Genomic DNA, 56,218 nt, shown 5'->3' with positions numbered 1-56,218 from the left:
GTTCCTCGGCGAGCCGGTGCAGTTCCGTGATGGCCTCGGAGTAGGCGGTGTGGGCCTCCAGGGCGGAGCCCTTGCCGGTGAGGGCGGCGCGCCGGACGGCGGCGACGTCGTCGACGGTGCGCCGCAGTGATCCGGTGGCGTCGCCGCGCAGTTCGTCCACCTGTCGGTCGACGCGGGCGCCGCGCTCCTCGCTCAGCCCCCGCCCCTTGGGGCGTCCGGCGGCGATGTAGGCGCTGACCTCGTCGCGCTCGTCGGCCAGCGCGTGCGAGAGGGCGAGCGCCGACTGGGTCCGCTCGGCGTCGTCGACGAGCCCCTGCGACTCCCCGACCTGTCCGGAGGCGGCCAGGAGGGCGGGGGCCCCGGCTCCGACGACGGCGGCGGCGACGACGGCGACCGCGATGAGCAGCCGGTTCCGCACCCGGGCCCGCTTGCCCTTGCCTGCGGGAGGCGGTTGGGGCGTGCCCGCGCTCTCCGGGGTCAGTGCCGCCGATTCCAAGCCACCCGCACCATCCGGCCCACCCGTCCCACTGGCCTCGTTACCGCCGGAGGTGTTCCGCACCTGGTGCTCGCATTCCTGACTCGTCCTACCCATGGTCGCAGGTGACGGCCTGTCAACCCACGCGCCCCTCTGGCATGGCTCCTGACCATTCCAGCGCCGGTGAGCAGGGGGCGCACATCACCTTGCCCGCCACCCGAAGGAGTGAACATCGAGCGGGAGTTGAGGAGCAAGTTCCCCCGGCACGGGGACGGCGCGCCCACGGTGCGCCGGTTGGACGTCTTTCACAGGCTTTGGCAAGATGCCCCGCCGCGCTTCATCGGAGTCGATCATTCCGCCCCAAAACAGGCGCCCCACCTGCTGGTACGGACCGATCCGCACGGATCGCCCGGCCGTGAGCGCGGCTCATGCAGACTGGCCGAATGCGCATCGAACTGGCCACCGAACCCGGCGTCGCCAACCGTCCGAACGAGGACTACGCCTCGGTCGCGGTTCCGGCCTGCGGACAGGGCGGATCACTGGTCGTCCTCGACGGTGTCACGCCGCCGCCGACCCCGTACGGATGTCTGCATTCCGTCCCCTGGTTCACGGCCCGGCTCGGTGCCGCCCTGGCCGAACTGTCCACTTCGCTCCGGGATATGACCTTGGGTGACATCCTCGCGGCGGCCATCACCCGTACCGCCGAAGCCCATCGCGCAACCTGTGACCTTTCTCACCCGCGCACCCCTCAGGCAACCGTCGCCCTCGCCCGCTGGGACGCGGAGCGGGTCGAGTACCTGGTGCTGTCCGACGCGGCGTTGCTCGTCGAGGCGCCGGACGGCGCGGTGACGGCCCTGCTCGACGACCGTCTCGCCCGGCTCCCGCGTACGTCCCTGGCCTCGGACGCGGTGGCCGACGCGACCGTGCGCAACAAGGAGGGCGGCTTCTTCACGGCTGCCGCCGACCCGACGGTGGCGGCCCGGGCCGTGACCGGCACGCTTCCCCGCGCCCGGGTCCGGGCGCTCACCGCGCTGACCGACGGGGTGACCCGCTGGGTGGAGAAATTCCACCAGGGCGACTGGGGCGACCTGTTCGCCCTCGTACGCAAGGAGGGCGCGCAGGGGGCGGTCGCCCGGGTCCGCGCCCTGGAGGACGCGGACGCCCGGGCCCGCACGTATCTGCGCCGCAGCAAGACCCACGACGACGCGACGCTCGTCTACGCGGAGCTGTGACGGCGGACGCCCCAGCGGTGCGCCGGTCGGCTATTCCGCGCCCGCGTTCAACTGGTGCAGCAGCCGCGCCAGTTCCGCCACTTCGGACCGGTCCCAGCCCGCGAGCTGCCGCACGTACCGCATGCGGCGGGCCTCCCGCACCCGGCCGAAGTCGACCCGGCCCCGCTCGGTGAGCGAGACGAGCCAGGCGCGGCCGTCGGCCGGATCGGGCTCCCGGGAGACGAAGCCGAGCTCCTCCAGGGCGCGCAACTGGCGGCTCATCGTCGCCTTGCCGACGCCGATGTACGCGGCGAGCGCGGTCGCCCGCTGCGCCCCGCACTCCTCCAGGCGCACGAGCAGCCCGTACGCGGCCGGCTCCAGGTCCGGGTGGACCTCGCGGGCCATCTCGCCGGAGGAGGCCCGGGCGCGTCGCAGGAAGACCGTCAATTCGCGTTCCAGCGAGAGGAATTCCTGGTCCACACCACTCGGCGCGGCGGCGGAGTTCGTGCCACGTTCGGCGGTCCGCCGCTCGCCGTTCCCGTCTTCGTGCACGTCAGCACCCATGGCCAGAGTTTCCCCGGGTTTCCCTGTTCTGAAAGTTTTCGCCAATCGCCGCCATCACCGCAGCTCCGTCAGTATTTCGCAGGAGTAGACCAACGGCACCATCCGGACCCCCTTCCCTCCCCCAGGTCTACCTGCGTAGCTTCATGCATGGCATGTCCATACCAGCACGGTCCTCGACGTCGCCCGCGGGACATGCCGACAGGTCGCACACCCAGCACAGGTCCCCGATCAGCGCCGCGCTGGTCCCCCACGGCCTTCATGGAGGCATGCAATGCCCGTGCACAGACCCGGAACCACCCGACGTAAAAGCTTCGCCGCCGGCGCCCTCCTCGCCGCCCTCTCCCTCCTGTTCACCCTTCCGAGCGCCGCGCACGCCGCCGACGTCCCCGCCCGGGGCGAGGCCCACATGGGCATGGGGGTGGCCGAGCACGACGGCGACACCGGCCAGGGCCCGGTCGGCCGCGTCACCCAGACCGAGGGCGTCGACGTCAGCAGCCACCAGGGCAACGTCGCCTGGTCGACCTTGTGGAGCAGCGGCGTGAAGTGGGCCTACGTCAAGGCCACGGAGGGCACGTACTACACCAACCCGTACTTCGCCCAGCAGTACAACGGCTCGTACAACGTGGGCATGATCCGCGGCTCCTACCACTTCGCGACGCCGGACACGACGAGCGGCGCCACGCAGGCCAACTACTTCGTGGACCACGGGGGCGGCTGGTCCAGGGACGGCAGGACGCTGCCGGGCGCGCTCGACATCGAGTGGAACCCGTACGGCGACGCCTGCTACGGCAAGACGGCCGCCGGGATGGTCTCGTGGATCCGGGACTTCGTGAACCAGTACAAGGCGCGCACCGGCCGTGACGCCGTGATCTACACGGCCACGAGCTGGTGGACCCAGTGCACCGGCAACTCCGCCGCGTTCGGCACCACCAATCCGTTGTGGATCGCCCGGTACGCCTCGACGGTGGGCACGCTCCCGGCCGGCTGGGGCGTCCAGACGATGTGGCAGTACACGTCGTCCGGGCCGACGGTCGGCGACCACAACAAGTTCAACGGCGCACTCGACCGCGTCCAGGCCCTCGCCAACGGCTGACCGACTCAAGCCCGTCCGGCGATCGAGGACCGGGGCCCGGGGCGGAGCCCCGTGACAGTACGCGAAGGCCCGGGTTCCGATGAGAACCCGGGTCTTCATCATCCGGCCGCGTCCGTCACGCCGCCACCGGGACCTCCAGGTCCGCGGAGGCGGGCGCGAGGGCCAGTTCGAGCACCTGGCGGACATCCGTCACCGGGTGCACGTCCAGCTTCTCCAGGACCTCCGCCGGGACGTCGTCCAGGTCCGCCTCGTTGCGCTTCGGGATGATCACCGTCGTGATGCCGGCCCGGTGCGCGGCGAGCAGCTTCTGCTTCACGCCGCCGATGGGCAGCACCCGGCCGGTCAGCGACACCTCACCGGTCATCGCCACGTCCGTACGGACCAGGCGTCCGCTCAGCAGGGAGGCGAGGGCGGTCGTCATGGTGACGCCCGCGCTCGGCCCGTCCTTGGGCACGGCACCGGCCGGGAAGTGGATGTGCACGCCGCGCTCCTTCAGATCGGCGACGGGCAGCTCCAGTTCCGCGCCGTGCGAGCGCAGGAAGGAGAGCGCGATCTGCGCCGACTCCTTCATGACGTCGCCGAGCTGGCCGGTGAGGGTCAGTCCTGCCGCGCCCGTCTCCGGGTCGGCGAGCGACGCCTCCACGAAGAGCACGTCACCCCCCGCGCCGGTGACGGCGAGCCCGGTCGCGACACCCGGCACCGCCGTGCGCCGCTCGGCCGGGTCCTGGGCGGACTCGGGCACGTGGTGCGGGCGCCCGATGAGGCCCCGCAGCTCGGCGTCGGTCACCGTGAAGGGCAGCTCGCGCTCGCCCAGTTCGTGCTGCGCGGCGACCTTGCGGAGCAGCCGGGCGACGGAACGCTCCAGGTTACGGACGCCCGCCTCCCTGGTGTACTCGCCCGCCAGCTTGCGCAGCGCGCTCTCGTCGAGGGTGACCTCGTCCTTCTCCAGACCGGCCCGCTCCAACTGGCGCGGGAGCAGGTGGTCGCGGGCGATGACGACCTTCTCGTCCTCGGTGTAGCCGTCGAGCCGCACCAGTTCCATCCGGTCGAGCAGCGCCTCGGGGATGGCCTCCAGGACGTTCGCCGTCGCGAGGAACACGACGTCGGACAGGTCGAGTTCGACCTCCAGGTAGTGGTCGCGGAAGGTGTGGTTCTGCGCCGGGTCGAGGACTTCGAGCAGGGCCGCGGCGGGGTCGCCGCGGAAGTCGGAGCCGACCTTGTCGATCTCGTCGAGCAGGACCACCGGGTTCATCGACCCGGCCTCCTTGATGGCGCGCACGATACGGCCCGGCAGGGCGCCCACGTACGTACGGCGGTGGCCGCGGATCTCGGCCTCGTCGCGCACGCCGCCGAGGGCGACGCGGACGAACTTGCGGCCCATCGCGTGCGCCACCGACTCGCCGAGCGACGTCTTGCCGACACCGGGCGGGCCCACGAGGGCCAGCACGGCGCCGCCGCGACGGCCGCCGACGACGCCGAGCCCGCGCTCGGAACGCCGCTTGCGCACGGCCAGGTACTCGGTGATGCGCTCCTTCACGTCGGCCAGACCGGCGTGCTCGGCGTCAAGGATCTCCTGGGCGCCCTTGATGTCGTACTCGTCCTCGGTCCGCTCGGTCCACGGCAGTTCGAGGACGGTGTCGAGCCAGGTGCGGATCCACGAGCCCTCGGGGGACTGGTCGCTGGACCGCTCCAGCTTCTCGACCTCCTTGAGGGCGGCCTCGCGGACCTTCTCGGGCAGGTCGGCGGCCTCGACGCGGGCGCGGTAGTCGTCGGACTCCTCGCCCTCCGCGTCACCGTTCAGCTCGCGCAGCTCCTTGCGGACCGCTTCGAGCTGGCGCCGCAGCAGGAACTCGCGCTGCTGCTTGTCGACGCCTTCCTGTACGTCCTTGGCGATCGCCTCGGCGACGTCCTGCTCGGCCAGGTGCTCGCGAAGCTGCTCGGTGGCGAGCTTGAGGCGGGCGACCGGCTCGGCGGTCTCCAGGAGTTCGAGCTTCTGCTCGGTGGTCAGGAAGGGCGAGTACCCGGAGTTGTCGGCGAGGACCGACACGTCGTCGATCTGCTGGACGCGGTCCACGACCTGCCAGGCGCCGCGCTTCTTCAGCCAGTTGGTGGCGAGCGCCTTGTACTCCTTGACCAGTTCGGCGACGGCGCCCGGCAGCGGCTGCTCGGGGCCCTCCTCCTCGACGGTCAGGCCCTCCACCCACAGGGCGGCGCCGGGGCCGGTCGTGCCGGCGCCGATCCGCACGCGGCCGCGACCGCGGATGAGAGCGCCCGGGTCGCCGTCGGCGAGGCGGCCGACCTGCTCGACCGTGCCGAGCACACCCGTGTTCGCGTACGTGCCGTCGATGCGCGGAACAAGCAGCACCTTGGGCTTGCTGTCCCCACTGGATCGGGCGGCGGCCTGGGCGGCCTCCACCGCGGCGCGGACGTCCGTGTCGTTCAGGTCCAGGGGCACCACCATGCCGGGCAGCACGACCTCGTCGTCGAGCGGCAGCACAGGCAAGGTGAGCGGTGTGGACGTCGAAGCCATGATCTCCCCTTCGGCAGTCAAGTTGAGCTACATCGACTCAATGCTTCCCAGCCTCCGGATGTTCCCGGCCATGCGTTCGCTCTCAGCGATCACCCCGTCGCGGCCCGGTCGTACCGCGTGGCGCCCCTGCGGAAGCGCAGCAGGGGCCACGTCGTGACGCCGACGGCCAGGGCCAGCAGATGGCCCCAGCTCGCCAGCGGGTCGGTGAAGGTGAGCAGGTCGCCGGTGAGCATCGCGACGACGACGGCGAGCACAAGCCGGCGGGGCCACGGCGTGAGCAGTCCCGCCAGGGCGCCGATGCTCGCGGCGACGCCGAAGCTGACGCCGTAGTCCAGGCGGTGCAGCGAGCTCTCGGGGAGGTGGCCCGTCATCACGGAGAGGCCGACGGGGATCTCGGTGGCCAGGGTCGCGAGGACATGGCCGAGCACGAAGATCCCGGCCGTGCGGAGCCCGCCCGTGCGCCGCTCCAGCGCGCTCAGCACGATGACGAACGCGAGGGCGAACGGGGACGTGACCCCGCCCACGATCCACAGCGCGCTGGCCACGAGCGTCACCACCGGCGACCGGACCAGGTGCGCGACGTCGGTGCTGGACGCCCGGAGCGCCGCGGCGACCGTGTCCGGGTCGGCGAACTCCATGAACAGTGAGGTGGCGACGAGCACGACCGCGTAGGCACAGGTGAAGGGCGTCCGGGCCGGCGTGGGCAGCAGCCGCCAGGGGCGGAAGCGGCCGGGGCGGCCGGGGCGATCGCTTCGGCGGGTCTCCGGAGCCGGGGGCCCTGGTTGCGCCGGGACGCCGGTCAGTGGGCGCGGATACCGCCCTTCGGCGACGGGCGCTGTACCAGAATCGACCGGCACGTTCGTTTTCACGCGCGTGCTCCCCTTTCGTGCACATCAGGTTGGTTTCTTACCCCCGGCAACACCAGATGTGACGGGATTCACAGCAACCTCTCGGGTGATCCTGGCGTCCGGCCCTCACGGTCGCGGGTACCACCCCCGGAGTCTCCTGTCCCGGAACTCCCTCGCCATGCGTCGCCGAACGAGAAGAATGGCCGTATGCCCGACAGCCTTCTCACGGAACCGCCCGTCGTCCTGGACCGCCGCACCGGTCCCTACGGCGAAGTCGTCCTGCGCCGCCACGGCGCCCTGCTCCAGATCATCGCCAACGGCACCTTCCTGATGGACACCTCCGACGGTCGTTCGGAGCGGCTCCTGATCGACGCCGCGCTGGCCGAACTCCCGCCCGACCGCGCCGCACCGAGCCTCCTCATCGGCGGCCTCGGCGTCGGGTTCTCCCTGGCCCACGCCGCGGCGGAGCCCCGCTGGGGCCGCATCACCGTCGTCGAACGCGAGCCCGCGGTCATCGACTGGCACCGCGACGGCCCGCTCGCACCCTTCACCGCCGAGGCCCTCGCGGACCCCCGCACCACGATCGCCGAAGCCGATCTGGTCCGGCACCTGCACGAGGCGGCCGTCACCTACGACGCCCTCTGCCTGGACATCGACAACGGCCCGGACTGGACCGTCACCGAGGACAACGACAGCCTGTACTCCCCCGCCGGACTCGCCGCCTGCCGGGCCCGCCTCACCCCCGGCGGTGTGCTGGCCGTCTGGTCCGCACAGCCGTCCGCAAATTTCGAAGGAACCTTGCGGAATGCCGGATTCCGGGCGGTCCGCACCGAAGAGATCCCGGTTGTCCGAGGCGTACCCGACGTAGTGCACCTCGCAGTACGGGCCGCGTAGCCGACCGGCGGTAACTCCCCGTACGCTGACGTCCGAAACCCAGATCATTCAAGCGTCAAGCGCGTCACGACGGCGCGCATGCAGGGGCGGGGCGATGGAGCAGACACACACCTCCCACAACAGCGGCACGGCGACCCCGGGGGCCCAGCGACGGGTCCTCGTCGTCGAGGACGACCCGACGATCGTGGACGCCATCGCCGCCCGGCTGCGGGCCGAGGGATTCCTCGTGCAAACCGCGCAGGACGGTCCCGCGGCGGTCGACACCGCCGAGGCGTGGCAGCCCGACCTGCTGATCCTCGACATCATGCTGCCCGGCTTCGACGGCCTGGAGGTCTGCCGCCGCGTGCAGGCGCAGCGGCCGGTCCCGGTCATGATGCTGACGGCCCGCGACGACGAGACGGACATGCTCGTCGGACTCGGCGTCGGGGCCGACGACTACATGACCAAGCCGTTCTCCATGCGGGAGCTGGCCGCCCGGGTCCACGTGCTCCTGCGCCGGGTCGAGCGGGCGGCCATCGCCGCGGCCACCCCGCGCAGCGGCATCCTGCGCCTGGGCGAACTGGAGATCGACCACGCGCAGCGCCGCGTCCGGGTCCGCAGCGAGGACGTCCACCTCACGCCCACCGAGTTCGACCTCCTGGTCTGCCTGGCGAACACGCCCCGCGCCGTCCTCTCCCGCGAGCAGTTGCTCGCCGAGGTGTGGGACTGGGCGGACGCCTCGGGCACCCGCACCGTCGACAGCCACATCAAGGCGCTGCGCCGGAAGATCGGCGCGGAGCGGATCCGCACCGTGCACGGTGTGGGGTACGCGCTGGAGACGCCGGCGCCATGAGCACCGGGGACCGGGCACCCTACGACCGGGCCCACCGGCCGCCGCCGCTCAACCCGCACTGGGCGACGGGCGGCCTGCGCCCTTTCTCGATCAAGGCGAAGCTCGGCACGCTCGTCGTCGTCTCCGTCTTCATCACCACGGGTCTGCTCATGGTGGCGATGTACACGGCGACGGAGCTGCGCTTCATCACCGTGTTCTCGATCATCGCGACGCTGCTGATCACCCAGTTCGTGGCGCACAGCCTCACCGCGCCGCTCGACGAGATGAACACGGTCGCCCGCTCCATCTCCAACGGTGACTACACGCGCCGCGTCCGGGGCGCGGACCGCCGCGACGAGCTGGGTGACCTCGCGGTCACGATCAACCGCATGGCCGACGAACTGGCCGCCCAGGACCAGCAGCGCAAGGAGCTGGTCGCCAACGTCTCGCACGAGCTGCGCACGCCGATCGCCGGTCTGCGCGCGGTGCTGGAGAACGTCGTCGACGGCGTCATGGCGGCCGACCCCGAGACGATGCGCACGGCGCTGAAACAGACGGAGCGGCTCGGCCGGCTCGTCGAGACCCTGCTCGACCTGTCCCGCCTGGACAACGGGGTGGTCCCGCTCAAGACCCGCCGCTTCGAGGTCTGGCCGTACCTGTCGGGCGTGCTGAAGGAAGCGAACATGGCGGTGTCCCAGCGCGCGGGCATCGCCTCCGGCTCCGGCACCCACACGCGGACCGACGTCCATCTCCACCTCGACGTCTCACCGCCCGAACTGACGGCGCACGCCGACCCGGAGCGCATCCACCAGGTCGTGGCGAATCTCATCGACAACGCGGTGAAGCACTCCCCGCCGCACGGCCGCGTCACCGTACGGGCGCGGCGCGGGTTCGCCCCCGAGTCGCTGGAGCTCGAAGTGCTCGACGAGGGGCCGGGCATCCCGCAGTCGGAGTGGCACCGGGTGTTCGAGCGTTTCAACCGCGGGGCCGCAGGCAACGCGAAGGGCAAGGGGGACGGTGGCACGGGCCTCGGCCTCGCCATCGCCCGCTGGGCCGTGGACCTGCACGGCGGCCGGATCGGCGTGGCCGAATCGGCGCGCGGGTGCCGGATCAAGGTCACTCTTCCGGGACACGCCTCGACCGCAAAGTTGACGTAGGGTTTCGGTCAGGCGGAGGTCAAGCCGCGCCCAGGCATATCCGAGTGCGCCGGGCGCGTGGCCGAACGTACCGAAACCCCGGTTGTTTCCCGCCATTTCGCGGCCCGAAACACAACGCGCAGTGTGACTTACACGACGGATCACCGGCCCGGCCTGCACGTGCCGCTGATGGAGGCGTAGCCTTTATTCCCGCTGTCCATCACCTTGTGAGAAGCGGAAGAGGGCGGTTCACGCCGTGTCGCCACAGTCCCCCAGTAACTCGAGCATCTCCACCGAGACCGACCAAGCCGGGCAGGGCAAAAACCCTGCTGCCGCCTTCGGTCCCAATGAGTGGCTCGTCGACGAGATCTATCAGCAGTACCTCCAGGACCCGAATTCGGTCGACCGAGCCTGGTGGGACTTCTTCGCCGACTACAAGCCAGGTGCCGCGGCCGCGGGGGCTGCGCCGACCGCGGCTCCGGCCCAGAAGCCCGCGGCCCCCGCCGAGCCGGCGCCCGCCGCGCAGGCTCCGGCGCCCGCGAAGCCCGCCGCCGCGACCCCCGCACCGGCCGCCGCGCCGGCTCCCGCCCCTGCCGCGCAGCCCGCGCAGCAGGCGCCCGCCGCCGCGAAGCCCGCTCCCGCCACCCCCGCTCCGAAGAAGGCTGAACCAGTGACGACCGAGGCCCCCGCCGGCCCCGAGCTCGTGACGCTGCGCGGACCCGCCGCCGCCGTCGCGAAGAACATGAACGCCTCCATCGAGGTCCCCACGGCCACGTCCGTGCGCGCCGTCCCGGTGAAGCTGCTGTTCGACAACCGCATCGTCATCAACAACCACCTCAAGCGCGCCCGCGGCGGGAAGATCTCCTTCACGCACCTCATCGGGTACGCCATGGTGCAGGCCATCAAGGCCATGCCGTCGATGAACTACTCCTTCGCGATGAAGGACGGCAAGCCGACGCTGGTCAAGCCGGAGCACATCAACTTCGGCCTCGCCATCGACCTCGTGAAGCCCAACGGCGACCGCCAGCTCGTCGTCGCGGGCATCAAGAAGGCCGAGACGCTGAACTTCTTCGAGTTCTGGCAGGCCTACGAGGACATCGTCCGCCGCGCCCGCGACGGCAAGCTCGGCATGGACGACTTCACCGGTGTCACGGTCTCCCTGACCAACCCCGGCGGCCTCGGCACCGTCCACTCGGTGCCGCGTCTGATGCCCGGCCAGTCGGTCATCATGGGCGTCGGCTCGATGGACTACCCGGCGGAGTTCCAGGGCACCTCCCAGGACACGCTGAACAAGCTCGGCATCTCGAAGGTCATGACGCTCACGTCGACCTACGACCACCGGGTCATCCAGGGCGCCGCCTCCGGCGAGTTCCTGCGCATCGTCGCGAACCTCCTCCTCGGTGAGAACGAGTTCTACGACGAGATCTTCAAGGCCCTGCGCATCCCCTACGAGCCGGTCCGCTGGCTCAAGGACATCGACGCGTCGCACGACGACGACGTCACCAAGGCCGCGCGGGTCTTCGAGCTGATCCACTCCTACCGGGTCCGCGGCCACGTCATGGCCGACACCGACCCGCTGGAGTACAAGCAGCGCAAGCACCCCGACCTGGACATCACCGAGCACGGCCTCACCCTGTGGGACCTGGAGCGGGAGTTCGCGGTCGGCGGCTTCGCCGGCAAGTCGATGATGAAGCTGCGCGACATCCTCGGCGTGCTGCGCGACTCGTACTGCCGCACCACCGGCGTCGAGTTCATGCACATCCAGGACCCGAAGCAGCGCAAGTGGATCCAGGACCGCATCGAGCGCTCGCACTCCAAGCCGGAGCGCGAGGAGCAGTTGCGCATCCTGCGCCGCCTGAACGCGGCGGAGGCGTTCGAGACCTTCCTCCAGACCAAGTACGTCGGCCAGAAGCGGTTCTCCCTGGAGGGCGGCGAGTCCGTCATCCCGCTGCTCGACGCGGTCATCGACTCCGCCGCCGAGGCCCGCCTCGACGAGGTCGTCATCGGCATGGCCCACCGCGGCCGGCTGAACGTGCTGGCCAACATCGTCGGCAAGTCGTACGCGCAGATCTTCCGCGAGTTCGAGGGCAACCTCGACCCGAAGTCGATGCACGGCTCCGGCGACGTCAAGTACCACCTGGGCGCCGAGGGCACCTTCACCGGCCTGGACGGCGAGCAGATCAAGGTCTCGCTGGCCGCGAACCCGTCCCACCTGGAGACGGTCGACCCGGTCATCGAGGGCATCGTCCGCGCCAAGCAGGACATCATCAACAAGGGCGGCACGGACTTCACGGTCCTGCCCGTCGCCCTGCACGGTGACGCGGCCTTCGCGGGCCAGGGTGTGGTCGCCGAGACGCTCAACATGTCGCAGCTCCGCGGCTACCGCACGGGCGGCACGGTCCACATCGTCATCAACAACCAGGTCGGCTTCACCGCCGCCCCGGAGTCCTCGCGCTCCTCCATGTACGCCACCGACGTGGCCCGCATGATCGAGGCGCCGATCTTCCACGTGAACGGCGACGACCCCGAGGCCGTCGTCCGCGTTGCCCGTCTGGCCTTCGAGTTCCGCCAGGCGTTCAACAAGGACGTCGTCATCGACCTCATCTGCTACCGCCGCCGCGGTCACAACGAGTCGGACAACCCGGCGTTCACGCAGCCGCTCATGTACGACCTGATCGACAAGAAGCGCTCGGTGCGCAAGCTCTACACCGAGTCGCTCATCGGTCGCGGCGACATCACCCTGGAAGAGGCCGAGCAGGCGCTCCAGGACTTCCAGGGCCAGCTCGAGAAGGTCTTCACGGAGGTCCGTGAGGCCGTCGCGCAGCCGGCCGAGGCCCCGATGTCGGACCCGCAGGCCGAGTTCCCGGTGGCCGTGCAGACGGCGATCTCGCAGGAGGTCGTCAAGCGCATCGCCGAGTCCCAGGTCAACATCCCCGACAACGTCACGGTGCACCCGCGTCTGCTGCCGCAGCTCCAGCGCCGTGCCGCGATGATCGAGGACGGGACCATCGACTGGGGCATGGGCGAGACCCTCGCCGTCGGCTCGCTCCTCCTGGAGGGCACCCCGGTGCGCCTCTCGGGCCAGGACTCGCGCCGCGGCACCTTCGGTCAGCGCCACGCCGTCCTCATCGACCGGGAGACCGGCGAGGACTACACGCCGCTGCTGTACCTGTCGCCCGACCAGGCCCGCTACAACGTCTACGACTCGCTGCTCTCCGAGTACGCGGTCATGGGCTTCGAGTACGGCTACTCCCTGGCGCGTCCCGAGTCCCTCGTGATGTGGGAGGCGCAGTTCGGTGACTTCGTCAACGGCGCGCAGACGGTCGTCGACGAGTACATCTCGGCCGCCGAACAGAAGTGGGGCCAGACGAGCGGTGTGACGCTGCTGCTCCCCCACGGCTACGAGGGCCAGGGCCCGGACCACTCCTCGGCCCGCGTCGAGCGCTTCCTCCAGCTCTGCGCGCAGAACAACATGACGGTCGCCATGCCGACGCTGCCGTCGAACTACTTCCACCTCCTGCGGTGGCAGGTGCACAACCCGCACCACAAGCCGCTGGTGGTCTTCACCCCGAAGTCGATGCTGCGCCTCAAGGCCGCCGCGTCGAAGGTGGAGGAGTTCACGTCGGGCGGCTTCCGTCCGGTCATCGGCGACGAGTCGGTGGACGCGAACGCGGTCCGCAAGGTCGTCTTCGTGGCGGGCAAGCTGTACTACGACCTCGACGCCGAGCGGAAGAAGAGCGGTATCACCGACACCGCGATCATCCGCGTCGAGCGCCTGTACCCGCTGCCGGGCAAGGAGCTCCAGGCCGAGATCGCCAAGTACCCGAACGCCGAGAAGTACCTGTGGGCGCAGGAGGAGCCGGCGAACCAGGGTGCCTGGCCGTTCATCGCGCTCAACCTGATCGACCACCTGGACCTGGCCGTCGGCGCCGACATCCCGGGGGCCGAGCGGCTGCGGCGCATCTCGCGCCCGCACGGCTCGTCGCCCGCGGTCGGCTCCGCCAAGCGCCACCAGGCCGAGCAGGAGCAGTTGGTGCGTGAGGTGTTCGAGGCGTAACCGCCTCGCCTCCGCGCGGGAGGGGCCCGGCACCTGTGAGGTGCCGGGCCCTTCCGTGTCCGCAGGGGCGAGCGCGCCGCGCGCCTACACCGGCTGCGGCTCGAAGTCCCAGTAGGGCCGGAACCGGCGGCGGACGGCGACCGTGTGCGGGTGCTGGTCGCCCAGGGTGTCGGCGAGGGCGCGCAGGACCTCCTGCTCCCGCTCGCCCGCCTCCTTGCCGCGGCGCAGCAGGCGCAGGTCGGTGGCGTGGGCGGCCCAGCTCGACAGGGTCAGCGGATGCCGTGCGCCGAGCACTTCCTCGGCGGTCTCGGCGGCGGTGAGGCTGAGCTCGGCCGCGCCGTCCACGTCGCCCGCGAGGGCTCGGGCGCCCGAGGTGTTGAGGGAGCAGCCGAGGGTCCAGGGGTGCCGGTCGCCGACGGCCGCGCGCATGCGGGACAGGGACCGCTCCGACATGTGCAGGGCCTCGTCGCGGTCGTCGAACTCGGCGAGGGCGAGGGCGAGGTTGCCGAGGACGCCGGCGGAGAACGGGTGGCCGTCGCCGAGCAGGGTGACATGCCCGGACACGGCGCGCTCCGCCAGCTCCCGCGCCCGGCCGGGGTCGCCGTGCGAGCGCTGCAAGGTCGCGTAGTCGGCCAGTACGGCGAGGGTGTCGGGGTGATCGGGGCCGTGCACCTGCTCGGAGCGGGCGAGCACGGTCCGCATCAGCGTCTCGGCCTGCTGGTAGTCGCCGGAGCGGCGCAGGCACAGGGCGAGGTTGTGCTCGGCGCGCAGCGTCTGGGGGTGGTGCAGGTCCATGATCTGGCGGTGGACCCGCACGTTCTGCTCCTGGCGCGACAGCGCCTCCGCGTACCGGCCGAGCCAGCGCATGAGGCTGGCGCAGACGGTGCCGCTCTCCAGGGTGGCGGGGTGGCGGAGTTTGAGGATGCGCTCGCGGATCTGCAGCACGCCGAGGTCGATGGCGAGGGATTCCTCGTAACGGCCCAACTGGGCGAGGACGGCGGCGTAGTTGTGCTGCTGGTCGAGCGTGCGCGGGTGCTGTTCGCCGAGCAGTCCCCGGTATGCCTCCCACACCTCCTTGAAGAGGTCACGGGCCTCCTCGTAGGCGGCGAGCGCCCACAGGGAGCCGCCCAGACCCTGCTTGGCGAGCAGGAGTTCGTTGCTGTCGGGCGCGTGTTCCTCCAGCAGGGCGACGGAGTTGCGGCCCGCGGCCTCGGCCTCCCGGTAGCGTCCGACCCGGCGCAGCATGATCGCGTGGTAGTAGTCGAGCAGCAGCAGGTTGCGGTCGGTCGGCCGGAAGCGCTGCTGCCAGCGGGGCAGCGCCTTCTGGATCAGTTCGAGCCCGGCCGAGTACTCGCCGCGTACGCGCAGGTAGTCGATGCAGTCGAGGATGAGTCCCTGCACGTCCGGGTCGCCGCTGTCGAAGGCCCCCGCGTGGTCGAGGTGCGGGATGATCTGCGCGTACCGCTCCCACAGCCGGGTGTCGTTGGGGTTGCGGGGTGAGGCGCTGACCAGGACGCGGCAGGCCGCGGCGGCGGCCTGTTCGCGCTCCGCCTCCGGCATGCCGGTGCGCAGGTAGCTGTGGTACAGGTGGTGCATCTGGACGCTCTCGACACCCTGGTCGACGCTGGTGTCGGCGGCCGGGTAGTCCATGCGCATCACGGCGGTCGCCTCGTTCAGGCGGCGCAGGTTGGTGTGCCAGCCGATCGGGTCGGCGGTCAGGGTCTCCAGGTGCGCGGGCAGGTCGTTGGGCCGGGCCGACTGGATCAGGCCGACGGGGATCGCGTCGGGCGAGAAGAAGCCGAAGATCTTGAGGAGTTCGGAGGCGTCGGGGTGCTTCTCGCGCAGCATGTTCTGCGTGAGCGACCAGCTCGTCCACACGCTCTTCTTGTAGTCGTCGTCGGCGAAGCTGAGCCCGAACTCGTTGGGCCGGCCGCTGCGGATGCTCTCGATGTACGTCTCCACCGGCATGGTCTCGTTGATGGCGAGCCAGGCGGCGGTCTGGTTGACGAGGAGCGGGAGGTCCTGCACGGCCCCGGCGAGGGCGTCGGCCTGTGCGGGGGTGAGGCGGGGCGCGCGGCGGCAGGCGAAGGCGACGCTCTCCCGCCGGGTGAACGGCTGGACCTCGATCTCCCGGGTCCTGCCGTAGGCCGCCCAGTCCCGGGTGAGAGTGGTGATGAGGACGTGTCCTGGGCCGTCGGGCAGCAGGTTCTCGATGCCCTCGACGTTGTCGGCGCCGTCGAAGACCAGCAGCCAGTTGCGGTAGGGGCGCCCGCTGCGCAGGGTGCCCTGGACGGCTCGGATACGGTCACCGGTCTCGCGGCCCGCGGGCAGGTCGAGCCGGGTGGCGAGTTCGGCGAGCTGCTCGCGCGCGGTGCCCGGGTAGCCGGAGTTGACCTGCCAGACGATGTCGTACTCGTTGCGGAAGCGGTAGGCGTACTCGCGGGCGATCTGGGTCTTGCCGACGCCCGAGATACCGCGCAGGACACAGCGCTCGCCCTCACCGCTGTCGGCGAGGACCGTGTGGATGCGCTCCAGGATCTCGTCGCGGCCGGTGAAGCGCTCGTTGCGCGGGGGTACGTTCCACTGCACCTGGTCGTCGTTGGGGAAGCGGGGGCCGCCGTCGTCGTCGCCGGTGACGGTGTGCGGCCGGTCGATGCCCAGCCTGCGCAGCAGTCGGCGGCTCGCCTCGCGGGCGTCGAGACTGAGCAGGGTGACCGGGGCGAGGGCGGCGGAGGCGGCGGGCAGCGCGCCCGTGGCGATGTTGACCGCGGCGAACCGGTCGGCGTGGGCGGAGACCACCTCGCGCAGCGCCTCCGACCACTCCGCCATGGGGCGCGGGCCGAGGCCGAAGTACCAGTCGTCGAGGACGAGCAGGACGCGGCCGGGCGAGTCGAGCAGCCCGGTCAGGGCGTCGACGAGGGATGTCTCCACCGCCGGGTCCCAGCGCAGCATCGCGGTGCTGATCCCCTGCCGCTCCAACTGATGTGCGATCCACGCCGCCCAGGGACGGCTGGAACCCGCGTGGCTGATGGTGATGAACTCGGCCATACGACCGTCTCCCTGTCCTGCGAACTGTCCTGCGAACGTCGGGCGTACACGGTGAATCGGGGGCTGCTGGCACGGTAGTTCATGGTCGGCCGGCAGAACTGACGAAGCGTCGGGGGCCGACCGTATTCGGCCGGAATGGCTACGGCGAGGTGCCGATCTCGGCCGTGAGGCGGCCGGCGACGTGGCGTATCAGCCGGGCCATGTCGGCGCAGTGCACCGTGGGATGGCGGAACCCGCTGGGGGCGAGGTAGCGGTGCGCGTAGTTGCCGCCGCCGCACACCTCCACGAGCGGGCAGCGGCGGCATTGCGCTCCCAGGGCGCCCCGGCCCAGTTGGCGGGCGGCTATGCCCGGGTGGTCGAGCGCCTCGTCGAAGGTGTTGCGGTACACGTCGAGGCCGGTGGCGGGGGCGCCCTCGTAGGCCGTCTTCAACGAGTCGACCTGCTCGATCGACCCGTCGGTGTCGACCACGACGGCGGCGACCGGCGAGAGGCCGACGACCTCGGTGTTGCTGGGCTGGCCGAGGAGCAGCGCGATGATCTCGGCGAAGATCCGGATGCGTACGGCGTCGCCGCGATGGTCCCACCAGCGGTCGAAGGCCCTGGCGAGCCAGTCGCCGTACGGCGTGGGGCGGCGGTGCGGGAAGCGCAGGGTGCGCGGGTCGGCGGCGGCGACGCCCGGCGGCGGAGCGCTCCAGGTGGCGTGGGGCAGCAGCAGGTCGAGGCCGGGCGGGCGCAGCGCGAGGAGGGAACTCACCACGTCCACGGGGTCGTTGGCGAGGTCGATCGTGCACAGGATGCCCGCGTAGCTGTCGGGGTGGCGGGCGAGCAGCCGGGCCGCGCGCAGGGCCGTGGGCCAGGCCGGGCGTCCCCCGTGGTCCGCCCTGAGCCGGTTGTGCGGCGCGCGACCGCCGTCGAGGCTGAGGCCGACCTTGATGCCGGCGGCGGCGAGCTCGGCGAGCGCCCCGGCGGTCAGCAGCGTGCCGTTGGTCTGCACCCCGGCCTCGACGGTGCAGCCGGGGGGCACGGCGTCGCGCACCGCCGTCACATAGCGCACCAGCGGGGCGGCGCCGCCCAGCAGGGGTTCGCCGCCGTGCAGGTCGATCCGTACGGCGGTGAGCCGGTGGGTGCGCGCGTGCTCGCCGATCCGCTGCGCGGTGCGTCGCATGAGGGCGTCGGAGACGCGTGCGGGGCGGTCCCGCCAGGAACTGTCCGCGCCCTCGTAGACGTAGCAGTACGTACAGGCGAGGTTGCAGCGGCTGTGCACCTTGAGCACGAACTGCCGGAACGGGACCGGCCGCACCCCGGACCGGCGCAGCCCGGGGACGTCCAGGTCCCGTAGCGGCCAGGCGGCGAGAACGTCCGTCACGTCCGCCTCCGGGCCGCCTGCGCTCACCCCGGGCCCCCGAAGTTGTCGGTGACGTCGGCACCGTCCGAGTACACGGCCACGGCCCGCCCCGGCGTACGCGGCCGCTCGATCAGCCCGTCGAGGACCGCCCCGAGCACGGGGTGGTCGCTCCGGTCCCGCAGCTCCGCCAGATCCAGCCCCGCGAGGTCGGGCAGGGTCTCACTGGGCGCGCTCACGGCCGGGGTCTGCACATCGCCTCCTCGGGGCAGTCAACTAACCGGGCATGCCCCCTCGCTCCCGCCCGGAAACCCGTGCGAGTCACTGGGTGCCGTCCAGCCGTCGGATCCGGTCATCCGTGCGCCGCACCTCGTCGGGGTCGGCCGCCGGGGTCCGGCTCCAGCGCTCGCGCGCCGCCCGGTACAGCGCCAGCGCGCGGGCCGGTCCCGCCAGCAGCTCCAGGACCTCACCGCGCCCGTGCAGCGCACGCGCGGCGGTCCGCGGATCGCGTGCCGCCTCGGCCTCCTGCACGGCGCGGCCGTACGCCTCGTCGGCGCGCACCCACTCCTCGCGCTCGCGCGTGTGCTGGGCCAGCATCCGGTGCAGCCCGCCCAGTTCGAGCCAGGCCGCGGCGCGCAGGGCCGGCCCCTCGGTGTCCCTCAGTGCCAGCTCCAGCGTCCAGCACGCCTCGTACAGGTCGGCGACCATCTCCTCGGAGCCGTAGCGTCTGCGCAGGGCGCGGGCGAGGAGGAGCCGTCGTTCGGCGGCGGAGGGGTGGCTGGGCGCGGTGTCGGCGACGGCCTCCCGCAGGCTGTGCACCGCTTCGGACACCGTGTTCGTGTCGTCGCCGCGCTCGGGTGCCCCCTGCGCGCCGTCCCGTGCGTCGCCCCGCGAGTCGAGGAGCATCTGGCCGTAGGAGACCAGGAGTTCGGCTCGCTGTGGATCGCCCGGTCGTAACAGACTCAGTGCCCTCTTCATCTCCGCCTCGGCCGTCTCGAGTTCCGCTCGGTCACGTTTCCACAGCCATACGGACAGCCTCCCTCGCGCCGCGGCCTCCAACTCCCTATCACCTTCGGCACGCGCCGCGGCGGAGGCCCGCTTCAAGGCTTCCCCCTCCGCGGGAGAACGGAACGGCTCATCGCTGAGCGCATGTGCCTCGGCAAGATCGAACAGCGCGCGCGCAGGTGGTACGTCCGTGCGGCTCACGCCCCCTGTCCTGCGTACCCCTGATTCCAGGGCCGAAGCGGCCCGGCCGGCCAGTGCCCGCTGCTCAGGGCCGTCGGCAGGGGCGAGTTGGGCGCGCCGCAGGAGCGCCCTGCCCAGGGCGTACCAGAGTTCGGCGGGCGGCCGGGCGACCGGCCAGTGCTCCGTGAGACGGCCGAGCAGTTCGATGCTGAGGTCGAGCGGTTCCAGGTCGGCGTCGGGCGAGCGGCCCAGCCTGCGGTTGACGACGGCCGTATGGAGGAGCGCGCAGGCCAGGAGCGTGGCCGGGGACAGCCCGCGCTGCTCCACCGCCGCTTCGAGCTGCGTCATGGCCTCCTGTACGCGCCTCTCGCCCGCCGCCCGCTCCACATCGGCCTCCGGCCCCCGGCGCCTGGCCGCCTCGGCGACCTGCTCCTCGCCGCCCGCCCGCAGCACCCGGGCCAGGGCGAGGCGGGCCGCCCCGAGCGCCTCGGCGTCGGGCGCGGGGTGCCGGGCCAGCGTCTCGACCTCGCCCCGGGCCACCTCCTCGGCCTCCGCGAGCTGTCGCGGGTCACGCCACTCCTGCCAGGCGTGCAGCAGCGCCCGCGCGTACAGGCCGCTCCAGCCGGGGTGCGCGCGGGCTCCTGGTACGCGCAGCAGCCGGAGCGCCTCCAGCAGATCGTCGGGGCTGCCCTTGGCCTCGTAGCGGTCGAGACGGCCGATGGCGTCGCCGAGCGGGTGCGGGACGCGCGGGGCCGCGCCCGGCAGCGCGCCCAGGCGCTGCTCGAAGTGGCGCAGCACCAGGTCGGACACGGCGACGAAGGGTTCGGGGACGCTGCCGGTGCCGTGCGCGGGGCGGCGTCCTGTGCCTTCGAGATAGGCGACGACGACGGCCGGGTAGTTGCGGGCGTCGCGGCCGAAGGTGCGCTCGATGTAGAGGGCGCAGTGCTTGAGGACGAGGGCTGCCTCACCGGCGCTGAGCCGTCGCAGCAGCAACGCCCGTACCCGCGGTCTGAAGTCGAACCAGGGGCCGGAGCGGGCCGCCTGCTCCCGGCCGGGACCCGTGACCGGGGGCTGTTCCGTGACGAGGCCGCCGAGCAGCACCTCGGCCAGTTCGCCGGGGCCGCTGTCGGGCTGCATCGTCTGCTGGACGAGGCGCATGACGGGCAGGGACAGGGGTGCGGCGGAGAGCTGTACCGCCAGGTCGCGGGCGAGCGGCGAGGCGGCTTCGTCGAACTCCTCGACCAGCCGCCGCGCCTCGTCGTCGTCCGGTTCGGCGGGTGGGGTCCGGTCGGTGTCCGGGACGTCGTTCAGGGGTGCCGCGGCGCCGCGCAGTCGCAGTCCGCCCTCGGCCGACACGAGCCGCGCCCAGGTGCTGAGCGCGGCGGGCGTCGGGGTGAGGACGGGTACATGCGGCACTGACCGGTCGGCCGCGCCCCGGTGCAGGGGGCCGAACTCCAGGGCGCGGTAGGGACCGGCCCTGCGCGTCAGCACGCCCGCGACGGCCGGCAGCGCGGTCCGCTGCCAGAACCTGCGGGGCAGCGGCTGCACCACGGCGAGCGGAGTGCTGCCCGCCCAGTCCCGCAGCAGCCGCTGGAAGGTGCCGTCGCGCCACAGGGGCCCGGTGCAGTCGCTGAGCAGCAGATGGACCCGGCGGCCCGAGGGGTCCGCCAGCTCCTGCGCCGGGCGCAGGACATGGCCGCGTCCGGGTTGCGCGGTGGTGCCGAGGCCGTCGCCGAGCGGGTGCAGGTACTGCACGACGACATCGCGGAACGCGCCGACCTGGACGAAGGCGCGTCGCAACTCGTCCAGCAGGCCCTCCCACACGGCCATGGCCGGGGCGCCGTCCATGAGCAGGTACAGGTCGGCGGTGCGGCGGCGCACCGGACGCCGTACGGGGCTCACCAGGGCGGTGGTCGCGGTGAGCTCGGCCGTCGCCACCTCGTCGAGCTCGCTGAGCACCGCCGAACCGGCGGGCCGGTACGCCCGCAACGCGCGCAGCGAGCGGCGCAGCGCGGGCAGCGACGGCAGGCCGGGGGCGGTGGGCAGCCGCAGCCGCCGGGAGGGGGCGGCGAAGTCGAGGGCACCGCTCTCGGAACGGTCGGTGTCCCGGGCGGCCGAGGGGTCGGGAGCGGCCTCGGATCCGGTGCGCGCGTCACCGGTTCCGCCCGTCTGGCCGCGCGCGCCCGACTCGCTCGCCTCACCGGCCCCCTCCGGCTCATCCGGCTCGTCAGGTGAATCGGTTCCCGGCGAACGGGTTTTGGCCGGATCCGTACGCTCCCCGGGCGTCGACGGAGGAGCCGCTTCCGGTGGGGCACCGTCGCCGGGGCGCTTCGTCCACCGGGCCAGCCAGAGCGCGTCGGCCACCTGGCGGCTGTCGAGCGGGTCGTCGGCCGCGGCGAGGGTGCGGACGAGACGGGTGAGGGGGTCGGGGGCGTCCTTCTTCCGCACCCCCCTCACCGGGTCCGGTCGAGCGGGTGCATCAGCTCGGCGGACAGGCGGGCGCGGGCGGGGCTGTCCTCGCCCCAACCGGTGCGCTGCACCAGGTGGATGGCGTTCAGGAGCTGGTCCACGGCCAGCACGTCCCCGGGGTCCCGGTCGAGGAACTGTTCGATGAGGGAGGCGTACGCCAGGTCGGCGCCCTCCCCGAAGTGGGCGCGGACCATTCCGGCGAGCCGCTCCGCGTCCGGCGCGGCCATCTCCAGTTGGATGCAGCGCCTGCGCAGCGGGGCCGGGAACTCCCGCTCGCCGTTGCTGGTCAGCACGATGAAGGGAAAGGCCCGGCAGCGTACCCGGCCGCCCCGCACCGGGACGCGCGTGCCGTCGTCGGTCAGCACCTCGACCACGGGCGCGACATCGGCGATCCGCTCCAGCTCGGGGATGGCGAACTCGCCCTCCTCCAGGACGTTCAACAGGTCGTTGGGGAGGTCGATGTCGCTCTTGTCCAGCTCGTCGACGAGCAGCACGCGCGGCCGGTCGTACGCGAGGAGGGCCGTGCCGAGCGGGCCGAGCCGGATGTACCGGCCGATGTCGGCGATCCCGGCGGCGGCGTCCTCGCCGAGCGCGCCGCGGATCTGGAGATCCTGGAGGCGGCCGATGGCGTCGTACTGGTAGAGGCCGTCGCGCAGGGTGCTGCGGCTGACCACCGGCCAGCTCAGGACCCGGCCCAGCTTCAGCTCGTACGCGACCGAGTGCGCGATGGTGCTCTTGCCGCTGCCGGGCTGTCCGGTGACGAGCAGGGGCCTGCGCAGGTACAGCGCCGCGTTGACCAGTTCGCGTTCCTCGGTGCCCGGCCGGTGCATCTGGGCCTGTCGGCTGCGCACCCCGAGTCTGCGCACCGAGGCGCTGTCGAGGCGGCCGGGCGAGTCCAGCACGGGGCCACCGTCGAAATCGCGCCAGGGCGGCGGCGGGGGCAGGCGCTGGATCTCGTCGTGCGGGGCTCCGGCGCCCCGGTAGATCAGCCACTCGCTCATGTCGACCCCCTCCTCGACAGGCTGCCAACAACGTACCGGGGGCCCGGCCCACGCACGACGTTTTCCGGACTCACCGGCACCCCGGGGGCGCGAGAGGTTTCTCCGCGGCCTGGGGCAGAGGGTGGTTCGGATCGTCGTAGAACAAGATCACGTCTGACACCCAGGTGGCCTCGGCCGCGCCCGAGTCGGCATGCTCGGTCCGCAACCGCCACAACCGGCCCGGCAAGGTGCGCACCGCCCCGCCCGCCCGGCCGAGAAGCCCGTCCACACCCGCGTGGAACGCCTCGCAGACGTCGCCGCAGTCGTCCCGCGCGCCGTGCCCGCCCGCGCGCCACAGGGCGACCGGATAGCCGAGGCCGACCGTCCGCTGGACCGCTTCCTTGCCGAGCCCGGTACCCACCTCCTGGCACAGCACCGGGACCGACCCGTGCGGGGCGCCCAGGAGCGCCGGGCGGCGCAGCGGGACCGGCGGACCCGCCGGGCGCAACGGCCTCAGCCGGGGCGCCGCGTCGAGTCCCCGCCAGCGCTCGCGCCACCGCTCCGCGAAGACGGCGGCGCTGTCCCGGTCGAGCGACTGACCGCGCCGCTCGATGTCGCGGATCACCACCGGCCGGTCGATGCCGACGGGGCCGCGCGGCGCGCTGGGACGCGGGTCCTCGCGCACCTCCCAGTCGGCGACGGTCGCGGCGAACTCGGTTCCAGGCAGCGCCACTTCGAGCGGTACGGGATCGTCGGCGGGCCGCGCCGCGTCGGCCGCCGCGAGGACCTCGGCGAGCGCGTCGAGCGCGGCCTGCCTGGCCTGCTCGAAGGGGCGGCCCTCGGCGGGCGGCGGCACCGCCAGCTCCCAGCGCCCGTCGTCGTACCCCTTGAAGACGGACCAGGTGAACGTCCTGGTCTCCTCCTCGCCCGCTTCCGGGTAGGCGGGCGGCGGCGCGTGGTCGAACTCCAGGAGCACCGCGCGCGGGCGCGGGCGCAGGCTGCCGAGCAGGGCCCGCTCCTTGGCGTGCAGCGCCTGGCCCCGCTTCATCACGGAGTCGTAGAGTTCCGCGGCGCTGTCCGTGGCGTCCTTGCCGTCGGCGTGCGCGGTGACCCAGCGGACGACGAGCGACAGGTACCTCAGGTGCACGGCGAGGTCGTCGTGGCCGCCGAAGCCGTGCAGCATGCCGTGGCCGTCGCGCCAACTGACGGGCTGGACGGTGTGGCCGAGCGACTGCCCGAGAGCCTCCTCGGCGAGCTGGCGCACGACGGCGGGGCCGCTCGGTCCCGGCACACCGCCGAGCCGGTGCAGCGCGTTGAGCCGGTCCAGGACCTCCCAGGTACTGCGCCGCCGGGGCAGCTCCCGCTGCACGTCGACCCATGTCGGCTCGCCGTCGTCGCTCTCCGGGTGCTGCCGCTGCCAGTGCCAGGCGTCGTGCCGCTTCATCAGCTCCCGGTACGGGTCGTCACCGAGGTCGGGGGCGCCGGGCAGGTGGGCCTGCGGGGACAGGTCACGCAGGGCGCTGACGGCGACGGCCAGACCCGAGCCGCCGTCCCTGAAACGGGCCTTCACGATGCCGACGACCTCGCCGCGCTCCAGGTCGACGAGGGGGCCGCCCGAGGTGCCCGGCCGCATGTCGACGCCGAGCTCGAACTTGATCCGGTTGCCCCGCGTGCTGCCATGGCCGCAGGTGAAACGCTCGGGGACACAGAAACCGCCGTCGTCGGGGCGCGTGGCGAACCGGCCGACGATGCCACCGCCGCCGCCCCCGCCGTCGCCGCCGAACTCCCCCGGCGGCCGGTCCGTGAGCCACACGCAGCGCTCGCGCCCCACCGGCCGGTCCAGCGCGACCAGCGCGACATCGGGGACGATGCCCTCGACGGCGGACACGAACGTCTCGCCCTCACCCGCTCCTCTCGGCACGGAGCCGCGCGGTGTCGGCATGCAGTACGCGAGACGGCCCGGCAGGATCTCGCCGTCGATGTACACGCCCACGTCCGGCTCGTCGGCACCGTCGTGCCCGGTCGGGCGACGTCGGCCCATCCCGTCGATCAGGACGTGGGCGCAGGTGAGCACCCAGCCGGGCGCCACGCAGAAGCCGCTGCCCCACAGGGCGGTGCGCCGCTCTCGGGCCGCGCCCGGGGGCGGCCCGAGCCCCACCGTCGCCTCCTCGACCAACTGCCACAGCGGACCCCGCTCCGTCAGCGGCATCAGACGGTGGCCCGGTCCGCGCCCCCTGGGTCATCTGGGGCCTGTGGGGCGTTCGGGGTGTTTGAGGTTTCCGTGGCATCGGCGTCCGCGGTGGACGCGGCCCCCGCGCGCGTGGCGGCCCGCCGCTCCGCATGGCGCCACGTCAAGGTGATCGACAGATTGGCCTTGGCCTCACCGTCGGCGAGGACCGCGACGGCCCGCCCCGGCTTGGCACTGACCTCGATGCCGAAGGTGACCGCCGTCTCGTCGGGAGCAGCCTCCGCGGTGGCGTCCCGCACCGAGCGCGCGACACCCTCCACGGTCTGCTTCAGCCCCTCGACCTTGGTGGTCACGGTCTCCCAGAGACCGACGTCCTCGTAGAGGTCGGTGTCCTCGGCGGCGCCCGCGACCCCCTCCAGGCGAGAGGCCCGCACCCACACTTCCGTACCGTCCGGCAACCGGATCGGGCGTATCCCGTCCCCCATGACGCGCTCCCCCGTCCCCGCGGCGCACCAACGCGCGTACGCCCCATAGGCATTGATGGATCACCCAGGCTAGCTGGCCGGGACCGAGGGAGCGAGGGCCTTCGGAGCTCTGCCGTCTCTCCTATCCTTGCTGGGAAAGCGCGACCACAAGCCCCACGGAGCAACGCATGTACTTCACCGACCGCGGCATCGAAGAGCTGGAGAAGCGGCGCGGCGAGGAAGAGGTCACCTTCGAGTGGCTCGCCGAACAGCTCCGCACGTTCGTCGACCTGAACCCGGACTTCGAGGTGCCGGTGGAACGCCTCGCCACGTGGCTGGCGCGACTGGACGACGAGGACGACGACACGGAGTAGCACCTCGCCGGCCGCCCCTTCCCGGACCATCGCTTGCCCCCTCGCCGGGATCGCCGACCGTCGTCAGGCCCCCGGGGCGTTCCCGTCGCGCGCCGCGCGCATCCGGTCGTACGCGAATCCGAGCGCCCCGTGCACGAGCAGCAGGGCGCCCGCCGTGAGCCAGCCGCCGCTACGCCGCCGCAGGCCGTGCACGGTGAGCGGTACCCCGGACACGAGTTGGGCGGTGGCCAGGAAGCGCCCCTTGGGGCCGCGCATCCAGGGGCCGAGGCCGGTGTTCTCCACGACGTCGAGCTCGGCGTGGACGGCGTCCCGCCAGCCCGGCCACTCGACCGTCTCGGCGTGGCCGCTGACCCGGGCGGCCTCGCACAGGCGGTCGGCCGGTTCGCCGGGCGCGAGGCCCGGGGGCAGGGTGAGGCCGGTGCGGGCGAGGACCGCGAGCAGGCCGCGCATCCGGGCCCGGGCGTCGGCCGCGCTGTCGGGCCTGGCCAGCATCTCCAGGGCCTGCATGTCGAGCACCGGGTCGAGCCCGAGGCGGGCGGCGAAGGTACGCATGGCCTCGTCCTCGCCGACCGGGGTGCCGTTCGCCAGCCAGACGTAGCCGACGGGGCGGCGGAACCCCGAGGCGAGGGTGAATCCGCTGCGGTCGGAATCCCACCACAGGGCCAGCACCGGCCAGGGCGCGCCGACGGCCAGCGCTCCGGCCCAGCCGCCGAGGACCAGGTCGACGGGGTCCCCACCGCCGTCCGCCGTGGCCGACCACGGCTTGCCCTCCGGTACGAGGACGCTCCACTCGTCCCCGGCCGGGGCGAGCAGCATCCGCTCACGCAGGAGCTGGGCGGCGGGGCCGACGACGGCGGGCTCGGCGCGGCAGAGCAGCAGCGCACCGGCGGATCGAGGGGACGGCATGACCCCACGCTAGGGCAATTCGCCCGAATTGGACCACACATGACCACCGCGGTGTGGGCGGGTGACAGGTGGGTGCCGCGGGTTCCCGCGCCAGTCTTGACTTTCCGTAACCGCGATATATCGTGTTGTGGAGAGGACGCGATATGGCGCGTTCGCTCCGGAGGAGGTCGCACCATGTCCGAGTGGTCCGTCGCGGAGCCGCAGAAGCTCGCCTTCGACGAGCCGGTGACGGCCCTGCACGTACGAATCGTCAACGGAACGGTGAACGTGGTGGGCACCGACGAGGGTTCCGCCCGTCTGGAGATCTCGGAGATCGAGGGGCCGCCCCTGCGGGTCACCCAGAAGGACGGCACGCTCGCCGTCGCCTACGACGACCTGCCCTGGAAGGGCTTCCTGAAGTGGCTCGACCCCAAGGGCCGGCACCGCAATGCGGTCGTCTCGCTCGCGGTACCGAGCCACACCAGGGTGGAGCTCGGCGTGGTGGGCGCGGGCGCCGTCGTCTCCGGCATGGAGGGGCACACGGAGGTGAAGGGCGTCACCGGCGACACGACGCTGGTCGGCGTCACGGGCCCGGTGCGCACCAGCACGGTCTCGGGCAGCGTCGAGGCCCAGGCGGTCACCGGCGACCTCAGGTTCAACTCCGTCTCGGGTGATCTGACGGTCGTCGAGGGTTCGGGCTCGTTCGTGAAGGCGGAGACCGTCAGCGGCTCGATGGTCGTGGACCTCGACCCGGCGGGACCCACGGACGTGAGCCTGACGAGCGTCTCCGGCGAAATCGCCATCCGCATCCCGCACCCGGTGGACGCGCGGGTCGAGGCGAACACGGCGAGCGGCGCGGTCTCCAACGCCTTCGACGGGTTGCGGGTCTCCGGACAGTGGGGCGCACACAAGATCACCGGCCGACTCGGCGCGGGCACCGGCACCCTGAAGGCGACCACGGTCACCGGTTCCATAGCCCTGCTCCGCAGGCCGCCCGGCGAGGACGAGGGCGCCGCCGCCCCCGCCGACGACCCCGCCGACGACCCGGGTGGCCCCGACGGCTCCGACGGCTCCGACGGCTCCGCCCCGACCGCCCCCACCGACAAGAAGGTGCTCTGACATGCCTCCCGTCTTCGCCCACGGCCGTCTGCGCCTCTACCTCCTCAAGCTGCTCGACGAGGCACCGCGCCACGGCTATGAGGTGATCCGCCTCCTGGAGGAGCGTTTCCAGGGGCTGTACGCGCCGTCGGCGGGCACCGTCTACCCGCGCCTGGCCAAGCTGGAGTCCGAGGGCCTCGTCACCCACACGACCGAGGGCGGCCGCAAGGTGTACGCGATCACCGACGCGGGCCGGGCCGAGCTGGCCGACCGCAGCGGCGAACTGGCCGACCTGGAGCTGGAGATCCGTGAGTCGGTGGCCGAGCTGGCCGCCGAGATCCGGGACGACGTGCGCGGGGCCGCCGGCGACCTGCGGCGCGAGGTGCGAGCGGCCACGTCCCAGGCCCGGGGCGCCCGCGCCCGCGGTGGCCCGGGGCCGGACCTGAGCGACCTGAAGGACTTCACCGACGGGGAGTCCTGGCGCACCGCCAAGGAGGAGCTGCGGCGCGCGAAGCAGGAGTGGAAGGAGCAGGCGCGGCGCGCGAAGGACGAGAGCCGCCGGGCCCGCGAGGAGGCCCAGCGGGCGCGCCGCCAGGCCAAGGAGACGCAGGACAGGGTGCGGGCGCAGGCACAGGACGAATTGCAGCGGATGGCCAAGCGCGTGCAGGACCAGGTGCAGGACCACTTCGCGCGGGGCGACTGGCCGACGGGCGTGCGCGAGGGCCTGTCCGAGCTGGCCAAGGAGTTCGGCGAGTTCGGCAGAACGTTCGGCAAGGACTTCGGCAGCGGCCCGGCGAAGGAATCCCCGGCGCCGTCCGACGCCGCACCGTCGGAGCCCGCGGCCTCGGCGGAGCCCGTGTACCGCCCGGCGTCGGACGCGATGGCCGCGGAGTACGTGCCGTCGTGGGCGGCGGAGGACTTCACCGGCGACCCGGCCCGGGACCTGGACCGCCTCCTGGACCGGTTCCGCGACGACATCCGCGACACGGCCCGCGACCACGGCGTCTCCGGCGAGCAGTTCCACACGGCCCGCCACCACCTGTCGGAGGCCGCGGCCCGCATCACGGCCGCGTTGCGAACGCCGAAGGGGTGAGCCGAAGGGGTGACGGGTCAGGACACCGCTCAGCCCGCTGCCGCCGCCCCGCCCCCGTACAGGACCCGCTCCACCGCCGGCACGGTGACCCCGTGTCCGGCAAGGGCCTCGGATGCGATGCCGGGTCGGGCCGCGAGGGCGAGAAGGAGGTGTTCGTCGCCGATCGCGCGGTCGTGGTGGGCCAGCGCCATCCTCAGGGACGACTCCAGCACCCCCTTGGCCTCCTTGGCGAAGGGCCGCCGCCCGCCCAGTCGGCGGCCACCGCTCAACGCGCCGACGCCATGCACCTCTTCGACCCGCGCGACGACCTCGTGCACGTCGATGCCGAGCCCGGCGAGGGCCTCCGCGTCCGCCTGGCTCAGGCCCGCCCGGCGCCGGGCGGTGACCAGTGCCTCGCCGACGGCCCCCCGCTTCTCCTCGGCGTCCATCCCGAGGGCGCCCAGGGCGAAGGAGCCCCGGGTGCCGCGGGCGTCGAGGACGGCGAGGAGCAGGTGCCCCTCGTCGACGTAGGGTGCGCGCTCGCGCTCCGCGTGGGCGACGGCGCCCTTGACCACGTCGCGGGCGCCCTTGGTGAACCGCTCGAACATCATCGCCTCCCGTACTTCTTGTGCACGGCCTGTCGGCTGACTCCCAGTTCGGCCGCGATCTCCTGCCACGACCAGCCCTGATCGCGCGCACTGCGCACCTGTACCGCTTCCAGTTGTTCGAGCAGCCGACGCAGTGCGGCGACCGACCGCAGCCCTACGCGCGGGTCGCGGGCGCCTGCCTGCTCGGCGAGATCCGTAGCCTCGGTCATGATGTCAATGTAGGTTGACATCCGAGATCCGTCAACCACAGTTGACACGAAAAAGGGGCGCCGAAGCGCCCCTTCCTCAACCCGGGACCGACGGTGGCTCACACCGTCAGTACGACCTTCCCGAACAGGTCACCACCGGCCATCTTCTGGAAGCCCTCGCGCGCCCGGTCGAGCGGCAGGACCTCGTCGATGACGGGTCGCACCCCTGTGGCGGCGCAGAAGGACAACAGGTCCTCCAGTTCGTCCTTGGAGCCCATGGTCGAGCCGACGACCTTCAGCTCCAGGAAGAAGATGCGGTTCAGCTCGGCGCTCTTCGGGCTGGGCCCGCTGGTCGCGCCCGAGATGACCAACGTGCCACCCGGCTTCAAGGACTTGACGGAGTGCGACCACGTCGCGGCGCCCACCGTCTCGATCACGGCGTCCACCCGCTGCGGCAGCCGTGCGCCCGCCTCCACGGCCTCGACCGCGCCCAGTTCCAGCGCCCGCTTGCGCTTGGCCTCGTCGCGGCTGGTGGCGAAGACGCGTAGTCCGGCCGCCTTGGCGAGGACGATCGCGGCCGTGGCGACGCCGCCACCCGCCCCTTGCACGAGCACCGAGTCCCCGGGCCGCACACCGGCGTTGGTGAACAGCATCCGGTACGCGGTCAGCCACGCGGTGGGCAGGCAGGCGGCCTCTTCGAAGGAGAGCTCCTTCGGCTTGGGCAGGACGTTCCACGCGGGCACGGTGACCTGTTCGGCGAAGGTGCCCTGGTACTTCTCGGTGAGGATGGAGCGGCCCTCGCGGGGTCCGACGCCGTGGCCGCTCTGTCCGATGACGGAGTGGAGCACGACCTCGTTGCCGTCGCGGTCGATCCCGGCGGCATCGCAGCCCAGGATCATGGGCAGCGCCTCCTCGCCGAGCCCGACCCCGCGCAGGGACCACAGGTCGTGGTGGTTGAGGGAGGCGGCCTTGACGTTCACGGTGGTCCAGCCGGGCCGGTCCTCGGGGGCGGGCCGCTCCCCCAACTCCAGTCCGCTCAAAGGCTGGTCACGGTCGATTCGGGCGGCATAGGCGGCGAACATGACCTTGACGATAGGCGTCCCGCCGGGGCCGGGGAACCGTGCCGCGCTGTGACCCCGATTACGGCCCAGGGACGCGGCGGCACGAACCGTCCGGCCATGGAAAAGGCCCCGCCGAAGACGGAGCCCCCACCATGACCGGCACGACGCGCGCGCAGTTCAGCGCCGCGCGACACCCTCGGCCCGCGCCGCCGCGGCCACCGCCGCCGTCACCGCCGGGGCGACCCGCTCGTCGAACGGCGACGGGATGACGTACTCCGCGGACAGCTCGTCGCCGACCACGGCGGCCAGCGCCTCGGCGGCGGCGATCTTCATCGTCTCGGTGATCCGCGAGGCACGGACCTGGAGGGCGCCCGCGAAGATCCCGGGGAAGGCCAGCACGTTGTTGATCTGGTTCGGGAAGTCCGAGCGCCCGGTCGCGACCACGGCCGCGTACTTGTGGGCGACGTCGGGGTGCACCTCGGGGTTCGGGTTGGCCATCGCGAAGACGAAGGCGCCCGGCGCCATCGAGGCGACTGCGGCCTCGGGGACCGTACCGCCGGAGACACCGATGTAGACGTCGGCGCCGGCCAGGGCGTCCTCCAGGGAACCGGACAGGCCCGCCTTGTTCGTGATCTCGGCCAGCTCGCGCTTGACCGCGGTGAGGTCCTCGCGGTCGCGGCTGACGATGCCCTTGCGGTCGGTCACCGCGACGTCCCCGAGCCCGGCCTCAAGGAGGAACTTGGCGATCGCCACCCCCGCCGCACCGGCGCCGGAGATCACCGCGCGCAGCTCGCCGAGCGTGCGGCCGCTGAGCCGGGCGGCGTTCTTGAGCGCGGCCAGCGTCACCACGGCCGTGCCGTGCTGGTCGTCGTGGAAGACGGGGATGTCGAGCTTCTCCTGGAGCCTGCGCTCGATCTCGAAGCAGCGCGGCGCGGAGATGTCCTCCAGGTTGACACCGCCGAAGGAGGGGGCGAGCCGCACGACGGTGTCGACGATCTCGTCCACGTCGGTCGTCGCGAGCGCGATCGGCACCGCGTCCACCCCGCCGAACTGCTTGAAGAGAATGGCCTTGCCCTCCATCACCGGGAGGGACGCCTCGGGGCCGATGTCCCCGAGGCCGAGCACGGCCGTGCCGTCGGTGACGACGGCCACGACGCTCGACTTCCACGTGTAGTCGTGGACGAGTTCCGGCTGCTCGGCGATGGCGCTGCACACCTTCGCGACGCCGGGCGTGTACGCCAGGGACAGGTCGTCCTTGTCGCGGATCGGCACGGTGGCCTGCACGGCCATCTTGCCGCCGCGGTGCAGCGCGAAGGCCGGATCGAAGGGATCGGCGATCTCGCTGCCGCCCTCGTCGCCGGTACTGCTGTCGCTGCGAGGATTGACGATCTCCGCTGCCACTTGTCTTACCCCTTAGGTCTTGAACATCAGTTGAGGGTGTCCACTCCTGGTTGAGGAGCGGGCGGGCACCGCGTACGCACCGGTCGGTCCCCGTTGGGGGACCGCCGCACAGGCGCGTACACGACGGGCGCGCCGCACGCGCGCCCTGAGCCCCGGATGAGGGGTGTAAAGAACCTTCTTACCCGACGGACAGTGCTGCGGACGAGCCCGTACGTGATCGATCACGGCCCGGTGACATGACTCATAGCCGAATATCTGGACAAGTCGTCGACTCCTGGTCGAAGCGCGCGGGAAGTCGGCTCGAATGGTGAGACAGCGGACAGTTCGCCGGAGATTTTCCCGTGGCCGGACGGCGGCTCCGCAGATGCTGCGGCCCCATGCACCGTGATGGGCGGTCGCGTTGGGGGTCTTGGCACACCTGTTATCCGATTTTGACATCGCCGACCCCCTGGAGGGCCCCGTCCGAATGGCAAGATGCCGTCATCGCACGTGATCGCACGAGGTCGCGACACCCGAAGGTGTGTGCCAAGGCGACCCCACACGGCAACTCCACCCATCCCGCCGGAGGACCCCACCATGACCGCAAGCACCACCCGTCGCACGACCGCGAATTCCGCGAAGTCCCGGATAGCAGCGGTCGGCGCGATCGCGGTCGCCGGCACCCTGCTGCTGACCGGCTGCGGTGACCAGACGAAGTCGAAGGACTCCGACTCCGCCTCGGGCTCGACCTCCGCGAAGTCGGCGCCGCTCGCCTCCAAGCTCCCTGCCTCGATACGCGACAAGGGCGTCATCAACGTCGGTTCCGACATCGCGTACGCGCCCGTCGAGTTCAAGGACGACTCGGGCAAGGCGGTCGGTATCGACCCCGATGTCGCGGCGGCGCTCGGCAAGCAGCTCGGCGTGACGTTCAACTTCCAGAACGGCAAGTTCGCCGACCTCGTGGGTGGCTTGGCCTCCAAGCGCTACGACATCGCCATGTCGGCCATGACGGACACCAAGGACCGTCAGGAAGGCATCGACAGCGACACCGGCAAGAAGGTCGGCAAGGGTGTCGACTTCGTCGACTACTTCACCGCGGGCGTCTCGCTCTACACCAACAAGGGCGACGACCAGGGCATCAAGACCTGGGACGACCTGTGCGGCAAGACGGTCGCCGTGCAGACGGGGACCTTCTCGCAGGACCTCGCCAAGGACCAGGCGAAGAAGTGCAAGGAGGACGGCAAGAAGGCCCTGAAGGTCGAGGACTTCGGGACCAACCCCGAGGCCGAGACCCGGATGCGCTCCAAGGGTGCCGACGTCGTCTCCGCCGACTACCCGATCGCCGCGTACTCCGTGAAGAAGTCCGGTGGCGGCAAGTACTTCGAGATCGTCGGCGACCAGGTCGAGGCGGGCCCCTACGGCATCGCCGTCGCCAAGGACAACACGCAGCTCCGGGACGCCCTCAAGGCCGCCCTGGACGCGATCATCAAGAACGGCGAGTACAAGAAGATCATCGCGAAGTGGGGCGTCGAGGACGGCGCCGTCACCGAAGCGAAGATCAACGGTGGTTCCTGACCCGTCACCCCTGTCCTGCACTCTGACGGGCTCTGAAAGGCACCACCCATGACTCCCCTCAGCAAGGCGAACGAGCCCGCCGACACCGCGCCCGCCGGTGCCGCCCCGGAGGCCGTCAAGGCCATCCCGGTCCGGCACCCCGGCCGCTACGTGTCCGCGGTCGTCGCCGTGGCGCTGCTCGGCGCCATCGTCTACGCGTTCTCGCAAGGCAAGATCGAGTGGGGCACGATCCCCAGCTACTTCTTCGACGACCGGGTCCTCACCGGTGTCGGCAAGACGCTCGAACTGACCGTCCTGTCCATGGTCATCGGTGTCGTCGGCGGCATCGTCCTGGCCGTGATGCGGATGTCGAAGAACCCGGTGACCAGCACGATCGCCTGGTTCTACATCTGGTTCTTCCGTGGGACGCCGGTCCTGGTCCAGTTGTTCATCTGGTTCAACCTGGGCCTGGTCTTCGAGTACATCAACCTCGGGCCGATCTACAAGGACTACTGGTCCTCGTTCATGACCCCGCTGCTGACCGCGCTGCTCGGGCTCGGTCTCAACGAGGCGGCGTACATGGCGGAGATCTGCCGCTCCGGCCTGCTCGCCGTGGACGAGGGACAGACCGAGGCGGCGCACGCGCTCGGCATGAGCCACGCCAAGACCCTGCGCCGCATCGTGATCCCGCAGGCCATGCGGGTGATCGTGCCGCCCACGGGCAACGAGGTCATCAACATGCTGAAGACGACCTCGCTCGTCTCGGCGGTGCAGTTCCTCGACCTGTTCAAGGTCGCCTCGGACATCGGCCAGACCTCCGCCTCCACGGTGGAGATGTACTTCCTGGCCGCCGCCTGGTACCTGATCCTCACGTCGATCTTCAGCGTCGGGCAGTACTACATCGAGCGGTACTACGCGCGCGGCACGTCCCGCGCACTGCCCCCGACCCCGCTCCAGCGCCTGCGCATCGTCGTCGGCCGCCCGAAGGGAGGCATGGCATGAGCGCCAAGACCACCACCGGCCCCGACGCGGACCCCACGCCCGGACCCGCGACCGCCATGGTCAAGTCCGAGGGCGTCCACAAGTCCTTCGGCAGCGTCGAGGTCCTCAAGGGCATCGACCTGGAGGTCAAGCAGGGCGAGGTGTTCTGCCTCATCGGCCCCTCGGGCTCCGGCAAGTCGACGTTCCTGCGCTGCATCAACCACCTGGAGAAGATCAACTCCGGTCGGCTCTACGTCGACGGGGAACTGGTCGGTTACCGGCAGAAGGGTGACAAGCTCTACGAGCTGCGCGACAACGAGGTCGCCCTCAAGCGCCGGGACATCGGCATGGTTTTCCAGCGCTTCAACCTGTTCCCGCACATGACGGCCCTGGAGAACGTCATGGAGGCGCCGGTCCAGGTCAAGGGCGTCTCCCGGGCCCAGGCCCGGGAGCGGGCCGGGCAGCTCCTGGAGCGCGTGGGTCTCGCCGAGCGGGCGAAGAACTACCCCTCGCAGCTCTCCGGCGGCCAGCAGCAGCGCGTGGCGATCGCCCGGGCGCTCGCCATGGACCCGAAGCTGATGCTGTTCGACGAGCCCACGTCGGCGCTCGACCCGGAGCTGGTCGGTGACGTCCTCGACGTCATGCGCGACCTCGCCGAGTCCGGCATGACGATGATCGTGGTCACGCACGAGATGGGCTTCGCCCGCGAGGTCGGCGACAGCCTCGTCTTCATGGACGAGGGCGTGGTGGTCGAGACCGGCCACCCGCGCGAGGTCCTGACCAACCCTCAGCACGAGCGGACGCAGTCGTTCCTCTCGAAGGTGCTCTGACCCGGTCCGCGCCACGGAGAAGGGGGCGTTCGGGTTCCGACCCCGAACGCCCCCTTTTTTCTGCCTGCCCGGTCACCTCACTTCAACGCGAGCACCATCGCGTCGGACGGCGAGCTCCACACCACTCGCGCCTCCCCGAAGCCGGCGCCCCGAAGGGTGTCCGCATGCCACTGGGCGGACGGCGTGTCCCCGTCGGCGTGCTCCCCGTAGATCTCGAAACGCTCCGCCGTGGGCCCGGCGAGAACCGGGTCCTGCGCGGCGAGCGCCCACCACTCGGCCCAGTCCACCGCCCCGCCCGTCTTCTCCTCGTCCATGCGCGCATGGCGCAGGGCACGTTCGGCGGCATTGATCCGCGGCGTCGCGGGGTCGATCATGTGGTCCGCGTTCATGAGGACGCCGCCGTCACGGACGAGGCCGGCGAGCTGACCGTAGAGGGCCGTGAGGGGGTCGGAGTGCAGCCAGTGCAGGGCGGTGGCGGTGAGCACGGCGTCGTACGAGTCGTGCGGCAGTGCCCGCGTCCAGTGCGGGTCCTTGAGGTCGGCGGTGACGAAGCTGACGCGTGCGTCCCCGTCGAAGGTGCCGCGCGCGATGGCGAGCAGGGCCGGATCCAGGTCGACGCCGACGCTGGTGGCCTCCGGAAAGCGGGTGAGCAGCCGGTCGGTGATGCTGCCGGTGCCGCAGGCGAGGTCGAGCACGCGGGGCGCGCGGCCGACGCACGCCTCGACCATGTCGAGCATCACCCGGAACCGCTCCTCGCGGTCGGGCATGTACCACTCCTGCTGCCGGTCCCAGCTCTCCTGCCAGGCACGCCAGTCCGTCGCGGAGCCGGTGGTGGTCCCCGTCATGATTCCCTCCCGTACAAGCACGTCATGCACGCCTTGCCCATGCACGTAATACCCTGAAAGCCCAAGCGAGCATTACTCTCGCCCGCCCTGACGATAGACCGCCCCGGTAAGGACTACAAGTGGAACTGGCCTATTACTCGGACTACGCCGTGCGCCTCGTCAACACCGAGGAACCGGTCCGCGGCAAGGACAGCCTGACCTCCGTGGACGCGGTGCGCGGCCTGTTCGGCGCCAACCAGGAGGCGGCCCGGCGCGCGGCGGACGCCGATCTGACGCGCTTCCGCAGCGTCCGGGGGCGGCTGCGCGCCGTCTTCGAGGCGGCCGACGGCGGCGACGAGACGCTCGCCGTCAACCTGCTCAACTCGCTCCTGCTCGAATTCCCGGTGAGCCCGCAGATCTCCGGGCACAACCACCGTGACGACGACGGCCGCCCGCTGTGGCACATGCACCTGGCGGACCACCCGTCGAACGCGACCGCCGGCTACGCCGCGATCGCCGCCATGGGGCTCGCCTTCCACCTCACCGAGTACGGCGTGGACCGCCTCGGCCTGTGCGAGGCGACCCCGTGCCGCAACGCCTACCTGGACACCTCCACCAACCGCTCCCGGCGCTACTGCTCGGACCGCTGCGCGACCCGCGCCAACGTCGCCGCCTACCGCGCCCGCAAGCGCCTGGAGGCGGAGCGGCCCGACCGGCCCGAGAGCACGGGACGCACGGCGCCGAAGGCCCAGGAGAGCACCGCCGTCACGGACCGCTGACCCTCACCCTCCGCCCACGGCCTGCGCCGCCGCAGCCGCCCGCGGACCTTGGCGAGCACCAGTTCGTCCGGCACCACCCCGTACACCGTGCTGTCGCCACCGGCCCCGGGGTTGTCCCCGAGCACCCACCAGCCGCCCTCGCGCCGCTCGGCGATCCGCTTGACGACCAGCAGGTCCTGCTGGAACGGATGGCGCAGCACCACCACGTCGCCGGGCCGCACCCGGGCGCCGTACTGCACCAGCATCCAGTCACCGTGGTACAGCGTCGGCACCATCGACGGACCGTCGACCTCGATGATCTGGAACGGCACCTTCGCCGCGCGCGCTTCCTCGACCGTCTCGGGCATCAGACAACCTCCCCGGTTTCCAACCGCCGGTCCCATCCTCCACCAGTCCCAGTGTCACCCTGGACTTTTGGCCTAAGCCCCCGGGGGCACCCGCGAAAAGCCGTCGCGCACGGAGTAATGTCCCACCTGAGAAGACGATCACGAGGAAGGACAGCAACATGCTTTCCCGCCTGTTCGCCCCCAAGGTGAAGGCCAGTGCCCACTGCGACCTCCCCTGCGGCGTGTACGACCCCGCCCAGGCCCGCATCGAGGCCGAGTCGGTCAAGGCCGTCCAGGAAAAGATGGCCGGCAACGACGACGCGCACTACCAGGCGCGCGCCACGGTCATCAAGGAGCAGCGCGCCGAGCTGGCCAAGCACCACGTCTCGGTCCTGTGGAGCGACTACTTCAAGCCCCCGCACTTCGAGAAGTACCCGGAGCTGCACCAGCTCGTCAACGACACCCTGAAGGCCCTCTCGGCCGCCAAGGCGTCGACCGACCCGGCCACGGGTCAGAAGGCGCTGGACTACATCGCCCAGATCGACAAGATCTTCTGGGAGACCAAGAAGGCCTGACCCGAGGCCTGTTGAACCCTGGGACCGGCGACCGGCGAGCGGTGCACCCCCGCAGGCCCCGGCCCACCCGAAGGGGCCCGACCGACACACTCGGCCGGGCCCCTTCGGCATGGGACCGACCGCTCCCGTCCGGCCCCCGCCCGACCCGCGCCCCTCCGCACCCCAGGAGCCTCCGTGTCCCGCCGCCCCCGCGTGCTCTACGTGACCGACCTGGCCTACCCGGCCCGCGGCCGACGCTACGGCGACGAGGACGTCTTCCTCACCTCGCGGCTCCGCCGCGCGTTCGACCTGGCGCTGTGCCACCCGCTGGACGCGGTCGCGCTCATGGACGACTTCGAGGTGGTCGTGGTCCGCAACAGCGGGCCCGTGCTCGGTTACAGGGACGCGTACGAAACGTTCCGCGGCCGGGCGCTTGAGCGCGGCACGAACGTCTACAACCCGCTCACCGGCCGCGCCGACATGGCGGGCAAGCAGTATCTCCTGGAAATGACAGCCGCCGGGTACCCGGTGATCCCGACGGTCGACCGCGCCGCCGACCTCGACCGCCTCCCCGCCGCCGACGCGTACGTGGCGAAGCCGAAGCTGGGCGCGGACTCGATAGGGCTGCGCGTCGTACCCCTGACCGAACTCCCCGGGCTCCCCTTCGCCGACGGCCTCCTGGTCCAGCCGCACATCGACTTCGCGTACGAGGTCTCCTTCTACTTCGTGGACACCACCCTCCAGTACGCCCTGTACGCCCCGGACCCGGAGCGCCGCTGGGAGATGCGCCCCTACGACCCCAGCTCGTCGGACCGGGAGTTCGCCGGGCGCTTCATCGAGTGGAACACCCTCCCGCACGGCATCCAGCGCGTCGACGCCTGCCGTACCCGGGACGGCGAGCTCCTGCTGGTGGAGCTGGAGGACCTGAACCCCTACCTCTCGCTCGACCTGCTGGACGAGGTGACGCGGGACGCGTTCGTGGCCGCGATGACCGAGTCGGTACGCCGGGCCGCCGCCACCGGCTGACCTCAGGTCGCCTCCAGCACCTTGCGCGACTGGGCCAGCAGCCGATCGCGGTCCTTGCGGACGGACTCGAACTCCGCGCGGTGCAGCCGCAGTTCACGCCGCTGGAGCCGTTCCATCACCGACCACCAGACGCCGCCCGTGTTGTGGGCGCGCTTGCACTCGATGTCGGCGACAGCCGTCCCCACCTCCCGCTCCGAACGACGGGTGTTGCCGTCCTGCCCGCGCTTCCACGCCTTGCTGTCGTAGGCGTCCACGGGGTCGGCGTACCGCTCGAAGCCCTTGTCCACGACGCAGTCCGCCCACACCTGGTAGGCGCGGCGCAACCGCGGCTCCCGCTCGGCCTGCCGCTGAAGGGCGGCCTCGCGGTCGGTGACGTACGTCCACATGCGCTTGCTGTCCCGGAGCCCGCGCTGAAGCCGCCGCGACGCCTCGCCGTAGCAGCCGCTGTGTTCGCTGCGCCCGTCGCCGTAGTAGACGGCGGACTCCTCGACCGTCATCTCCCGCCCCCGCGGCTCGGGCGGACGCATGTTCTTGCCGGGATCCCAGCCGTACCCCCAGCGCCGCGCCTGTCCGAGGCCGTAGAGACCGACCGGCCCGGTGGACACCGCGACCATCGTGGTCGTGTACGACTGGCTCATCCCCGGATACTTCGGGTCCAGCGGGAAGTCGGCGAAGCCGTGCCGGACCATGCAGCGCTGCGTGAGCAGGCGCGTCGCGGACTCCATCCGGTCGTACGCCTTCTCGTCGCCACCGTCGAACTCATACCTCTCCAGCGGCAGTTCGGGCATCTCGTCCTCGGTCCACACGACCGGCGTCCCGTCCGCCCATGCCTTCGCGTGCCCACCCGTCCCCAGGTCGCCCCCGGCGAACCCGAGCACCACCGCCCCGACGGCGACACACACCACCCCCCGGCGTCTCACTCCCGGCTCTCCCCACTCTCCGCGCTGTTCTCCCCAGCGGACTCGATCTTCCGCACGACGCGCGCCGGGTTGCCCACGGCCACGACGTCGGCGGGCAGATCACGCGTGACGACGGCGCCCGCGCCCACGACCGTGTTCGCGCCGATCGTCACACCGGGGCAGACGATGACGCCACCGCCGAGCCACACGTTGTCGCCGATCGTGATGGGCTTCGCCGCCTCCCACTTGGCTCGCCGCGGTTCGGGGTCGATCGGGTGGGTGGGGGTGAGCAGTTGGACATGGGGGCCGATCTGCACGTCCTCGCCGATCCGGATGGGTGCCACGTCCAGCAGCACCGCCCCGGTGTTGACGAACGTCCGCGCGCCGATGCTGATGTACTGCCCGTAGTCGACCGAGAGCGGCGGTCGCACGACGACGTCCTCACCGACCTCGCCGAGGAGTTCACGGAGCAGGGCGCGGCGCGCGGGCAGGTCGGTGACGCTGCCGGTGTTGTAGCGCTCGGCCAGCTCGGCGCCGCGCAGCGCGTCCGCCTCCAGTTCGGGATCGTCGGCGAGATAGAGGTCACCGGCGAGCATCCGCTCCTTCTGACTACGCGGCTCAGGGCGCGGCCAGTCCCGCACCTCGGTCACCGCGTCGACCGCCAAGGGCCCGTACAGGTGCGGGAACCGCTCCCCGTCGGGCGCCCCGGGCACACCGGGCTCCACCCGCACCGGCACATCCAGCCGCTCACGGTCGACGACCAGGACCACCAGCCTCCCCGGCTCGGGGTCGGTCCCGTACAGCAGCTCGGCGACACGGCGCACCTGGTGGGGGAACGAGCAGTGGATGAACCCGACCTCTTGGAGGGTCTTGCCACGGGTCGACATCGTGTACGACCCGGTGGCCCGGGCGCTCTCCCACAGGGCGCGCTCGGTGATGTGCAGCAGTTCGATCGCCATACGCCCAATCTATGCGCGGCGATCCATGCGCATCGGCCTATACACAGTGGTCTGTGCGCAGTGGCCTGTGCGCAGTGGTACGCGCGCAGTGGTACGCGCGCAGTGGTCTAAGCGTGGTCGCGCCCACCGGCTCTGCTGTAGCGGCGGACGACCACACCGTTCCCGAAGGTGCGATTCTCTTCGAGTTCGAAACGCGCGAGGTCGTACCCTCGCCCGGCGAACATCGGCATGCCCGCACCGAGCACCACCGGGTACGTCTTGATCACGAGTTCGTCGATCTCGTCCGCGAGCAATCCGGCCACCTGCGCACCGCCGCACAGCCAGATCCCCGACCCATTGCCGCTCTCCGCCTTCAGTTCCCGCACCTTGCCGACGACGTCGTCGCGGATCAGCTCCACATTCGGGTGCGGAGACGTGTCGAGGCTCCGCGACACGACGTACTCGCGCAGATGCCCGTACGGGCTGAGAACACCGGCGTCGATACCGACCTGATAGCTCCCGCGCCCCTGGATGACGGTGTCGAACTTCTTGTTGGCGACACCGTCCAGACCGACCATCTTGCGGCCCTCCGCCGGCACGGTCTCCGGATACTCCGCCTTGAGGAACGCGAGAAACTCCTCGTCCACGAAGGACATGAACATCGTTCCGTCACCGGACTCGTCACCGATGAAACCATCGACGGACACCGCGACGAAGTACGTGAGCTTACGCAAACCGGTCTCTTCTCCTGGAGGAAGGTCAGCTCCGAACGGCTGAACCACTACAGTTATAGTGCTAGAAGTGCTCCATGTGTAGTGGTTGCAAGAGATTTTTTCAGAAGTGCTGAGAAGCAAGGAGAGCCGAGACATGGTGAGGAACCCCGAGCGCCGGGCCGCCCTCGTGGACGCGGCCGTGGAAGTCCTCGCGGCCGAGGGCGCGCGCGGCCTGACCTTCCGCGCGGTGGACACAGCGGCGAACGTCCCCACGGGCACCTCGTCCAACTACTTCACCAACCGCGACGACCTGTTCCACCACATCGACACCTGGCTGCACCAGCGTCTCGCCCCCGACCCGAAGGCCGTCGAACGGCTCCTGGAACTGCCCAGGAACCGCGAGCTCGTCACCGCCTTCATGCACGACCTTTTGCGCCGCGTCATGAACGACCGCACCGGCTTCCTCGCCCTGATGGAACTGCGTCTGGAGGCAACCCGCCGACCCGAGCTGCGCGCGTCCCTGATGAAGTCGCTCCGCGCCGACCTCGACTTCGGCATCACCTTCCACACCGAATCCGGACTGCCCGGCGGCGCCGAGGACGTCACCCTGCTCTACCTCGGCATGCTCGGCCTCATCCTGGAACACCTCACGATGCCCGGCCTGCTCGACGACGCGATCCCCGGCGTGAACACACCGGACGACCTGGTACGCCGCCTGGTGGCACGCATCGTGCCGGACGCGTAAGACGCCTACGTCTGCCCAGCTTCCCCGCACGCGCCGGGTGTGGCGTCCGTCGGACAGTCAGTTACTGGGCTTGCGGCTCACGCCACATCGGCCACAGGGACGGTCCGTCCGGCAGGTCGACCGCGGTCCCGGTGAAGACGAAGCCGAGCCGCTCGTACAGGGCACGACTACGAGCGTTGCTCGCCTCCAGATAGGCGGGCAGCCCCTCGCGGTCACAACGCTCCAGGACCGGCGCCATCAACGCGGTCCCCAACCCCTCACCCTGCCGGTCCGGCCTGACTCCTATCATCCACAGGTAGACATGCTCCCGGCCCACCGGATGCGCGGCAGCGGTCAACCGGGCTATCTGCTCCACCCGTTCGTTGTCGGGATCCACAGCGGCCCGCACCTGCGCGGGCCCGTCGTCGCTGCTGCCCTCGCTCGGACCAAGCGGCTCATCCGGCGTGTCTGGCGCCCCCGGTATATCCATCCACAGCGCGACGGCCGCGCCGTCCTCCGCAAGGTCTATATACCCGTCGGCGAAGGTCGCATCGGTGAACGCCGCCATCAGCCCCGCATGCCGAGCCCGCCTGTGTTCCACGTCCGGGAACACCCAGCCACTGACCGGATCGTCCATGAACGCCTCATCGAGCAGCCTCACGACATAGTCCCGGTCACTCGCCTGCGCCCGCCGAATCCCCACGCCCACCGTGAAACCCCTCGCCTCGCCAACCCAGCCAGCCGAACTGGCCCAACCAGCCGTCCGAGGCTGGGCGTTGGCAGCCTAAGCGATCAACTCCTCTCGCTAACCGGGGGCCTGGACACCGCGTGGCCCGGGGTCGGGGCCCTGGGTCGGGGCCCTGGGGTCGGCCCTGGGTCGGGGCCCTGGGAGGCGCCGACAGGTCGGGCGGAGGGAACGGGCTGGGCCGCCGCCGACTGCTTCCCCTGCCCGCTACTCCCCTAGGGGCTGTCTTCGAACTCCCGTCTGCCCGCTTCTCCTTCCGCCGTGACTCCGATGATCCGGGGTCACGGAGACACGCCGGTCCCTGCGCAGAGTGCCTCCGCAACGGTGACGCACCCTCGGATCACGTGCCGCGCTTCCCCGCACCGCACACCCCACGTCCCGGGCCACCCCGCACCGCACACCCCACGCCCCACGTCCCGGGCCACCCCACACCCCACGCCTCACGTCCCCGGGCCACCCCGCACCTCACGTCCCGCGCCCCCCGGGGCGCCCCTGCACCACACCTCCCCCTCGGGCCCCCGCCCCTCGTCACCGCACTTCAGCTCTGCCCGCCCCGCCCCGCACCGCAGCGCACCGCACCGCACCGCACCGCACCGCACCGCACCGGCCCAGTGCTGCCCTCTCACATGCCCCGCCCCCGCAATCCACCCCTCCTCGGACCCATTCGTCCCCCCAACCCGCAACCCCGCCGCCCCTCCTCTCTGTCGGCCTCTGCCCCCAGTTCCCTTCGCTCGCGGCCACCTCCCCAGCCAAGCCCCCCTCGGCCCCCTCCCGCCACGCGGTGTACCCCTCAGTACCCCCGCCGCGTCACGAACTCCGCGAGGGACAGCAAGCCACCCGCCTTCTCCGGGGTCGGCACCGCCCTGGCAAGTTCGTGCAGCGCCCGTGCCATCTCGTCCGCGGCCTTCGCCTGCGCCCAGTCACGTCCGCCGGCCCGCTCCACCGCCGACGCGATCGCCTCCAGTTCCGCCTCGCCCTCCTTTCCCGGGCCCGGTGGCCCGTACAGCGCGGCCAACTCTTCCGCCGCCGGGCCGCCGGAGGCGAGCGCCGCGACGACCGGCAGGGACTTCTTGCGGACGGCCAGGTCGGCCCCGGCGGGCTTGCCGGTGCGCGCCGGATCGCCCCAGATGCCGATGACGTCGTCGATGAGCTGGAACGCCAGTCCCGCCGCCCGCCCGAACGCGTCGAGCGCCGCCACCTCCTTTTCCCCGGCCCCCGCATACAGCCCCCCGATCGCACACGCGCACCCGATCAGCGCCCCTGTCTTGGCCTCCGCCATGGTCAGGGTCTCCTCCAACGTCACGTCGCCCGGAGCACGCCGCTCCAAAGCCACGTCCGTGGACTGTCCTTCGCACAACTCCACGACGCAGGCGGCGAGTCGCGCCACCGCGGCCCGGGCCGCCGGATGCGGGTCCTCGGCGAGGAGCAACTGCGCCTGAGCCTGCATCGCGTCCCCCACCAAGATCGCGTCGGCGCTCCCGAACACGGTCCACGCGGTCGGCCGGTGCCTGCGCGTCGTGTCCCGGTCCATCACGTCGTCGTGCATCAAGGTGAAGTTGTGCGTCAACTCCACGGCCGCCGCGGCCCGTACCGCCGCCTCGGGCCGTCCCCCCAGGGCCCGTGTCGCCGCCAGGACGAGGGCGGGCCGGACGGCCTTGCCCGCGTTGCCCACCGCAGGCGTACCGTCCGCGTGCTGCCAGCCGAAGTGGTAGAGGGCGACCTTGCGCATGGACTCCGGCAAGGCCTCGACGGCCCGGCGCAACTCCGGGTCGACCGACACCCTGGCCTGCACCAGGATCGCCTCCGCCTCCTGCTCCTCCTGCCCGCCTTGCGCCGACTGCCCGGCCCGGCCCGCTCCCTCGGGCCCCGCGGGCTGCGGGACGACCTGCGCTCGCACCGTGTCCGGTTCGACGGGCGCCTCTGCCGCTCGCGTCTGCGTCGTCTGCGTCATGGACTCACCCCCAGGGGGGCGCGGACGGTGGCAGGTCCGCTGCTGCTGGGCGCGTACCCCCTCGGTGTACCCGCCCTTGCGGGCGGGAACACGGCGCGCCGGTGGCGGGACGTCACCGCCACCGACCGATCTCGACGTTCTCCAGGACACCCAGCGCGTCCGGCACCAGGACGGCCGCCGAGTAGTAGGTGGTCACGAGGTACGAGATGATCGCCTGTTCGTTGATGCCCATGAACCGCACCGACAGGCTGGGCTCGATCTCGTCCGGGATCCCTGTCTGTCGGAGCCCGATGACGCCTTGCTCCTCCTCCCCGGTACGCATGCAGATGATGGAGGTGGTCCGCGCCTCCGAGATCGGGATCTTGCCGCACGGGTAGATCGGTACACCGCGCCATGTCGGGATGCGGTGCCCGCCGACATCGATGCTCTCGGGGACCAGACCCCGCTTGTTGCACTCCCGGCCGAACGCGGCGATTGCCTTCGGGTGCGCGAGGAACAGCTTGGACCCACGGCGCCTGCTGAGCAGTTCGTCCATGTCGTCGGGGGTGGGCGCACCGTCGTGCGGTTGCAGCCTCTGGTCGTACTCGCAGTTGTTGAGCAGACCGAACTCCGGGTTGTTGACCAGCTCGTGCTCCTGGCGCTCCTTCAACGCCTCGACGGTGAGGCGGAGCTGATGTTCCGTCTGGTTCATCGGCTGGTTGTAGAGGTCGGCCACGCGGGTGTGGATGCGCAGTACGGTCTGCGCCACGCTCAGTTCGTACTCGCGTGGCGCCGACTCGTAGTCGACGAACGTGCCGGGCAGTACGGCTTCGCCCACGTGGCCCGCGGAGAGGTCGATGGCCTTCTCGCCGTACTTGTTGGCGCGTTGCGTCGGGATCGAGCGCAGTTGCCGCAGGTGTGCGCTCAGCGTCTCGGAGCGCTCCGCGATCTGCTCGAGGTCGCGGCGCGGCAGGGTGAGCACCGTACATGCGGTGACCGCGCGGGCCGTGTACTCCCAGATGCTTTCCGGGTCGAGCAGCGCCTGGTCGCCGAAGTACGCGCCGTCGGCCAGGACGCCGAGCACCGCGTCGTCACCGTAGGGTCCCGTCCCGATCTTCTCCACGCGGCCGTGCGCGAGCAGGAACACCTCGTCCGCCTGACTACCGAAGGAGGTGAGCACCTCGCCGGCCGCGAACTCCCGCTGCGTGCACCGCTGGGCCAGTTCGCCCAGGACGTCCGTGTCCTCGAAGCCCCGCAGCGGCGGCAGCTCCCCGAGTTCGGCCGGGATGACCCGGACCTGGTCACCGGTCTTCACGAACGTGATCCGTCCGTCCCCGACCGTGTAGCTCAGCCGCCGGTTCACCCGGTACGTGCCACCCTGCACATTTACCCAGGGCAGCGCTCGCAGCAGCCAGCGGGAGCTGATCTCCTGCATCTGCGGTGCGGACTTCGTGGTGGTGGCCAGATTCCGCGCAGCGGATGTACCGAGGCTCTTTTGTGACTCGGCCTGCTCTGTGCGGACCTCTTCGCCTACCGACATGGAATTGCCCTCCTGATCAGGAACTGACCTGCGGGGACAAGCCTCCAACACCGTCCGTGCCCGCGCCATTACACAAATGAGCGGGAATGGATCTCGTCCGGACGGGGCATTGGTCGCGTTTTTCGGAACTCGGTGATCTCGTCACGCGTTGATCGGAAAACGACCGGACACCGAAAGAGGAGACGACCATGGCGGGCTTCCTGGACCGTGCGAAGGAGCAGGCGCAGCGCGGCCTGACGCAGGGCAAGCAGAAGCTGGACGACGTGCAGGCGCAGCGTGCCGGCGGCGATCTGCTGAAGAAGTTGGGCACGGCGTACTACGAGGAGCGCAAGGGCACCGGCAGCCCGGACGCCACGCAGCGGGCCCTGCAGGCTCTTGAGGCGCACATCGCGGCGAACGGGGACGCGTTCCTGCACGGCTGAGCCGCCCGGCCCGCCGGTCGCCGATGTCCGGAACGGCTCGCACGAAATCCGAACGAGTAGTCGCTGCAACGCAGTTCGGGTACAAGCACCTGTACGAGACGGTGCGCGACGGGCGGCCGTCGCGCCCCTGAGGAGTCGGCCATGGCCCCACCCATGTCCGCGAGCAGTTTTCTCGCCGCCCTCAAGAGCGAGGGGCTGACCGTCGTCGAGGTCGGCGACTGGAAGCATCACAATCGCAACCACAAGGGAGCCTGGGGCCCGTTGAACGGGGTGATGATCCATCACACCGTCACATCGGGGAGCGAGCGCACGGTCCGTATCTGCCGCGACGGCCACCCGGACCTGCCTGGCCCGCTGTGCCACGGCGTCATCACCAAGGACGGCCGGGTCCATCTGGTCGGCTACGGCCGCGCGAACCACGCGGGGTTCGGCGACGACGACGTGCTGCGCGCCGTGATCGCCGAGAAAGCCCTCCCCCACGACAACGAGGCGAACACGGACGGCAACAGCCGCTTCTACGGCTTCGAGTGCGAGAACCTCGGTGACGGGCAGGACCCGTGGCCGGCCGTGCAGTTGGAGGCGATCGAGAAGGCCGCCGCGGCGGTCTGCCGCCATCACGGCTGGACGGAGCGCTCGGTCATCGGCCACCTGGAGTGGCAGCCCGGGAAGATCGACCCGAAGGGCTTCACGATGGCATCCATGCGGGGGCGTATCCGCGAACGGCTCAAGTGACGCACTGCGACGCGTCGGCGGCGGGTGCCCGGACAGATGTCCGACAATGGCCGGGTGCCCCACCCGATCACCGCCGCCCTGCGTCCCCGGCTGCCGTCGCCTCTCATGGAGGTCGACGACGACCGTTTCGCGCGCCATGGTGTCCGGCTGCTGCTCAAACGGGATGACCTGATCCACCCGGATCTGATCGGCAACAAGTGGCGCAAGCTCGCCCCGAACCTGGCGGTGGCGCAGGGCCGCCCCCTCCTCACATTCGGTGGCGCCTATTCGAACCACCTGCGGGCCACGGCCGCCGCCGGCCGCCTGCTGGGTGTGCCCACGCTCGGCGTGGTCCGTGGTCAGGAACTGGCGGATCGCCCGCTCAATCCGTCCCTCGCCCGGTGCGTGGCCGACGGGATGCGGCTGCACTTCGTCGACAGATCGACGTACCGGGCGAAGAGCGACCCGGAGGTCCTGGCCACGCTCCTGGACGCCGTCGGAGTCGTTGACGCGTACGTCGTCCCGGAAGGCGGCAGCAACGCCCTCGCGGTCGAGGGGTGCACCGACCTGGGGCGTGAGCTGCGCGGCCGTGCCGATGTCGCTGCGGTCGCCTGCGGCACGGGCGGCACCCTCGCCGGACTGGCGGCCGGGCTCGCCCCCGGCCAGCGCGCCATCGGTGTCTCCGTCCTGAAGGGCGACTTCCTGGCAGCCGATGTCCGCACCCTGCAAGAAGCGGCGTTCGGCAGCCCCCGTGGAAGCTGGTCCGTCGAGGACCGCTTCCATTTCGGCGGCTACGCGCGCGTGCCCACAGAACTCGTCTCGTTCGCCGACGACTTCGAGCAGCGCCACGGCCTCCCGGTCGAGCGTCTCTACGTCGCGAAGATGCTGTACGCGCTCGTCGCGCTTACGGAAGCGGGCACCTTCACTCCCGGCACGACGGTGGCGGCCGTCGTCACGGGAGCGCCTTTCTAGGACGTCAGTCGTCGACCTCCCGGTAGGCGGCGGCCTCCTCCAGGTCGAGTTTGCGCAGCAGGGTGCGCATCATCTCGTCGTCGATCCGCCGTTCGTCCCGCATCCGTACGAAGACCTCGCGCTCGGCCGCGATCGCCTCCCGCGCGAGCCTGCGGTACGTCTCGTCGGCGGACTCACCTGTCACCGGGTTGGGCTGGCCGAGGCGCTCCCACACGGAGTTGCGGCGCCGCTCCAGAACGGTGTGCAGGCGGTCCTGGAGGGGCTGGGGCAGGTCGTTGCGCTCCTCCCGCATCAGCGCGTCCACCCGCTCCTCCGCGGCCGTGGAGGCGACGTTCTGGGCCTGCGCCTCGGCCAGCGTCTCGGCCTGTACGTCACGGCCCGGCAGCTTCAGGGCCTTGATCAGGGGCGGCAGGCTGAGCCCCTGCACGACGAGTGTGCCGATGACCGTGGTGAAGGTCAGGAAGAGCACCAGGTTGCGCGCGGGGAACGGATCGCCGTCCTCCGTGACGAGCGGGATGGAGAACGCGATGGCCAGGGACACCACCCCGCGCATTCCCGCCCAACCCACGATCAGTGGCCGCTTCCAGTCGGTGTCGCCCTCCCGTTCCTTGATGCGCGACGAGAGGAACATCGGCAGGTAGGTGGCGGGATACGACCACACGAAGCGGATCACGACCACAAGGACGAACACGGCGATCGCGTACCAAGCGGCCTGCGCCACGCTGTACTCGCCGAGGTCCTTGAGGACGACGCGCAGTTGCAGGCCGATCAGCGCGAACACCGACGACTCCAGGATGAACGAGACGACCTTCCACACCGCGGCCTCCTGGAGCCGCGTCTCGAAGTCGACCTGCCAGGAACGGTGCCCCAGGTACAGCGCCACGGTCACGACGGCGAGGACACCGGAGGCGCCCACCTGCTCCGCGGCCGCGTACGCGACGAAGGGGATCAGCAAGGAGAGCGTGTTCTGCAGGATGGCCTCGGTGAGGTGCTTGCGCAGCCAGTGCAGCGGCACCATGAGCAGCAACCCGACGCCGACACCGCCGACAGCGGCGACCAGGAACTCCCGGATGCCGCCCGCCCAGCTCGCCCCCTCCCCCACGGCGGCGGCGAGCGCCACCTTGTAGGCGGTGATGGCGGTCGCGTCGTTCACCAGGGACTCGCCCTGAAGGATGGTGGTGAGCCGCGACGGCAGGCCCACCCGACGCGCGATCGCGGTCGCGGCCACCGCGTCCGGCGGCGCGATCACGGCGCCCAGGACGAGCGCGGCGGCCAGCGGCAGGTCGGGGATCAGTTCGTACGCGAGCCAGCCCACCGCCACCGTCGCGAACAGGACGTAGCCCACCGAGAGCAGGGCGACGGGCCGGATGTTGGCCCGCAGGTCCAGATAGGAGCTCTCCAGTGCGGCGGTGTGCAGCAGCGGCGGCAGGATCAGTGGCAGTACTACATGCGGGTCGAGCCCGTACTCGGGAATCCAGGGCACATAGGAGGCCGCCAGCCCGACCGCGACCAGGAGGAGCGGTGCCGGTACCGGCGTCCTGCGCGCCGCCCCCGCCACCGCCGCACTCGCCGCGATCAACCCCACCAGTGGCAATACGTCCATGCCCCGCCTTCCGCCGTCCTTCTCGCGCCACCCGTCGTAACCTGGCCATCATGAACGAGTGCCCGCACGTCGATGCGCTGCCGCACCCCGAACCGGCTCCGCTCAGCGAGACCTGCCTGGAGTGTCTGGCCGTCGGCAGTCACCCTGTGCAACTGAGGCTGTGCCTGATCTGCGGCCACGTCGGCTGCTGCGACTCCTCGCCCTACCGGCACGCGACCGAGCACTACAAGACGACCGGGCACCCGGTGATGCGCACCTTCGAGCCTGGTGAGAGCTGGCGTTGGTGCTTCGTGGACGCGACTCTGGTCTGATGCGGACGATCCGCGGCGGTGCCGGGGTTCGACCGGTGAGCGCCTGGGTACGTCAATCCGGCGCCCGCTGTTTCCAATTGGGTCCGCACACCCTCTAGCCACTGTCCGTACCCGTATGCTTACTATGAGTGACAGCACTGGGCCGGGGGTCCCCGGGACAGGAAAGTCGGGCGCGCGGTAGCGTCACCGCAGATATATGTGGCGCATCACCCGGAGGAGGACCTCCGGAGCCCGAAAGTGCTTGTACCACCTTGGAGGTGAGGGTGTCCCAGATCGCAGGAGAGCCCGGGAATCAGGACTTCGTGGAAGTCCGGCTGCCGGCTGCGGGTGCCTACCTGTCGGTGCTGCGGACGGCCACGGCCGGTCTCGCGGCGCGTTTGGACTTCACCCTCGACGAGATCGAGGACCTGCGCATCGCGGTCGACGAGGCCTGCGCGATCCTGCTCCAGCAGGCCGTCGCGGGCTCCGTGCTCAGCTGCGTGTTCCGGCTGGTCGACGACTCCCTGGAGGTGACTGTCTCCGCGCCGACCACCGACGGCCGGGCCCCGGAGCGCGACACCTTCGCCTGGACGGTGCTGTCGGCCCTCGCGGGCCAGGTCGACTCCTCGGTGGCCGATGACAACACCGTCTCGATCAGCCTCTACAAGAAGCGCGGCGCGGGCCCCGGCCCGGCGTGATGGACGGGGGCGGTCCGGTGCGGGACGACAAGCGCGGCACACGGGATCTCCCGGCCGACGGCACTGCGGGGATGCGGCGGGTGGCCGCGGGCATCCCCGAGCAGCAGGCCCGGCCGCACCCGGAGGACCCGGCGGCCGACGTGCCACAGCAGGCAGCGCCGATTTCCGGGACCGAGCTTCGTGGGCGGGCCGGGGGATCGGACGCGCGACGGGCGGGATTGATGAGCGACCACGAGCGACACGGTGAGCAGCAGGGCCGGCACGACCCGCGGGATCGCAGCGGTGCACGGGCGATGTTCATCGAGCTGCGCACCTTGCCGAGCGGCAGCCCGGAGTACGCGGAGATGCGCAATCAGCTCGTGCGCATGCATCTGCCTCTGGTCGAGCACCTCGCGCGCCGTTTCCGCAACCGCGGAGAGCCGCTGGACGACCTCACCCAGGTCGCGACGATCGGCCTGATCAAGTCGGTGGACCGCTTCGACCCGGAGCGCGGCGTGGAGTTCTCCACGTACGCGACCCCGACGGTCGTCGGCGAGATCAAGCGGCATTTCCGTGACAAGGGCTGGGCCGTGCGCGTCCCGCGCCGCCTCCAGGAGCTGCGCCTGTCGCTGACGACGGCGACGGCCGAGCTGTCCCAGCTCCACGGCCGCTCCCCCACGGTCCACGAGCTGGCCGAGAAGCTGGCGATCTCGGAGGAGGAGGTCCTCGAGGGCCTGGAGTCGGCCAACGCGTACTCCACGCTGTCCCTGGACGTCCCGGACACGGACGACGAGTCCCCGGCGGTCGCCGACACGCTGGGCGCCGAGGACGAGGCGCTGGAGGGCGTCGAGTACCGGGAGTCCCTGAAGCCGCTCCTGGAGGACCTGCCGCCGCGCGAGAAGCGCATCCTGCTGCTGCGTTTCTTCGGGAACATGACGCAGTCGCAGATCGCCCAGGAGGTGGGCATCTCGCAGATGCACGTCTCGCGCCTGCTCGCACGCACGCTGGCACAGCTCCGGGAGAAGCTCCTGGTCGAGGAGTGAGCGCAGAGAACGTAAGTACAAAAAGGCGCCCGGTGCGGTCATCGCACCGGGCGCCTTCCTGTCGCTTCTTCCTTCGTCTACTCGGACTGGCGTGCGCTCCCCGGGGTGCGGATGCCCAGCGCGCGCGTGGTCTCCGCATTGACGAGCAGCACCAGCGCGGCGATCGCGACCGCGGCGAGGGCGATCCCGCCGGGGATGGCCATGCTGTCGGCCTGGAGCAGCGTGTAGGCGACCGGCAGCGCCATGATCTGGGTGATGATCGCGGGGCCCCGGCTCCAGGCCTTGCGGGCCAGCAGTCCGCGCGCGGCCAGCAGCGGCAGCAGCGCGAGCACGATCAGGGTCACACCGCCGGTGACGGCCTGTTGCGGGTTGTCGGGGTGGCCCGTGACCCCGGCGACCAGCATGAAGACGCCGCCCACGAGGAGCGCGACACCTTCGAGTCCGGCCAGGGCCGCCGCGGCGGTCAGCCGGCCGGGGCGCGGGCCGTCTTCTTCGGAGTTCTCGGGGGCGGGGTTCTGCTCTGAGGTCACCCTTGCAGGGTAGCTCTCGGTCGCCTCGGTCCCGCGGCGCGCCGGTCGGGCTCCGGGGCCGTCCGGGCTTACCCGAGCCCTACCTCGGGCTGGGCCCGATCAAGGGCGCTAGGTACCCTGCTTCGCATGCGTGCACTTCTTGTGGTCAATCCGGCGGCAACCACCACCAGTGCGCGCACGCGCGATGTCCTGATCCATGCCCTGGCGAGCGAGATGAAGCTCGAGGCGGTCACGACCGAGTACCGCGGCCACGCGCGCGACCTGGGCCGGCAGGCCGCCGAGAGCAAGGACATCGAGCTGGTCGTCGCCCTCGGCGGCGACGGGACGGTCAACGAGGTCGTGAACGGGTTGCTGCACCACGGCCCCGATCTCGACCGGCTGCCGGGCCTGGCTGTCGTCCCCGGCGGCTCCACCAACGTCTTCGCCCGCGCCCTCGGTCTGCCGAACGAGCCCGTGGAGGCCACAGGGCAGCTCCTGGACGCCCTGCGCGAGGGCCGCGAGCGCACGGTGGGCCTGGGCCTCGCGGAGGGCACACCCGGCACGGAGGACGAGGCGGTCCCGTCCCGCTGGTTCACGTTCAGCGCGGGGGTCGGCTTCGACGCAGGGGTGGTCGGCCGCGTCGAGCAGCAACGGGAACGGGGCAAGCGTTCGACACATGCCCTGTACGTGCGACAGGTCGTGCGTCAGTTTCTCGGTGAACCCGACCGCCGACACGGCACCATCACGCTCGAACGGCCGGGCGAGGATCCCGTCACGGATCTGGTCGTCTCCATAGTCAGCAACACGTCCCCGTGGTCGTTCCTGGGCAACCGTCCGCTCTATCCGACGCCCCAGGCGTCCTTCGACACCGGCCTTGACGTGCTCGGACTCAAGAAACTGTCGACTCCCGCGGTGGCGCGTTACGGCACGCAGTTGCTCACCTCCTCGCCCGAGCGCGGACCGCACGGTAAGAACGCGGTTACGCTCCATGACCTCACCGACTTCACCTTGCATTCGAAGGTGCCCCTGCCCCTTCAGATGGACGGTGACCACCTGGGGCTAAGGACGAGCGTGACGTTCACAGGCGTACGCCGTGCACTGCGTGTGATTGTGTGAGTGGAAGGGCCCAAAGTCCTTTATCTCGAACGTTTGGGCCAGGATCCACCCCATGGAAGTACGGCTGTGACCTAGCCGACACCGAGGAATCAAAAAAAACTTTCCGGAAGGGGTTGTATCCGCCGCCGAGGTTTGCGAATCTCTACATGGCGCTCGGGACGGCCCGCAACATCGGCCCCACAGAGAGCCCGAATCCCCTCCTCAAAGCAACGGACACCCGTCGCAGATGTGACGTTCGTCCCTTCACTTGTTGAGGGATTCGTGAAAGCGTTCACATTCACAAGCAATCCGCACGTAATACCAAGGAGAGGTAGCAGCCATGGACTGGCGTCACAACGCCGTTTGTCGCGAGGAAGACCCCGAGCTGTTCTTCCCCATCGGCAACACCGGTCCCGCGCTGCTGCAGATCGAGGAAGCCAAGGCCGTCTGCCGCCGCTGCCCCGTCATGGAGCAGTGCCTGCAGTGGGCGCTCGAGTCCGGCCAGGACTCCGGCGTCTGGGGTGGCCTCAGCGAGGACGAGCGCCGTGCGATGAAGCGCCGCGCCGCTCGCAACCGGGCCCGTCAGGCCTCCGCCTGATCCCCGCACCCCTTACGAGCCTGAGCCCGGCGGCGCGTACAGCGAGTACGCATCCCCCCGCCCCCGAGCCGCAGCGCGCAGTACCCCCGATGCTCCCCCAGGCTCAGCCCGGGACATGACCCGAGCAACGCGAGCAGTGAGCCCCGGACCGTTCAACGGTCCGGGGCTCACTGCTGTGCCGGCCCCCCCGCGTCCACGTGCGCGGAGTGTGGACTACTTGTGTGTGCGCACCGGGATGTCGAGGATCACCTGGGTGCCTCGTTCGGGTGCGGCCACCATGTCGAACGTTCCGCCCAATTCACCCTCCACCAGGGTGCGTACGATCTGTAGCCCCAGGTTGCCGGTCCGCTTGGGGTCGAAGTTCTCGGGCAGGCCGACACCATCGTCCTGAACGGTGATCAGCAGTCGGACGTCCTTGCTGGTGCCGCCGCGCACGGCGGACACCTCGACGGTGCCCGTGTCGCCCTGTCGGTAGCCGTGCTCCAGCGCGTTCTGAAGGACTTCGGTCAGGACCATCGCCAGCGGGGTCGCCACCTCCGCGTCGAGGATCCCGAAGCGGCCGGTACGCCGGCCCGTCACCTGGCCCGGCGAGATCTCGGCGACCATGGCGAGCACCCGGTCGGCGATCTCGTCGAACTCCACCCGCTCGTCCAGGTTCTGCGAGAGCGTCTCGTGCACGATCGCGATGGAACCGACGCGCCGCACCGCCTCTTCGAGCGCCTCACGCCCCCTGTCCGACCCAATGCGCCGGGCCTGGAGGCGAAGCAGTGCGGCCACCGTCTGCAAATTGTTCTTCACCCGGTGATGGATCTCCCGGATGGTCGCGTCCTTGGTGATCAACTCGCGTTCACGGCGGCGCAGTTCGGTGACGTCACGCAGGAGCACCAGTGAACCGATGCGCGGTCCCTTGGGCTTGAGCGGGATCGCGCGGAGCTGGATCGACCCCTCCTCGCCCTCGATCTCGAACTCCCGCGGCGCCCAACCACTGGCCACCTTGGCCAGAGCCTCGTCCACCGGCCCGCGGGAGGGCGCGAGTTCGGCCGTGGTCCTGCCCAGGTGGTGGCCGACCAGATCCGCCGAGAAGCCCAACCGGTGGTAGGCGGACAGGGCGTTGGGCGACGCGTACTGGACGACCCCGTCGGCGTCGAGCCGGATCAGGCCGTCGCCCACGCGCGGGGAGGCGTCCATGTCGACCTGCTGCCCGGGGAACGGGAACGAACCGGCCGCGATCATCTGCGCCAGGTCGGAGGCCGACTGGAGATAGGTCAGCTCCAGTCGGGACGGCGTACGGACGGTCAGCAGGTTCGTGTTGCGCGCGATGACACCGAGGACCCGGCCCTCCCTGCGTACGGGGATGGACTCGACCCGTACCGGGACCTCCTCACGCCACTCGGGGTCACCCTCGCGCACGATGCGGCCCTCGTCGAGAGCGACGTCCAGCATGGGGCGACGACCGCGCGGCACCAGGTGCCCGACCATGTCGTCCTGGTAGGACGTCGGACCGGTGTTCGGCCGCATCTGCGCCACGGAGACATAGCGGGTGCCGTCGCGCGTGGGGACCCACAGGACGAGGTCGGCGAAGGACAGGTCGGAGAGCAACTGCCACTCCGAGACCAGCAGGTGGAGCCACTCGAGGTCGGAGTCACCGAGGGCGGTGTGCTGGCGTACGAGATCGTTCATGGAGGGCACGAGCCGAGCGTACCCGCCGGTCGCGGGGGCCCGAAAAGACCGACGGACCGCGGCGCCGGGGGTCGGGACCCTCAACCCTCGCCCTGGCACCGCAGCCCTTCAGGTGCACCGACTGCCAGGTGTGCGGTTCCCGGCTGCCGATCGAGGAACCGCCGCAGTCAGGGCAGAGAGCGCGGATCCTCTGTCCGTCCTCCTGTGCGGGGAGGGCGGAGGTCTTCACCACGCATTGTGGACTAGACCATTCTCCCATGTCTATGCGTCGGCAAAGGTTTGTTCTCGTCTATT

General features: G+C 71.1%; 51 protein-coding genes and 1 pseudogene (1 of these 52 cut by a window edge). 24 read left to right on the top strand and 28 right to left on the bottom strand.

The features are described from left to right. Positions 1-496, bottom strand: the 5' portion of a protein-coding gene (locus tag ACIRF8_RS23485) for a nitrate- and nitrite sensing domain-containing protein (RefSeq protein ID WP_404217397.1). Its footprint begins 2,261 nt before the window's first position; the window shows 496 of its 2,757 coding nt (coding positions 1-496); the start codon lies at positions 494-496; its stop codon lies beyond the left edge, outside the window. 422 nt (positions 497-918) lie between these two features. Between ACIRF8_RS23485 and ACIRF8_RS23480 the strand changes: the two genes are divergently transcribed. Then, positions 919-1,707 (top strand): protein phosphatase 2C domain-containing protein, encoded by a 789-nt coding sequence (locus ACIRF8_RS23480; RefSeq protein ID WP_404217396.1) that lies wholly within the window; start codon positions 919-921, stop codon positions 1,705-1,707. Positions 1,708-1,737: 30 nt separating this feature from the next. Here ACIRF8_RS23480 and ACIRF8_RS23475 read toward each other — a convergent pair whose 3' ends face one another. Further along, entirely contained in the window at positions 1,738-2,238 is a 501-nt protein-coding gene (locus ACIRF8_RS23475) for a MarR family winged helix-turn-helix transcriptional regulator (RefSeq protein ID WP_404217540.1), read from the bottom strand. Positions 2,239-2,521: 283 nt separating this feature from the next. Here ACIRF8_RS23475 and ACIRF8_RS23470 point away from each other — a divergent pair, with 283 nt between their 5' ends. Further along, positions 2,522-3,343, top strand: coding sequence for a lysozyme (locus ACIRF8_RS23470; protein WP_404217395.1), 822 nt, complete (start codon positions 2,522-2,524; stop codon positions 3,341-3,343). 115 nt (positions 3,344-3,458) lie between these two features. On the opposite strand, the gene lon is transcribed toward ACIRF8_RS23470, so the two are convergent. Beyond that, positions 3,459-5,873, bottom strand: a complete 2,415-nt coding sequence (gene lon, locus ACIRF8_RS23465) for an endopeptidase La (RefSeq protein ID WP_404217394.1) — start codon at positions 5,871-5,873, stop codon at positions 3,459-3,461. An 89-nt stretch (positions 5,874-5,962) separates the two neighbouring features. Then, positions 5,963-6,742 (bottom strand): rhomboid-like protein, encoded by a 780-nt coding sequence (locus ACIRF8_RS23460; RefSeq protein WP_404217393.1) that lies wholly within the window; start codon positions 6,740-6,742, stop codon positions 5,963-5,965. A 186-nt stretch (positions 6,743-6,928) separates the two neighbouring features. On the opposite strand from ACIRF8_RS23460, the gene ACIRF8_RS23455 reads away from it, so the two are divergent. From ACIRF8_RS23455 to ACIRF8_RS23440, 4 genes are all read left to right on the top strand, one after another. Then, positions 6,929-7,615 carry a spermidine synthase gene (locus ACIRF8_RS23455; protein WP_404217392.1) on the top strand — a complete coding sequence of 229 codons (687 nt, stop codon included), beginning with the start codon at positions 6,929-6,931 and terminating at the stop codon, positions 7,613-7,615. Between the two features lie 94 nt (positions 7,616-7,709). Beyond that, the gene (locus ACIRF8_RS23450; protein WP_404217390.1) at positions 7,710-8,447 is read left to right on the top strand and encodes a response regulator transcription factor; all 738 of its coding nucleotides are present in this window, start codon (positions 7,710-7,712) and stop codon (positions 8,445-8,447) included. After that, positions 8,444-9,583, top strand: coding sequence for an ATP-binding protein (locus tag ACIRF8_RS23445; protein ID WP_404217389.1), 1,140 nt, complete (start codon positions 8,444-8,446; stop codon positions 9,581-9,583). Before ACIRF8_RS23450 ends, ACIRF8_RS23445 begins: the two co-directional genes overlap by 4 nt. A gap of 235 nt (positions 9,584-9,818) precedes the next feature. Beyond that, complete coding sequence (locus ACIRF8_RS23440) at positions 9,819-13,619, top strand: multifunctional oxoglutarate decarboxylase/oxoglutarate dehydrogenase thiamine pyrophosphate-binding subunit/dihydrolipoyllysine-residue succinyltransferase subunit (RefSeq protein ID WP_404217388.1); 3,801 nt, start codon at positions 9,819-9,821, stop codon at positions 13,617-13,619. Between the two features lie 84 nt (positions 13,620-13,703). Here the strand turns inward: ACIRF8_RS23440 and fxsT are convergent, their stop codons facing one another. The 7 genes from fxsT to ACIRF8_RS23405 all read right to left on the bottom strand — a co-directional run bounded on the left by fxsT (position 13,704) and on the right by ACIRF8_RS23405 (position 25,316). Beyond that, the gene (gene fxsT, locus ACIRF8_RS23435; protein WP_404217387.1) at positions 13,704-16,667 is read right to left on the bottom strand and encodes an FxSxx-COOH system tetratricopeptide repeat protein; all 2,964 of its coding nucleotides are present in this window, start codon (positions 16,665-16,667) and stop codon (positions 13,704-13,706) included. Between the two features lie 139 nt (positions 16,668-16,806). Then, on the bottom strand, positions 16,807-18,033 hold the full coding sequence (locus tag ACIRF8_RS23430; RefSeq protein WP_404217386.1) for an FxsB family cyclophane-forming radical SAM/SPASM peptide maturase: 1,227 nt from the start codon (positions 18,031-18,033) through the stop codon (positions 16,807-16,809). A gap of 23 nt (positions 18,034-18,056) precedes the next feature. Continuing rightward, positions 18,057-18,248 (bottom strand): YxD-tail cyclophane-containing RiPP peptide, encoded by a 192-nt coding sequence (locus tag ACIRF8_RS23425; RefSeq protein WP_404217385.1) that lies wholly within the window; start codon positions 18,246-18,248, stop codon positions 18,057-18,059. 82 nt (positions 18,249-18,330) lie between these two features. Continuing rightward, complete coding sequence (locus tag ACIRF8_RS23420; protein ID WP_404217384.1) at positions 18,331-21,642, bottom strand: SAV_2336 N-terminal domain-related protein; 3,312 nt, start codon at positions 21,640-21,642, stop codon at positions 18,331-18,333. A gap of 5 nt (positions 21,643-21,647) precedes the next feature. Then, the gene (locus ACIRF8_RS23415; protein ID WP_404217383.1) at positions 21,648-22,664 is read right to left on the bottom strand and encodes an AAA family ATPase; all 1,017 of its coding nucleotides are present in this window, start codon (positions 22,662-22,664) and stop codon (positions 21,648-21,650) included. A 70-nt stretch (positions 22,665-22,734) separates the two neighbouring features. Then, positions 22,735-24,852 (bottom strand): trypsin-like peptidase domain-containing protein, encoded by a 2,118-nt coding sequence (locus tag ACIRF8_RS23410; protein ID WP_404217382.1) that lies wholly within the window; start codon positions 24,850-24,852, stop codon positions 22,735-22,737. Continuing rightward, positions 24,852-25,316 (bottom strand): CU044_2847 family protein, encoded by a 465-nt coding sequence (locus ACIRF8_RS23405; protein ID WP_404217381.1) that lies wholly within the window; start codon positions 25,314-25,316, stop codon positions 24,852-24,854. Before ACIRF8_RS23405 ends, ACIRF8_RS23410 begins: the two co-directional genes overlap by 1 nt. A 167-nt stretch (positions 25,317-25,483) precedes the next feature. Here ACIRF8_RS23405 and ACIRF8_RS23400 point away from each other — a divergent pair, with 167 nt between their 5' ends. Further along, positions 25,484-25,669, top strand: a complete 186-nt coding sequence (locus ACIRF8_RS23400) for a DUF6104 family protein (RefSeq protein ID WP_404217380.1) — start codon at positions 25,484-25,486, stop codon at positions 25,667-25,669. Between the two features lie 63 nt (positions 25,670-25,732). Here the strand turns inward: ACIRF8_RS23400 and ACIRF8_RS23395 are convergent, their stop codons facing one another. Further along, positions 25,733-26,575 (bottom strand): hypothetical protein, encoded by an 843-nt coding sequence (locus tag ACIRF8_RS23395; RefSeq protein ID WP_404217378.1) that lies wholly within the window; start codon positions 26,573-26,575, stop codon positions 25,733-25,735. 174 nt (positions 26,576-26,749) lie between these two features. Between ACIRF8_RS23395 and ACIRF8_RS23390 the strand changes: the two genes are divergently transcribed. Beyond that, positions 26,750-27,673 carry a DUF4097 family beta strand repeat-containing protein gene (locus ACIRF8_RS23390; protein WP_404217377.1) on the top strand — a complete coding sequence of 308 codons (924 nt, stop codon included), beginning with the start codon at positions 26,750-26,752 and terminating at the stop codon, positions 27,671-27,673. Position 27,674: 1 nt separating this feature from the next. Then, on the top strand, positions 27,675-28,745 hold the full coding sequence (locus tag ACIRF8_RS23385) for a helix-turn-helix transcriptional regulator (RefSeq protein ID WP_404217376.1): 1,071 nt from the start codon (positions 27,675-27,677) through the stop codon (positions 28,743-28,745). Between the two features lie 29 nt (positions 28,746-28,774). Here ACIRF8_RS23385 and ACIRF8_RS23380 read toward each other — a convergent pair whose 3' ends face one another. The 4 genes from ACIRF8_RS23380 to ACIRF8_RS23365 form a co-directional block, all read right to left on the bottom strand. After that, the gene (locus ACIRF8_RS23380) at positions 28,775-29,332 is read right to left on the bottom strand and encodes a Clp protease N-terminal domain-containing protein (protein WP_404217539.1); all 558 of its coding nucleotides are present in this window, start codon (positions 29,330-29,332) and stop codon (positions 28,775-28,777) included. After that, positions 29,332-29,541, bottom strand: a complete 210-nt coding sequence (locus ACIRF8_RS23375) for a helix-turn-helix domain-containing protein (protein ID WP_404217375.1) — start codon at positions 29,539-29,541, stop codon at positions 29,332-29,334. The genes ACIRF8_RS23380 and ACIRF8_RS23375 overlap by 1 nt, the downstream gene beginning before the upstream one ends. A gap of 98 nt (positions 29,542-29,639) precedes the next feature. Then, on the bottom strand, positions 29,640-30,602 hold the full coding sequence (locus ACIRF8_RS23370; protein WP_404217374.1) for a zinc-binding dehydrogenase: 963 nt from the start codon (positions 30,600-30,602) through the stop codon (positions 29,640-29,642). Between the two features lie 156 nt (positions 30,603-30,758). Next, positions 30,759-31,982, bottom strand: a complete 1,224-nt coding sequence (locus ACIRF8_RS23365) for an NADP-dependent malic enzyme (RefSeq protein ID WP_404217373.1) — start codon at positions 31,980-31,982, stop codon at positions 30,759-30,761. A 576-nt stretch (positions 31,983-32,558) separates the two neighbouring features. On the opposite strand from ACIRF8_RS23365, the gene ACIRF8_RS23360 reads away from it, so the two are divergent. Genes ACIRF8_RS23360 through ACIRF8_RS23350 form a run of 3 tightly spaced genes read left to right on the top strand, consistent with a single transcriptional unit; the run spans position 32,559 to position 35,326 of the window. After that, positions 32,559-33,536: an ABC transporter substrate-binding protein gene (locus ACIRF8_RS23360; RefSeq protein ID WP_404217372.1), complete on the top strand. Its 978-nt coding sequence runs from the start codon at positions 32,559-32,561 to the stop codon at positions 33,534-33,536. Between the two features lie 48 nt (positions 33,537-33,584). Further along, a complete protein-coding gene (locus ACIRF8_RS23355) occupies positions 33,585-34,517 on the top strand; it encodes an amino acid ABC transporter permease (RefSeq protein ID WP_404217371.1) in 933 nt (310 codons plus the stop codon). A 56-nt stretch (positions 34,518-34,573) separates the two neighbouring features. Next, a complete protein-coding gene (locus ACIRF8_RS23350) occupies positions 34,574-35,326 on the top strand; it encodes an amino acid ABC transporter ATP-binding protein (RefSeq protein ID WP_404217538.1) in 753 nt (250 codons plus the stop codon). A gap of 77 nt (positions 35,327-35,403) precedes the next feature. On the opposite strand, the gene ACIRF8_RS23345 is transcribed toward ACIRF8_RS23350, so the two are convergent. Then, positions 35,404-36,171 (bottom strand): class I SAM-dependent methyltransferase, encoded by a 768-nt coding sequence (locus ACIRF8_RS23345; protein ID WP_404217370.1) that lies wholly within the window; start codon positions 36,169-36,171, stop codon positions 35,404-35,406. Positions 36,172-36,290: 119 nt separating this feature from the next. Between ACIRF8_RS23345 and ACIRF8_RS23340 the strand changes: the two genes are divergently transcribed. Continuing rightward, on the top strand, positions 36,291-36,929 hold the full coding sequence (locus tag ACIRF8_RS23340) for a CGNR zinc finger domain-containing protein (protein ID WP_404217369.1): 639 nt from the start codon (positions 36,291-36,293) through the stop codon (positions 36,927-36,929). Here the strand turns inward: ACIRF8_RS23340 and sodX are convergent. Beyond that, positions 36,824-37,276 carry a nickel-type superoxide dismutase maturation protease gene (sodX, locus tag ACIRF8_RS23335; RefSeq protein WP_404217368.1) on the bottom strand — a complete coding sequence of 151 codons (453 nt, stop codon included), beginning with the start codon at positions 37,274-37,276 and terminating at the stop codon, positions 36,824-36,826. The genes ACIRF8_RS23340 and sodX overlap by 106 nt on opposite strands. Before the next feature lie 158 nt (positions 37,277-37,434). Here sodX and sodN point away from each other — a divergent pair, with 158 nt between their 5' ends. Further along, complete coding sequence (gene sodN / locus ACIRF8_RS23330; protein WP_356495626.1) at positions 37,435-37,830, top strand: superoxide dismutase, Ni; 396 nt, start codon at positions 37,435-37,437, stop codon at positions 37,828-37,830. 174 nt (positions 37,831-38,004) lie between these two features. Next, positions 38,005-38,835 carry a hypothetical protein gene (locus tag ACIRF8_RS23325; protein ID WP_404217367.1) on the top strand — a complete coding sequence of 277 codons (831 nt, stop codon included), beginning with the start codon at positions 38,005-38,007 and terminating at the stop codon, positions 38,833-38,835. 2 nt (positions 38,836-38,837) lie between these two features. Here ACIRF8_RS23325 and ACIRF8_RS23320 read toward each other — a convergent pair whose 3' ends face one another. The 4 genes and pseudogenes from ACIRF8_RS23320 to ACIRF8_RS23305 form a co-directional block, all read right to left on the bottom strand. After that, entirely contained in the window at positions 38,838-39,755 is a 918-nt protein-coding gene (locus ACIRF8_RS23320; protein WP_404217366.1) for a hypothetical protein, read from the bottom strand. Next, a complete protein-coding gene (locus ACIRF8_RS23315) occupies positions 39,752-40,330 on the bottom strand; it encodes a sugar O-acetyltransferase (protein ID WP_404217537.1) in 579 nt (192 codons plus the stop codon). Before ACIRF8_RS23315 ends, ACIRF8_RS23320 begins: the two co-directional genes overlap by 4 nt. Before the next feature lie 54 nt (positions 40,331-40,384). Next, a pseudogene (locus ACIRF8_RS23310) lies at positions 40,385-40,693 on the bottom strand (DUF952 domain-containing protein); the annotation flags it as partial. A gap of 107 nt (positions 40,694-40,800) precedes the next feature. After that, on the bottom strand, positions 40,801-41,406 hold the full coding sequence (locus tag ACIRF8_RS23305) for a dihydrofolate reductase family protein (RefSeq protein ID WP_404217365.1): 606 nt from the start codon (positions 41,404-41,406) through the stop codon (positions 40,801-40,803). Positions 41,407-41,539: 133 nt separating this feature from the next. Here ACIRF8_RS23305 and ACIRF8_RS23300 point away from each other — a divergent pair, with 133 nt between their 5' ends. Next, positions 41,540-42,130, top strand: a complete 591-nt coding sequence (locus tag ACIRF8_RS23300; protein ID WP_404217364.1) for a TetR/AcrR family transcriptional regulator — start codon at positions 41,540-41,542, stop codon at positions 42,128-42,130. A gap of 61 nt (positions 42,131-42,191) precedes the next feature. Here ACIRF8_RS23300 and ACIRF8_RS23295 read toward each other — a convergent pair whose 3' ends face one another. From ACIRF8_RS23295 to ACIRF8_RS23285, 3 genes are all read right to left on the bottom strand, one after another. Next, positions 42,192-42,818 (bottom strand): GNAT family N-acetyltransferase, encoded by a 627-nt coding sequence (locus ACIRF8_RS23295; protein WP_404217362.1) that lies wholly within the window; start codon positions 42,816-42,818, stop codon positions 42,192-42,194. Between the two features lie 826 nt (positions 42,819-43,644). Further along, positions 43,645-44,805 (bottom strand): family 2 encapsulin nanocompartment cargo protein polyprenyl transferase, encoded by a 1,161-nt coding sequence (locus tag ACIRF8_RS23290; protein ID WP_404217361.1) that lies wholly within the window; start codon positions 44,803-44,805, stop codon positions 43,645-43,647. 112 nt (positions 44,806-44,917) lie between these two features. Continuing rightward, the gene (locus ACIRF8_RS23285) at positions 44,918-46,324 is read right to left on the bottom strand and encodes a family 2B encapsulin nanocompartment shell protein (RefSeq protein ID WP_404217360.1); all 1,407 of its coding nucleotides are present in this window, start codon (positions 46,322-46,324) and stop codon (positions 44,918-44,920) included. A gap of 188 nt (positions 46,325-46,512) precedes the next feature. On the opposite strand from ACIRF8_RS23285, the gene ACIRF8_RS23280 reads away from it, so the two are divergent. The 3 genes from ACIRF8_RS23280 (at position 46,513) to ACIRF8_RS23270 (ending at position 48,429) form a co-directional block, all read left to right on the top strand. Then, a complete protein-coding gene (locus ACIRF8_RS23280) occupies positions 46,513-46,746 on the top strand; it encodes a hypothetical protein (protein ID WP_404217359.1) in 234 nt (77 codons plus the stop codon). A gap of 141 nt (positions 46,747-46,887) precedes the next feature. Then, positions 46,888-47,478: an N-acetylmuramoyl-L-alanine amidase gene (locus ACIRF8_RS23275; protein ID WP_404217358.1), complete on the top strand. Its 591-nt coding sequence runs from the start codon at positions 46,888-46,890 to the stop codon at positions 47,476-47,478. Positions 47,479-47,514: 36 nt separating this feature from the next. Next, positions 47,515-48,429, top strand: coding sequence for a 1-aminocyclopropane-1-carboxylate deaminase/D-cysteine desulfhydrase (locus tag ACIRF8_RS23270; RefSeq protein ID WP_404217357.1), 915 nt, complete (start codon positions 47,515-47,517; stop codon positions 48,427-48,429). Positions 48,430-48,433: 4 nt separating this feature from the next. On the opposite strand, the gene ACIRF8_RS23265 is transcribed toward ACIRF8_RS23270, so the two are convergent. Further along, the gene (locus ACIRF8_RS23265; RefSeq protein ID WP_404217356.1) at positions 48,434-50,032 is read right to left on the bottom strand and encodes a Na+/H+ antiporter; all 1,599 of its coding nucleotides are present in this window, start codon (positions 50,030-50,032) and stop codon (positions 48,434-48,436) included. 50 nt (positions 50,033-50,082) lie between these two features. On the opposite strand from ACIRF8_RS23265, the gene ACIRF8_RS23260 reads away from it, so the two are divergent. The 3 genes from ACIRF8_RS23260 (at position 50,083) to ACIRF8_RS23250 (ending at position 52,042) form a co-directional block, all read left to right on the top strand. Further along, entirely contained in the window at positions 50,083-50,343 is a 261-nt protein-coding gene (locus ACIRF8_RS23260) for a UBP-type zinc finger domain-containing protein (RefSeq protein ID WP_404217355.1), read from the top strand. A gap of 263 nt (positions 50,344-50,606) precedes the next feature. Then, a complete protein-coding gene (locus ACIRF8_RS23255; protein ID WP_324776127.1) occupies positions 50,607-51,020 on the top strand; it encodes an anti-sigma regulatory factor in 414 nt (137 codons plus the stop codon). Further along, positions 51,020-52,042, top strand: a complete 1,023-nt coding sequence (locus ACIRF8_RS23250) for an RNA polymerase sigma factor SigF (protein WP_404217354.1) — start codon at positions 51,020-51,022, stop codon at positions 52,040-52,042. The genes ACIRF8_RS23255 and ACIRF8_RS23250 overlap by 1 nt, the downstream gene beginning before the upstream one ends. A gap of 77 nt (positions 52,043-52,119) precedes the next feature. On the opposite strand, the gene ACIRF8_RS23245 is transcribed toward ACIRF8_RS23250, so the two are convergent. Continuing rightward, positions 52,120-52,572: a hypothetical protein gene (locus ACIRF8_RS23245; RefSeq protein WP_404217353.1), complete on the bottom strand. Its 453-nt coding sequence runs from the start codon at positions 52,570-52,572 to the stop codon at positions 52,120-52,122. Between the two features lie 126 nt (positions 52,573-52,698). Between ACIRF8_RS23245 and ACIRF8_RS23240 the strand changes: the two genes are divergently transcribed. Continuing rightward, positions 52,699-53,667, top strand: a complete 969-nt coding sequence (locus tag ACIRF8_RS23240; RefSeq protein ID WP_404217352.1) for a diacylglycerol/lipid kinase family protein — start codon at positions 52,699-52,701, stop codon at positions 53,665-53,667. Positions 53,668-53,986: 319 nt separating this feature from the next. Next, positions 53,987-54,244 (top strand): WhiB family transcriptional regulator, encoded by a 258-nt coding sequence (locus ACIRF8_RS23235; RefSeq protein ID WP_016639615.1) that lies wholly within the window; start codon positions 53,987-53,989, stop codon positions 54,242-54,244. 213 nt (positions 54,245-54,457) lie between these two features. Here ACIRF8_RS23235 and ACIRF8_RS23230 read toward each other — a convergent pair whose 3' ends face one another. Next, the gene (locus ACIRF8_RS23230; RefSeq protein ID WP_404217536.1) at positions 54,458-55,924 is read right to left on the bottom strand and encodes a sensor histidine kinase; all 1,467 of its coding nucleotides are present in this window, start codon (positions 55,922-55,924) and stop codon (positions 54,458-54,460) included. Positions 55,925-56,218 lie beyond the last annotated feature (294 nt).

The organism is Streptomyces sp. NPDC102406 (genome assembly GCF_044765725.1).
In the GTDB taxonomy this organism is placed as follows: domain Bacteria; phylum Actinomycetota; class Actinomycetes; order Streptomycetales; family Streptomycetaceae; genus Streptomyces.
This window is presented reverse-complemented; position numbering and strand designations above follow the sequence as displayed.

Excerpts from the sequence above, each read along its gene's own strand:
- ACIRF8_RS23480 (WP_404217396.1), top strand. The coding sequence starts at position 919 with ATGCGCATCGAACTGGCCACCGAACCCGGCGTCGCCAACCGTCCGAAC.
- ACIRF8_RS23470 (WP_404217395.1), top strand. The coding sequence starts at position 2,522 with ATGCCCGTGCACAGACCCGGAACCACCCGACGTAAAAGCTTCGCCGCC.
- lon (WP_404217394.1), bottom strand. The coding sequence starts at position 5,873 with ATGGCTTCGACGTCCACACCGCTCACCTTGCCTGTGCTGCCGCTCGAC.
- ACIRF8_RS23455 (WP_404217392.1), top strand. The coding sequence starts at position 6,929 with ATGCCCGACAGCCTTCTCACGGAACCGCCCGTCGTCCTGGACCGCCGC.
- ACIRF8_RS23450 (WP_404217390.1), top strand. The coding sequence starts at position 7,710 with ATGGAGCAGACACACACCTCCCACAACAGCGGCACGGCGACCCCGGGG.
- ACIRF8_RS23445 (WP_404217389.1), top strand. The coding sequence starts at position 8,444 with ATGAGCACCGGGGACCGGGCACCCTACGACCGGGCCCACCGGCCGCCG.
- fxsT (WP_404217387.1), bottom strand. The coding sequence starts at position 16,667 with ATGGCCGAGTTCATCACCATCAGCCACGCGGGTTCCAGCCGTCCCTGG.
- ACIRF8_RS23415 (WP_404217383.1), bottom strand. The coding sequence starts at position 22,664 with ATGAGCGAGTGGCTGATCTACCGGGGCGCCGGAGCCCCGCACGACGAG.
- ACIRF8_RS23410 (WP_404217382.1), bottom strand. The coding sequence starts at position 24,852 with ATGCCGCTGACGGAGCGGGGTCCGCTGTGGCAGTTGGTCGAGGAGGCG.
- ACIRF8_RS23405 (WP_404217381.1), bottom strand. The coding sequence starts at position 25,316 with ATGGGGGACGGGATACGCCCGATCCGGTTGCCGGACGGTACGGAAGTG.
- ACIRF8_RS23400 (WP_404217380.1), top strand. The coding sequence starts at position 25,484 with ATGTACTTCACCGACCGCGGCATCGAAGAGCTGGAGAAGCGGCGCGGC.
- ACIRF8_RS23395 (WP_404217378.1), bottom strand. The coding sequence starts at position 26,575 with ATGCCGTCCCCTCGATCCGCCGGTGCGCTGCTGCTCTGCCGCGCCGAG.
- ACIRF8_RS23390 (WP_404217377.1), top strand. The coding sequence starts at position 26,750 with ATGTCCGAGTGGTCCGTCGCGGAGCCGCAGAAGCTCGCCTTCGACGAG.
- ACIRF8_RS23385 (WP_404217376.1), top strand. The coding sequence starts at position 27,675 with ATGCCTCCCGTCTTCGCCCACGGCCGTCTGCGCCTCTACCTCCTCAAG.
- ACIRF8_RS23380 (WP_404217539.1), bottom strand. The coding sequence starts at position 29,332 with ATGTTCGAGCGGTTCACCAAGGGCGCCCGCGACGTGGTCAAGGGCGCC.
- ACIRF8_RS23375 (WP_404217375.1), bottom strand. The coding sequence starts at position 29,541 with ATGACCGAGGCTACGGATCTCGCCGAGCAGGCAGGCGCCCGCGACCCG.
- ACIRF8_RS23370 (WP_404217374.1), bottom strand. The coding sequence starts at position 30,602 with ATGTTCGCCGCCTATGCCGCCCGAATCGACCGTGACCAGCCTTTGAGC.
- ACIRF8_RS23360 (WP_404217372.1), top strand. The coding sequence starts at position 32,559 with ATGACCGCAAGCACCACCCGTCGCACGACCGCGAATTCCGCGAAGTCC.
- ACIRF8_RS23355 (WP_404217371.1), top strand. The coding sequence starts at position 33,585 with ATGACTCCCCTCAGCAAGGCGAACGAGCCCGCCGACACCGCGCCCGCC.
- ACIRF8_RS23350 (WP_404217538.1), top strand. The coding sequence starts at position 34,574 with ATGGTCAAGTCCGAGGGCGTCCACAAGTCCTTCGGCAGCGTCGAGGTC.
- ACIRF8_RS23345 (WP_404217370.1), bottom strand. The coding sequence starts at position 36,171 with ATGACGGGGACCACCACCGGCTCCGCGACGGACTGGCGTGCCTGGCAG.
- sodX (WP_404217368.1), bottom strand. The coding sequence starts at position 37,276 with ATGCCCGAGACGGTCGAGGAAGCGCGCGCGGCGAAGGTGCCGTTCCAG.
- sodN (WP_356495626.1), top strand. The coding sequence starts at position 37,435 with ATGCTTTCCCGCCTGTTCGCCCCCAAGGTGAAGGCCAGTGCCCACTGC.
- ACIRF8_RS23315 (WP_404217537.1), bottom strand. The coding sequence starts at position 40,330 with ATGCTCGCCGGTGACCTCTATCTCGCCGACGATCCCGAACTGGAGGCG.
- ACIRF8_RS23300 (WP_404217364.1), top strand. The coding sequence starts at position 41,540 with ATGGTGAGGAACCCCGAGCGCCGGGCCGCCCTCGTGGACGCGGCCGTG.
- ACIRF8_RS23290 (WP_404217361.1), bottom strand. The coding sequence starts at position 44,805 with ATGACGCAGACGACGCAGACGCGAGCGGCAGAGGCGCCCGTCGAACCG.
- ACIRF8_RS23285 (WP_404217360.1), bottom strand. The coding sequence starts at position 46,324 with ATGTCGGTAGGCGAAGAGGTCCGCACAGAGCAGGCCGAGTCACAAAAG.
- ACIRF8_RS23280 (WP_404217359.1), top strand. The coding sequence starts at position 46,513 with ATGGCGGGCTTCCTGGACCGTGCGAAGGAGCAGGCGCAGCGCGGCCTG.
- ACIRF8_RS23275 (WP_404217358.1), top strand. The coding sequence starts at position 46,888 with ATGGCCCCACCCATGTCCGCGAGCAGTTTTCTCGCCGCCCTCAAGAGC.
- ACIRF8_RS23270 (WP_404217357.1), top strand. The coding sequence starts at position 47,515 with ATGTCCGACAATGGCCGGGTGCCCCACCCGATCACCGCCGCCCTGCGT.
- ACIRF8_RS23265 (WP_404217356.1), bottom strand. The coding sequence starts at position 50,032 with ATGGACGTATTGCCACTGGTGGGGTTGATCGCGGCGAGTGCGGCGGTG.
- ACIRF8_RS23260 (WP_404217355.1), top strand. The coding sequence starts at position 50,083 with ATGAACGAGTGCCCGCACGTCGATGCGCTGCCGCACCCCGAACCGGCT.
- ACIRF8_RS23250 (WP_404217354.1), top strand. The coding sequence starts at position 51,020 with ATGGACGGGGGCGGTCCGGTGCGGGACGACAAGCGCGGCACACGGGAT.
- ACIRF8_RS23240 (WP_404217352.1), top strand. The coding sequence starts at position 52,699 with ATGCGTGCACTTCTTGTGGTCAATCCGGCGGCAACCACCACCAGTGCG.
- ACIRF8_RS23235 (WP_016639615.1), top strand. The coding sequence starts at position 53,987 with ATGGACTGGCGTCACAACGCCGTTTGTCGCGAGGAAGACCCCGAGCTG.
- ACIRF8_RS23230 (WP_404217536.1), bottom strand. The coding sequence starts at position 55,924 with ATGAACGATCTCGTACGCCAGCACACCGCCCTCGGTGACTCCGACCTC.